Origin of the sequence: Enterococcus florum (assembly GCF_004309355.1) — a bacterium.
Lineage (GTDB): Bacteria > Bacillota > Bacilli > Lactobacillales > Enterococcaceae > Enterococcus_A > Enterococcus_A florum.
Window position 1 is genome coordinate 1 of record NZ_BJCC01000017.1, and the last position, 57,379, is coordinate 57,379.

Below are 57,379 nucleotides of genomic sequence, written 5' to 3' on the forward strand. Positions count from 1 at the left end.
TTTTTAGGCGAATCTCTTTCTTGGTCTATTGAAGACTAAGAGAAAAGTAGCTAGTCTATAAAAAACAACCATTGGCATCATTCTTTAATTAGAATGATTTTTTTATTGCTTAAATTAAAGCCAAAGTTGCTAGATATTTCCTAACTAAAACAATTTAATAATAACAAATAATTCACATTTTTGTGTTTTATTTTTCGAAATATAAAATAAAAAGATAATGACCTAAAATAAGTTAAGTGTATAGCTAAAATGATGATATGTATTGTATTTTTGTGAAAATCAACTTCTCACCTTTCTATTGACTAGCAGCACTTGGTCAAAGGCCTAGCAGGTACTTTGGGGAAACACAATTTCCCAGCCAAATTAATTATGAGATTGTTGCAGAAATGAAACGAGAAAATTGGAAGGATGAGATGATACAAAAAACAACACCGAACGAGGGTAATCTGTTCGGCATTGCTTATTCCCTATTTATTCTTGATTTCTTCTACCACAGCCATCACTGCTAAGCTGTGCTGCATCTGCTGTTCAGCAAACGCCAAATCATTTTCTGCGATTGCTTGTTCGAAGCGAACGAATTCTTCAAACATTCGGTGCTCGTGTGCATTGTGGTCGATCACCGTTTTGGTGCCGTCCCTCAGCTGAACAACGCCTTCGATCAGGGTATTGGCTGGACTGTTGATGATTATCTCGCCTTTTTCACCTTGGATGTGAATGAAGCTGGCGGAATCGGTATCTTTGGAGCCGATACAAACAGCTTTAGCCTGATCGTAATCGAGGATCGCAACACCCGATGTATCGATCTCTCGTTGTTCGTTTGCATAATAGGTCACGGACTGCGGGGAGCCGAAGAGACCGATCACGAAATGCAGATTGTAAATATTGATGTCCATTAGTGCTCCGCCGCCGGCTGCCGGGTCAAAGGCTGGCAGGATCGTGCCTTTTTGGAAGGCATCATAACGGGAGGAATACTGAGAATAGTTGCTGGAGATCATATGGATCGTCCCGATATCGGCCAGGTGTTCTTTGACTTTCTGGTAGTTGCCGACGTATTGATTGGTGATGGCTTCAAACAGCAGCAGCTTTTTGTCTTTGGCCAATTGATGCAGCTCTTCCAATTCCTTCAAATGCAGTGTGAAGGGCTTCTCGCAAATGACGTGCTTGCCAGCTTCAAGAGCTTCTTTCGTGTATTGATAGTGCAAATGATTTGGCAAAGCGACGTAGATCGTATCGACCTCGGCGTGTTGCAGCAGCTCTGAGTAGTCCGTATACACTTCATCAATGTTGTATTCTGCCTGCAGCTCCTTGGTTTTTTCCAAACTGCGTTGTGAGGAAAGAATCGCTTTTAATTCGATTTTCGAAAGCTCCGGCATAATCGGCAGTAACGTTTTAACGATCAATCCCGTTCCAATAATCCCTAATTTCATGGTGGTTCCTCCTATTTTTGATTTTCCAGCATTTCTGCGATACCTGCTTCTAAAATTTCCAGCTGTAAGATGGTTTCTTCATCTTTGACGATTTTTTCTTTGCCATTGATAATCGCTTCGTACACACCTTCATAGATGCGGCTGTAATCTCCGACCTCGGAAACGACCTTCTCTTCGTGATACACCCCGTGCTCGTCTTGGTAAGTCAGTACCCCATAATGCTCGGGCAGGTCGATGCCAAAGTCGGCATGGTCGGGCATATAGAACAGTTTCAAATGTTCTTCTTGCCGGTCCTTGGTTTGTTTGACGAAGACACCTTTTTTTCCATAGACCGCAAAGCTTGGGCGTTCCTTCAAGCGGAAATAGCTAGACTTGACTGAGACCTTCAGCTTGCCGTAATAAAAATCCAAATCGAAGTAGTCGTTCATACGATCTTCTCCCAGCAGCTGACGGACATCGTAATGGATGTGATCAGGTTCGCCAAAGTAACTCAGGACTTGGTCAATGGTGTGACAGCCGTGTCCGTACAGGTAGCTGTCTTCTTTGACGAAATGCGCCGAAGCTTCGGGCACCTCTGGCCGGAAATAATCGTAGTGCATCTCCACCTCGATCAAATCCCCCAGCTTGCCGCTTTCGATCACCTTTTGAACGGTTAGAAAATCCGAATCGAACCGGCGATTTTGATACGCCTGCAGGAATAGGTTTTTTTGCTTTGCTAAGGCAAACAGCTCTTTGGCCTCTTCCGCAGTGACAGTGAAGGGCTTTTCGAGCAGCACATGTTTGTTGGCATTTAAAACTTGTTTGGCATTTTCATAATGGGCTTTCAGCGGTGTCGTAATCACCACCAGTTGAATTTCCTCATCAGTCAGGATATCATCTAACTGAGTCGTGTAATGGACGTCGTCAAGGGGCGTCCAGGCTTGCCGGCCAGAGGGAGAATAGATGGTTTTGACTTTGATTTTGTCTCCTAATTTGGTCGAAAAAGGCAGGTGATATCGATTGGTGCTTTTTCCATTGCCTAAATATGCGATGGTCAACATGAATGAATCAGCTCGCTTTCTGGTTTTGTTACTTTGAATTATACCTGTTTTTCGCAGGTGGCAGGTACAAAACGACGGATTTCGCAAGTCATGTGCAGGTTTCGGACTTGTTTAGCCTGCTGGGTGAACATCATGTGCAAATATCATTTTTTCAGAAAGGAACGATCATGCTTATTATTGAACGTTTAAAACAGCAGGAGACCTTCAGCATAGCTGAAAAACGGATCGCTGAATACATTTTGGCTCATTTGCCGGAGATCCCGACGATTTTTATTCAAGAGTTGGCAGAAAAGACCTTTTCTTCTCATTCCACAATCGTGCGCTTGTCGCAGAAGCTGGGGTATTCCGGGTTTCGCGAGTTCAAGGATGCGCTCGCCGAGGTGGTGTATGCTAACATCCATTCCGTGGAGGAGGTCAATGCGAATTTCCCGTTTCATTCATTGGACACGCCTGCCGATGTCGCGAAAAAAATGGCGGACCTGACGATCCATACTGTGCAAAGAGCGGCTATGCAAGTAGACAGCGATCAGCTAAAGCTCGTAGTAGATGTCTTGATGGCTGCCAAACGGATTTTCTTATTCTCACGAGGAGATACTCAGCTGAGAGCCCGCAGCTTCCAAAACAAATTGATCAAGATCAACAAATTTGCGATTCAGGCAGAGGAATATGTCGATACGGAATGGAATGCGGTCAGCATCGAGCAGCAGGATTGCGCCTTTTTCCTTTCTTACAGCGGGATTGTCCAGCCTTACACCAAGATCATGCGCTATTTGATGGAGAAGAACATCCCCGTGATCCTTTTGACGGGCAATCCGGATTCTCCGATGGTGCCTTATGCAACTCATGTGCTGCTAACAATTCAGGAGGAATTTGATTTTGCCAAGATTGCGACCTTTTCTTCGCAAACGGCTTTTGAATACATTTTAAATACCATTTATTCGGTGATGTATACGCGGGACTATGAGCATAACCTGCGGAATTTGAAAGGAAATCAGGATCTGATGACTCATGGGTTGTTGGCAGATGAAGAGTAAAATAGGCTAGGACATCTTTAAAAAACGAATAATCGGTGTGACTGAAGCAGCTCTTTCCTACGATTAGCCAAGCAAAACGCGAGGGACTGTTCCCCTCTTTTATTCCTTAGGAGTTGCTCGTCTATCTAGTCCATACCAATAACCCTCTCTTCTTTTTCATCTAAAAAATCTGCTGTTCTCCGAAGAAAACAACAGATTTTATCTTTAGCGTGTTAAACTGGCACCATTGGATTCAATAACTTCCTTATACCAGTGGAAACTTTTCTTTTTATAGCGATCCAAAGAGCCTGAACCATCTTGGTTGCGGTCGACATAGATCATCCCGTACCGTTTTTTGATTTCTGCTGTAGTAAAGCTAATTAAATCAATACACCCCCATGAGGTGTAGCCCATGATTTCCACCCCATCTTCAATCGCTTCTTCTACTTGGACTAGGTGGTCATTCATGTAATTGATCCGATAGTCATCATTGACGGTTTTCGTTCCATCTGGCAAAGTGATGAGCTCATCTACCGCACCTAAACCATTTTCGACGATGAAAACCGGTTTTTGGTAGCGATCGTATAGGCAGTTCAAGTAATAACGCAGTCCTTCTGGATCAATTTGCCATCCCCAGTCACTGGCCTTCAAATAAGGATTAGGAATCCCCCCGATAATATTGCCTTCACCAGCTTCTTTGGTTGGATCAGCAGATTCGCAGACACTCATGTAATAACTAAAGGAAATAAAATCAACCGTATGCTTTAGATCGGCTAAATCCTGCTGGGTAATAGTCAGGTCAATATTGTTTTCCTTAAATAATCGTTTGCTGTAGCTAGGATAATAGCCGCGAACCTGTACATCCGAGAAGAAAAAGTTTTCCCGCTCAGTCGCTAGAGCTTTCAGCACGTCCTTAGGTTCGGGGGTTAGTGGATAAACCGGCACCCCTAGAATCATGCAGCCAATTTTAGCCTGTGAATCAATCTCATGACAGGCTCTAACCGCCCGTGCACTGGCCACCAGCTCGTGATGGATCGCTTGGTAAATGTCCTGTTTGGTTAATTGTTCTTTAGGCGTATTAATTCCACCGCTTAAAAAAGGAACATGACTAATTGAATTAATTTCATTAAAGGTCAGCCAATAGTTCACTTTGCCTTTATAGCGTTTGAATACCGTTTGCACATAACGTTCAAAGAAATCAATTACCTGGCGACTGCGCCAACCGTCGTAAGTACGGGTTAAATGCAACGGCATTTCGTAATGGGACAAGGTAACTAATGGTTCGATGCCATACTTCAAGCATTCATCAAAAACATCATCGTAAAAGGCCAACCCCGCTTCATTTGGCTCCTGCTCGTCACCGTTAGGAAAAATCCGAGCCCAGGCAATTGATAAGCGGAAAACCTTGAAGCCCATTTCGGCAAATAAGCGAATATCTTCTTTGTAGCGATGATAAAAATCAATCCCGACTAATTTCAAATTGTCTTCAGTGGGTTCACTTGTAGGCGCCTCACGCCAGCCTTTGCGGGTTAAGTCCTGCCCCGTTAATCCTTTGCCGTCTTCATTATAGGCTCCTTCACATTGATTGGCGGCAGTAGCACCGCCCCATAAAAAGTCCTTAGGAAATTTACTCATGTTCTGCTCCTTCAATTTAAACTTTACACAACGTACAATACAGCTTCATCGTAATTTGCTGTTTTCATTTCGTCTTTAGCTACTACATCAATAAAATGATCCGAGTTGGTCACAACAATGGGGGTTACCGTATCATAACCAGCGGCTTTAACCGCTGCAAAATCAACCTTCAACAGCGGCTGACCGACAGTGATTCGTTCATCAGCCGAAACCAGTGTTTCAAAATATTCCCCAGCAAGCTCAACAGTGTCAATTCCTACGTGGATCAATAGCTCCAAGCCGGCATCGCTGGTCAAACCAATCGCATGTTTAGTTGGAAAAATAGCCGTAACGGTTCCATTAAAAGGTGCACGAATGGTGTTGTCAGCTGGAATAATCGCAATACCTTCTCCCATCATTTTTTTCGAAAAAGCTGAATCATTCACTTGTTCCAAGGGAATTACTTCACCTTTGACTGGAGCGAAAACTTTTTTAGGGTCACTGCTGCCAGTTGGTACTTCTAAAATTGCTTCATCGACTGGGTTTTCTTCTTCAATGCCGAAAATCCAAGTTAATACGAATGTTAGAATAATTGAAGCTGCTGCCACAACGCAGGCATTGATAATATTGCTAGAATTTTCACCAATGAATTGTGGTAAGGACACGACAGACGGTACCGCAAAAGCATAAGATTCCAAACCAGTAAAGCCCATGTAGACTCCACAAATCGCGCCGGAAATCATTGCTGCGTATAATGGACGTTTGTATTTCAGAGTGACCCCGTATAAAGCTGGTTCAGTCACCCCAGCCAGCAAAGCCGAAATTCCCGATGCTAAAGCAACCTGCTTTAAATTTTTATCTTTGGCTTTTAATGAAACAGCTAAAGCAGCTGCACCTTGACCCAAATTCGCCGCCAGCATAGCTGGTAAAATTAAAATATCTGGTGTTGCTGGTGAAGCAATCAAGAAAATCGGCGCAAATGCCCAGTGCATTCCAGTCATAACAATCAATGGCATAAAGGCAGCCATTAAGCCTAGAGCTAACCAGCCAGCTTTTCCTTGAACCCAAATAATTGCCGCTGACAAGCCTTGTCCAGCAAAAGTTCCCAAAGGTCCAACCACTACTAAAGCAATGACACCTGAAACCAAGATTACCAATAAGGGTTGCGTGAAGCTTTTCATCACTGCCGGAATTACTTTATTGAAGGCACCTTCAATATACTTCATCAACCACACCATGATCAAAATCGGAATAACTGATGAGCCATAGGAAGCTAAAGTGATTGGCAAGCCAAATACACTCAGCGGGTTGCCTTCTGAAACCAGCGCTGTAAAATTCGGATGCAGCATTATACCAGCAATAGTCACTGCAAGCATCGGTGTAACCTTAAATTTTTGTGCTGCCGTATAAGCCAGCATAATCGGCATGAAGTAAAATGGCGCATCGCCAAAGAATGACAATACCGCAAAAGTTTGAGAATCCGCACTTAATACGCCGATTAATGGCAAAACAATCAACAATACCTTGATCATTCCACCGCCCAGCATTGCTGGAATTAACGGGGACATGCAGCTGGAAATCACATCCACAAAACGTTCAAATAAACTACCTTTATCCTCCGTGTCCCCTTCAGCAGCTGAGCCAAAATGACCCAATTTGTTTAGCTCTCGATAATAATTGGCCACATCATTTCCCATGATGATTTGGTATTGTCCACCTTTTTTCATTACACCCATAACACCAGGTATATTTTTTACCTGCTCATCATTTACCCGACTTTCGTCCTTTAAAATTAAACGTAAACGAGTCATACAATGAGTGGCTGAACGGATATTGTCTTGTCCGCCCACCTGATCAAAAATTTGTTTTGCTGTTGATGGATAGTCCATTTTTGTCACTCCTATTTTTTTAGTATCGGAAGATCCGCTCCTGAAAGTAAAAAATGACCCAAAACTGCCGTTAGTAAACGTTCAGCTTTAGGTCATGCTCCAGATTTGGATAACAATCCTATTTGTTTATAAATTTTTCGTGATCCGACGAATGTGCGCTGTCAGATACAATAGTTCCGTTGAGCTTAGTTCATACTCGAATTGCTGAAGAACATAATCACGTATTTTTAACGCACAATCATATTCCGTCACATATTTCCGCTTCAAGGTCTCCAATAGTTCAGCATCTTCATCATCGTAATGCTCTCCTGTCAACAAACGTTGCGCAAAAAACTTCACGTGTGTAATAAAGCGATAGTAGTCCAACGAATCTTCATCAAATTCTGTATGATAGTGCAGCTTGATAATTTCTTCGATCGCCTTCGTAATTTCAGCAATTTCATAAGCAACATCGTCCTTGCGATCCAATTCCGCATTGACAAAATGAGTAGCTATAAACGCCGCTTCGTCAATTTCAAAAGCAACCCCTAAATCCTTGCGAATAATTTCCAGTGCTTTTTCCCCTACCGCATATTCATCGGCATAGAAGCGGGCAATGTCCCAGCGAAGCGGATTTTTCAAAATGATTCCTTCTTGATACCGCTCGATTGCTGAATGAATGTGATCGGTCAAATTGACATAAATAATTTCATTCAAATTTTTACCTAGTTTGATTTTCCCGAAATTGATAATCTTCTCCGAAACCATAATATGCGCCATTGGTACATTGATCAGCAGTTCAGTGAACTTGTTTTGTGTGTCTTTATCTCGCAGCAGAAATGTCTTTTCTACCTGCTCCATATCGACAGTACTGCCCTTTTTCTTTCCAAAAGCGATGCCCCTCCCCATTAGCAGCACATCAATCCCCTTGCTGTTGGCAGAAATTATTGTATTATTGTTTAACACCCGTTTTATGATCATAAAATTCCCTCGCTAGCCACAAAAAAAGCCCATTTACATACACTACACTTGTGTGGTAAATAGGTCCTGCTCACATTGTGATAACATCCAACATTTTCAGTTTTCATTTTTTCGCTGCTGCCTGCTTACCCGAAGTAATAACACCAACAACTTAATGAAAAGGTTATCACGTCAAACTCAGATTGTCAACAAGGTTTTTTAAGAAAGATCTCATAATCGTTGAACCCTTAAAAAGCGTACCAGCAATCTTGCCAGTACGCCTGTCTGCTTAATTTTCCTTTGCTGCATAAACATCGTTTTCCTTCGTCTCCTTAAACCAAATGACTGGAATACCGCCTTTTTCTCCTATCAACTTCACATACCCCGGCAGCATTCAAAGACGTTCGTTTTTTCGATCGTATAAAGGCATAATCCCAATCACAGGTTTCATTTACGTACCTCCAGCCTTTACCCACCTAAGTGAATCTGTTTGGTACTGACTGCTTCAACAAAATGCTGATCGTGCTCGATCACTAGCATCGATGGGCGAACGCGCTGGATCAGCTGGACGATCTGCTGCTGGTTGAACACATCCAAATAATTCAACGGCTCGTCCCAGATATATAAATCTGCAGGCTGCGACAATGACTTGGCCAGTTCGATCTTTTTCCGCTGTCCCATGCTCATCTGCTCGATCCGATTCTCAAAAACGTTGCGCTCCATCCCCAGCTTGTGCAGGTTGCCGAGAAATATCGAGTAATCCAAGCCCTCCCGCAGCGCAAACTCCTGCAGCGTGCCATGGTTGTCTTCGTATTTTTGACGGACATAGCTGATGACGATGCCTTTGGGCAGAAAAATATTGCCGGACCATTCGCCTGGAAAGCTTCCTATCAAGGCTTGGACCAGCGCACTTTTCCCGCTGCCGTTTTTGCCGGTGATTGCCAGGCATTCTCCGCGATTCAGCTCAAAGCGGATTTTTTCAAACAACACCTGCCCATCGAAAGCCAAGCGTAGATCTTCTACTTGAATCAGCCGCTGGTGATGGCTGGGCTCCCAGCACATGGATAGTCCGTCGATGGTCTCAATGTTCTTCAGCAGCTTTTCCTTTTCTCCGATCTGGCCTTCCACCCGCTGCAGGATCGCCTTGGAGCGCTTCATCATCCGTGCGGCATCAGCCCCGATCGCACCGGGACTGACCCGGCGGTATTCGGTGTCGATAAACCCCGTGGATTTGTTCAATTTGTCCGTTTCACGAGAAGCAGACCAGGCCGCTTTTTCTCGTGCAGTCTGCTGCAGTCGGCTTATTTCCTTTTTAAGCTTAATGTTTTGTGCCTGTTCAAAGGCATCTTGCCTTGCTTTTTGTTCCTCATAGGTGGAAAAATTGCCTTGGTACAGCACCAGCTGGCTTTTTTCGATCGCTAAAATGTGATCAACTGTTTCATCCAAAAACCGCCGATCGTGGCTGACCAAGATGTATCCTTGCTTCTTTCTCCGCAAATAACGGGCGACCTGTTGCCGGCCCACCACATCCAGGTGGTTGGTCGGCTCATCGATCAGCGGAAACCGGCCTTCTTCAGTAAATAAATTTGCCAGCAGCACCTTGGTCTGTTCCCCGCCCGACAAAGTCTCGAAAGGACGCCAGAGGACCTCGGGATCACATTCCAGCAAATTCAATTCCCGCTCCATCTGCCATAGTTCCGAGTCGCTGTGCTCTTGCAGCGCATAATAAGTTAATTGTGTCGGATCGTGAATGGCTAAAGGAAAATAGACGAATTCCAGCGTGTGATGAATACTGCCCTGATAAGGCAACTGATGCTGCAGCAGCTTCAAGAGCGTCGTTTTCCCCCGGCCATTTCGCCCGACTAAGCCCAGCTTCCATTGTTCGTCGATGATCAGCTGCGCATCGTCGAACAGCAACGTGCCTAATTGATCATAGCCAAACGTTAAATGATTAATATTGATTATTGTCATCGTGGATAACACCTCACAGTGACCTCTTCCCAGAAGTCAAAAAACCTCCAGTTATTCTCAAACAACTGGAGGTCGAGCGCTTTTCCGATTCACGAGACGTAGAAAATTGCCGCGTCAAAAAAACACTGCAGCCACGTCGCAAAGGATGCCTTCGTTCATTCCACCAATCGTTCGAAAATCTGCACACTGCTCCCTTGGTCATCTCCATGGTACAGTCTGAATGCAGCTTCTACTTAGTTGGTGAACTTACGCATTGGGACCCCTCGCTTTCTGTACTTCTACTATATCAAGAAAACGAAATCGAGTCAAAATAGGAAAGATCTGCTTTTCAGCCAATTAAAAACGAGAGTAAGCACGATGCCTACTCTCGTTCAAGTTATTTCTTAAAAATGATGCCCTACATTTCCGCCGACATGTACTTTATTCTTTTTCTTGCCCAGATACTTGATCGCCGTACGAATCGCGAGCGAGGCAAACAACCCAACTGCTGCCAGAATCACGAAGATTCGCAGGACAGTGCTGTATGAATGGAACAGCTCAGTGACCTTGCCTAAGAAGATCGGACCAAACATTCCTGCCGCTGCCCAAGCAGTCAAAATGTACCCGTGGATCGCGCCAACTTCTTTTGTGCCGAATACATCGCCAATGTATGCAGGCACGATTGAGAAGCCTGCCCCGTAGCAGGTCATAATCAAGCAAATCATTCCAGCAAAAATCAATGGCGTTTTAACAACAGATAATCCAATCAAGACAACGATGTCGATCACAAACAATAAAGTAAACACATTTTTTCGACCGATCACATCAGAGATCAATGCCCAAACCAATCGTCCCAGACCGTTGAAGACACCCATCACCCCCACCATCGCAGCGGCAGCCGTCGCAGACATGCCGGTGATTTCTTGAGCCATTGGTGAAGCCTCGGAAACCAAGGAGATCCCGCAGGTAATGTTCAGAAACAGCATGAACCATAGAAGCCAGAACGTCTTTGTCTTGATCGCTTCATTGGCAGTCATTTGAATACCCACTGGTTTCGTCGTCTCCTCCTCCACTGCTGGTGTTTCAAAACCATCAGGTGCCCAGCCAACAGGTGGTTTTGCCAAATATTGCGAAGCTGCGAACATGACAACAAAATAAGCGATCCCTAAAATATGAAACGTCATCTGCACACCGAAGCGGAGCATCAGCTGCTGCGCGATCGGTCCTGTAACCATCGAGGCAAAGCCGAAGCCCATGATCGCTAAGCCGGTCGCCAAGCCTTTTCGATCCGGAAACCAGCGAATCATCGTGGAAACAGGCGTGACATAGCCTGAACCTAAACCGATTCCGCCGATAATACCGTAAGTCAGATACAGCAGCGGCAGCGACTGCAATGAAATCGCAAATCCTGTTGAAAAGATGCCTAAACCAAACAGCACAGCGGCCATCATGCCTGTTTTTCGCGGACCGAATTTTTCAACAAACTTTCCCATAAATGCTGCTGAGATCCCTAAACAGAAGATCGCCAAGCTAAATGCAAAAGAGATCGACGACTTTTCCCAGCCAGTCAGCTCTTTGATCGGCTCCTTGAATACGCTCCACGCGTACGCTGAACCAATGGATAGATGGACCACCACACCTGATAAGGCGATCAGCCATCTATTTTTTACCTTTTGCATCTTTTTTCCCTCCTGATTTTCATTCGTTTTCATTTTTTAATGACGTTCGTTATTCTTTTTTCTTAAAAATTTTCATAGAAAAAGACCTTTCACGAGTCAATACTCTTGAGTATACGCTTACAGACAGAAAAGTTCAACCTAGATTTTGTTACAAAGTATAAATGATTTGAGTAACCCACAAGAAAGGCGAAGGATCCGATTTTGCTACAGATCCTTCGCCTTTTAGTTTTCTGTTTGTCGCTTGATTGCAGCGGCCCAAAACATCAATTGCAGCTGCCAGGCTGCCTTCGGATCATCGATCTCCACCATGGTCAGATCACGAATCTTATTCAACCGATAAATTAAAGTATTGCGGTGAATATGCAGCGTATTGGATGTTTTATTGATATCATTTCGCTGGAACAAATAGGCTTCTAAGGTTTTGGCCAGCTCGGCCTCATGCTGCTGGTCGTAGTGAAGAAGGGCTTGAAGCGGGGCTGTCATCAGATTCTCCGAGCTGATCCTTCCGATCGGCTGCAGCATCAGCGTTTCAGAATACGAATCCGCAAAGTCAAGACACCGGCCGCTTTGGTCTAACGAACGAGCAGCCTCGTGCGCCAACTCCGCCCGCTGGATATAAAGATCGCGTTTGCTCAAGGAGGAGAACAATCCGCTGCTGCCGCAATACAGACCGTATTGTGCCACTAGCTCCAAAAAGGTTTTTTCGAGAGCCTGCTGCTTCAATTGATGGAGCAGCAAGTACAATTTTTGATCTTTGACTAGATATAGGATGTCGGACCGCCCTTTGACGATTCGACTTTTCACATGCGATAGGATCGTTTGATCCCGATTTTTCTCTGACAGCACGCACAGACAATAGTTGGCTTTGACCTGAACCGTAGACAGATACTCTTCCAACGAAGCAGAGGTAGGGTAATTGACTGTATCAAAAAGTTTTTGCGCCAGTAATTCCTTGACTGGATTGATGGCATGCTTAAGTCGGAAATTCTTTGAACGCATCAAGATCGCGCAAAAGCGACACAGCAGATTGTTTAGTCTTAATGAAAATTCCAGGATCGCTTTATCCAGAAAAAGCACACTGGCAAATCCTTCCAAATTCTGATCGATATAGATCGGCCCGCAGGTCTGGGGATAGTCCTCACAAACACCCCAATCGATGTGCAGTGCTTCCTTTGAACCTGTGATTGCCGTCATCAAGCCGTCATTGATGTAGTATTCCATGATTGTATGGTCTGTCGGTTCGCCGCTGTAAATAATTTGACGCCAATAAGGATCCACAACCTCTTCGTCTCCTGCATAAGCAATGAATCGGTATCCCGGGTCCGCTACGATGATCGGCAACTCAAATGTCTGATAGGTCCTTGCGGCTAATTCCTCGATGGTGCAGCCCTGTGCGATCTGATCGATCATTTGATTGGTATAGTCAATTAGATTGCTTTCTGTATATCGGTCCATGCTTTCTCCTCCATTGTGCTGTATAGCTTGATTTTAGCACCTCTCGGCAGTTTTGACGATACGCGGCAACAAAATCATTCTTTTTGCCAAAGGAATACAGCTGCATACATGTTATCCTTTTCACAAGAATAGAATGAAGGAGGAATTAGACATGGAACACTTTGAATTGAACAAATTTGAGATCGAGCATTTGTTTACTTACTCGATCGACGTCGATGCCAACATGTTTATCCAAAAGCTGCCGACAGGAAGCACTCGCGTGACTGGAACCATCACCGGTGGAAAGGTTTGGGGCCCGAAATTGCAGGGAGAAATCCTGCCCGTGGGAGCCGACTGGTCCACGGTTCACCCGAATGGGATCGTGGATGTGGATTGCCGTACGATGATTCGCACCGACGACGGCGCCGATATCAATATGTTTTACAAAGGACGGATCGACCTCGGCTCTGAAGAAGCGGCTGCCGATTATGCCAACGGAAAATTTCCGCCTGTGATGGGCACCCAGCCCATGCCGGTATTAGACACTGACGATCCAAGATACGAATGGTGCAACCGTGTCGCTTGCTTTGGCATTGGCCGTGTAGATTTCACCAATGATCCGATTGTGATTCAATACGATGTTTACCGCTATTATGCCACCCCCTTTGCCAAAGATGAGAAAGAGTGATGAAGATGAATTACGATGCCTTGTTTACCCCCTTTAAAATTGGAAATATGGAAGTCAAAAATCGAATCGTCATGTCGCCGATGGGCACGAACTCTGCTTTTGCCAGCGGCAGAAAGGACGAGCAGGAGATTGATTATTTTGTCGAGCGTGCAAAAGGCGGCGCTGGCATGATCATTTTAGGCTGCCAGCCTTTAAATGAAGAAATCGCGCAGGGTTCAATGGAAGGGACTCTTGATTCCTTTACCGTACTGCCGGCCTTGACCTCTATGTGCGATTCGATCCATCGCTACGGTACGAAGGTCGTCTGTCAAATCACCTGCGGTACTGGCCGAAATGCCTTTCCCGATACCTTGGGGCGGCCGCCGATGTCTGCCTCCCCGATCCCATCGGCCTTTGATCCGAACGTTCCTTGCCGTGAGATGACCAAGGAAGATATCCAGGCAGTGATGGACGGCTTCACGTTTGCGGCTGGCTTGGCCAAGGATGCTGGGTTTGATGCGATCGAGATCCATGCCCATGCCGGCTACTTAGTGGATCAGTTCATGTCGCCAGTTTGGAACAAGCGAACCGATGAATACGGTGGTTCGCCAGAAAATTTTGCCCGCTTCCCTCGAGAGATTATTCAGGCCATCCGAAAAGCGGTCGGAAATGAACTGCCGATCCTGTTCCGAATCTCTCTGGATCACCGCTTTGAAGGCGGACGGACACTGGAGGACTCGATTCCATTGATTCAGCTGCTGGAGGAAGAAGGTGTAGATGCACTGGATATCGATGCCGGTTGCTACGAAACCCTGGATTATATTTTCCCACCTTCTTATTTAGGTGAATCTTGTATGTCTTATGTAACCGAAGCCGCTCGTAAAGCCGTCAATATTCCCCTATTGAATGCCGGGACGCATAATCCAGAGACTGCTGTGGAATTGATCGAATCCGGCAATGTCGATTTTGCGATGATCGGCCGTGGATTAATCGCTGATCCTCACCTGCCGAACAAATTATTGGCTGGACAAAGAGAAGATGTTCGCCCATGTATCCGCTGCAACGAAGGCTGTATCGGACGAATCTGGAACAATCACACAAAGCTCAGCTGTTCGGTCAATACCCAAGCCATGGAAGAACGCCGCTTCAAGCTGGAGGCGACTGAAAATCAAAAACAAATCGTCGTAGTCGGCGGGGGGGCTGCCGGTATGGAAGCTGCCCGAGTCGCTGCGCTGCGCGGACACAACGTCGTTTTATTTGAAGCAAAAAATCGACTGGGTGGAATTATGCGCGATGTCGCAACAGCACAATTTAAAAATAATATCCAATTACTAAGCGACTGGTACGAAACCCAGCTGAGAAAACTAGGAGTGCAAGTGCGGTTAAATACTTTCCTCTCTCCGGACGATCCAATCTTAGAAAGCTGTGATCAGATCTTTGTCGGCTGCGGCGCCGAACCGATCGTGCCGAATATTTCTGGGATCGACCTGCCGAATGTCGTCACCATGGTCGCTGCACACCGGGATGAGTCGTTGATCAAAGGTGACAACATCGTCGTCTGCGGCGGCGGTTCCACCGGCTGTGACGGAGCACTCGAAATGGCGGCTGAAATGAATAAAACTGTCACGATCGTAGAAATGAAAGCAGCCTGTGCTGAGGATGCTATGTTCATCAACCGAATCTCATTGATGAACGCCTTAGACGCTAACCATGTGACCCAACTGACCAGCACCAAGGTGGCTGCGATTGAAGCAGATGGCGTTTTGGTCGAAAAGGCAGACGGAACGATCGAAAAACTACCTGCAGACACTGTAATTAATGCTTTCGGCATGAAGCCCGTTCTGTCCACCGTTAACGGGATCAAAGAAAAATACCACACCAAAACCCGTATCGTTGGCGACAGCAGTAAAATCGGCAAGATCGGTGACGCGATTCGCGACGGTTTCTATGCTGGCAGCGCTGTCTGATTTTCATCTTTTCTATAGAAAAGTCCTGCTCTTTGACCCGGAGCAGGACTTTTTCTGCATCGAAAAATCAACATCGAAATATTCATTTTCTTTTCGTGAAATAAATCTTGTGAATTTTCTCATCTCTTGTTTTAATATAAAGTGAGAACAATATCCTAGGGAATGTCTGCTGAGAAAGGAGAATTTGATGCAACGAATTAGATTAAGAGAAGTCATGGCCGGCAGTGATCTTAGTTTGGAGGAATTGTCAAAAGCGACAGGAGTAGATTTCGATATCCTTGCTCAGTTTTATTATGGTGGAAAGTACGATGCTACGGTTGTTCCAGTGGAAAGTTTGACCATTATTGCAGATACACTGAACGTCAATTTGGCAGAATTGATGGATTTTTCTTCTTAGTCCGTTTTTTTTTTCGAAATGAATGACAGTTAGACAACCCGCAGCAGTGCGGGTCTTTTTGAATTCCACCTTACCCCCACTCCCTCGCCAGCCATATGCTATACTTATTCCCAAAGAGAGGATGAGCAGGATGGATCTGGATATTATTATGAAGGGCAAAAAGCTTTCCGAAAATGAGCAGGAAATTTTGAACTACCTGATCAATCACGTGGAAGAACTGGACGGCGTTTCTCTACGGGCATTGGCTCAGCGCTTGTTTACTTCCCCGGCTGCGATCGTGCGGCTGGCTCAGAAGCTGGAATTTTCGGGATATCTGGAATTATTTTATTATCTGAAAAATCAGTTTCGTCCCAGCAATCAACGGGTCTCGGCCATTATCGACTTTACGATCGATACCCAGAAGATTCAGCCCTCCATTACTGAAATGAAAGAAATCTATGCGCAAAACAAAGACAAGTTCATCACGATTTATGCGACTGGTTTTTCCAGCATCCTTGCCGATTACCTGCATAAAAAGCTTTTGGTTAACGGCATTAAGACCTTGTTCGTCAATGCCACGGATTCTTCCGGCATCATCAACAACAATGCGGACAACATCAGTATGCTGATCTGTATTTCGAAGTCTGGAGAAACCCAAAAGGTGATCGAAAAAATGACGTTTTGCCAAGAACAGAATATCCCAAATATCCTGTTCACCGGCAATCTGAATTCGCGGGCCGAAGAATTGGCGGCGATCAGCTTCGAGGTCGAGGACGAACGGCCGCTGGATAGTCAAAATATCAAATACAACAGTTTTTTTGGGAAGCTGCTGCTGCTTTTGGAGTATTGTGTACAAGAATTTGTGACGAAAGTATAAAGGGAGAACGACTATGAAAAAGACATGGGTAGTGTTGATGTTTGTATTGGTGATACTGACGGGGTGCACGACGAATCAAGCAGAAAAAGGGACAGCTTCGGAGGCAAAAAATCAGGCAGATCGTTCACATGCGGAAATTTCATTTTCAGCGGTGGGCGACAATTTGATGCATGAGTTTATTTACCAGCATCGCCAGCGTGAAGACGGCAGCTATGACTTCGATCCGATGTATGAGCCGACACGCTATTTGACTAAAAATGCAGACATTTCCTACATTAATCTAGAAACGATCTGTGCGGGAGAAGAATTAGGGCTGTCTGGATATCCGACCTTTAATGGCCCTACGCAGGTGTTGGATTCCTTGCATCAGGCGGGCTTCAATTGGTTGGCAGCTGCCAGCAACCATACCTTTGACCGGGGGGAAGAAGGGGTGGTCAAGCAGTTGGACTACCTAAAAAAATACCCCGATATAACTGCCACAGGATCCCGACGTTCAGAAAAGGACCCGCGCTTTCAGGTCGTCGAGATCGATGGAGTAAAGATCGGGCTTGCCTCTTATACCTACGGACTGAACGGCTTTGAACTGCCAGAGGGGAAAGAATACTTGGTGAATCTGATCGACGATGCGGCTATTAAAAAAGATCTGCGGCAAATGAATAAAAAAAGCGATCTGCAAATCGTTAGTATGCATTGGGGCGAAGAGTATCAATTTGTTCCTAACGATGAACAAGTCCGTCTGGCACAGCTGCTGAGCGATGAAGGGGCAGATGTGATCGTAGGCGGGCATCCGCATGTGATCCAACCGATGGATTATCTAGAGGGCAAAAAAGGCAATCAAACGCTCGTGATCTATTCTTTGGGAAATTTCCTGTCTTCTCAAGCAGAAAATGACCGTATGCTGGGAGGAATGGCCCGCTGGAAGATCGATTACGATAAAAAGAAAAGGGATTTCCGCTTCAAAGAGGTGCAATTTTTGCCGACAATCACCTACATTGGCGACAATTATCAAACCTATGAAGCTTATGCATTGAAGGACTATACCAATGATTTAGCCAATCAGCACATGATTCATGTGAATCAAGGACAGGATTTGTCCAGAGAATACTTCATCCAGCGAGTCAAAGAGATCATGAATGAGAAAATCGAATTGGTTTATTAACAAACAGCGCCGTCTGTCTTAAGTGACAGGCGGCGTTGTTTTGCTGTCACCAGCAGATTTTTTCACAAGCATCAATTTTGTCGTTACCCAAAAATCTTGTTACGGTAAACGTACAAATAAAATAAAGGTGGTTTTTTTATGAAACGTTTTGAAGGTAAAGTGGTCCTGATCACTGGCGGCTCCAGCGGGATCGGAGCGGCCTGTACCAAATTGTTTTATAACGAAGGGGCAAAGGTAGTCGTAGCGGATATGAGCGAGGATGGCGCGGACATTTTGCAGGAGATGGCAATCAGCGAGGAAGACGGACTGTTTTTGCAAACGGACGTAACCAAAGCGGAAGAAGTCAAAAAGATGACCGCAGATGCCGTGAAAACATTTGGCAAGATCGATATCTTGGTTGCCAATGCTGGCATGTCGAACAATGATCCAATCACTGAACTGGACCCAGCAGATTGGCAAGCCGTTGTCGATGTCAATTTGACCGGTGTCTTCCTATCTGACAAAGCTGCAATCGAGCAAATGCTGGAACAAGAAGACCGTGGAACGATCGTCAACTGCGGATCGATCCATAGTGTTGCGGGGCGTGAGAGTATCCCTGCCTATGCTGCCTCAAAGGGCGGCGTGAAAATGCTGAGCCAAACCTTGGCTGCTACTTACAGCAAAGAAGGCATTCGAGTCAATACCGTCGCTCCCGGCTATATCGAAACACCGCTATTAGGCGAAATGGATGACGAAGCGACTCAGGCTTTAGTAGACCTGCATCCAATCGGTCGTCTGGGTCGTCCAGAGGAAGTAGCCGAAGCCGTTGCATTCTTGGCAAGCGATCAAGCCAGCTTCGTTAACGGAGCCACTCTATTAGTCGATGGCGGATACACCGCAGTATAATCCAAGAGAAAAAACGTCGCGATCACAATAGTGGTGGCGTCGTTTTTTGCTGCTCTCATTCAAAATAAGTTGGAAAAATCGTTTGATAATTGGCATTGGCGGTCTCATTCGGCGAGAACACAGTCCCTGACTTGCCGCTTTTTTCCGGTTGCTCCAGCAAATAATACAACCCAAAAATTGGTTCGTTTTCTTCCGCATACAAACAAGGAAGACCAAGAATATCTGCCGTCAGCTGAGTCAATGCTTCGGTCCGGAAAAAGCCGCCGCTGACAGACAATCCTTCTTTCGTTCCCACCATCTCCACCAAAATCTTAACGTTCATCAACATTCCTTCGATCACGCTTCGGATCATATCTGTCCGCGTGTGGGCCAAGGTCAGATGTTTGAACTCTGCTTGCTTGTTGGCTGACCAAAAAGGCGCGCGTTCTCCGTTCAAATACGGAAAGAATCGTAGACCCTTGGCACCAATCGGTGATGCCGCTAAAAAGGCAGGGATCCTTGAATAAAATGTTTCCGGCGTATCAAGCGTCTCCGCCGCCCAAGCCAGCACACAGCCGCCATTGTTCGAGGGTGCCCCTACGACATAATGATCCTGGTCCAAGTAGTAGCAAAAATTTTGCTTGTCCGGATCAACATGTGGCTGCTGCGTGATGTTCCGCACGGCTGTACTGGTGCCGATCGTCAGACTGGCGGTATTGCCTGTCCGATAAAAACTAGCGTAGGCAGTCAAACAGCCATCACTGGCGCCGGCGATCACTTCCGTATCTGAAGGCAGCCCTAGTGCCAATGCTGTACTGCTGTCGATGGTGAAGCGTTCCTTAGTATCGACTACTTCTCCAAGCTGATTGCGGCGCACCTCTAAGTAATCCAGAATCTCCTGATCCCAGTCCAGCTGTTTTAAGTTGAACAATCCAGTCGCCGAGGCTGTCGAATAATCGATTCGGGCTTTTCCCGTGAAATAGTCCATCATCCATTCCTTGATACCCCACCAACGGACGTTCGCAGGGTATTTCTTTTGCTGCCCGAAAAAAAGAATTTTCGCAAAGGGCGACATGCTGTGGATGGGTGTCCCGGTTTTTTGATAAAACTGTTTGGCTAAGGCAGTGCCTTTAAATCCTTCAATCAATGGTCCGGCCTGTTCATCCGACCAAAGATAGATCGCGTCTTTGACCTCTCCTACTACCGGCAGCAAACTGTGCATCGCTGAGCTGAAGCCGATCGTTCCAATCTGATTCCGCAGTGGACGCGGAACACTTAGAATCACCTGCTTCACATGCTCCAGCAATTCATCCGGTTTCTGGTATTTTTTGGGACCTTCCACATAGCTGCGGATTTCCTCTGAGGCTTGATACAATAAATGATTTTCTACGATCACACCAAGCTTGATTGCCGTTGTTCCAATATCGATGCCTAAAAATGCTTGCTCCATCCTGCTCTCCTTCTATCCTGCAGAAAAAGGCAGCACTAAGCCTGCCTTTTTCTGATTATTGCAATATCGGCCAAAAATCGCCATTCTCAGCAATCAAATCATCCAGCAGCTCCTTGGCAACCTGCGCACTCGGCACGGTCTTTGATAAAGTCAGGGCTTGCCACATTTTTTGATAACTATTTTCTACATAGGCCTCTACAACTAATTTTTCGACAGTCACCTGCTGAAACATCAAGGCCTGTTGAAAGGCAGGGATCTGCCCCTGCGCCAAAGGTTCTGGGCCATCGGTTCCCACGATACAAGGGACTTCCACCATGGCATCGTCAGGAAAATTTGCGATGGCTCCGTTGTTTTCGACGATCATGACCATTCGTTCATGAGTATTGTAGGCGATCGCTCGTGCTAAGTCCACAATAAACGTCGCATGGGCATCAATGTCAAAAGCGATCCCTTCAGCCGAACCGTTCTCGATAATTTTCTTGGCATGGTCGAATACATGCTTTTCTCGACCTTCCATGACTTCGTTGGCCCGAGTGTATTCAGGATGATCTTGCATGTGTCCTGTTACATAGTCCGGGTACAAATAATATTTCAAGTACGTGTTCGGCAAATAGTCTGGCGTCACTGCCAAGAGGTCCTTGGCCTTCTTATGAGTCTCCTGCCAGCTGGGATCGGTATGCTGCGTGTCGACCTCAATCTGCGTCAGGTAGCCATTTTCCGATACGTACTGGCGAATCTGATCAATGTATTCATGGCCATCCCGGTCCTTGACACTGGTCCACCAGCCGAAATGATTCAGGCCAAAATAGCGGACCTCTAGTTCCTCAGGGGTCTTACCAATGATCTGTGACATCCGGCGCAGTGTTCCTACTGGCATATCGCAAATATTCAACACTTTGGAATCCGGTCGCAGCACACGGCAGGCCTCGGCAACGATTGCCGCTGGATTGGAGTAATTCAGCATCCAACAATCTGGCGAATACTGCTCCATATAATCGATGATCTCCAGCATGCCAGTGATACTGCGCATGCCATAAGCGATCCCGCCAGGTCCGCAGGTCTCTTGACCAAAAACGCCATGCCTTAATGGTACCTTTTCATCCTTTTCTCGCATAGCATACTTGCCGACACGGATATGGGCCATACAAAAATCGACATCGCTAAAGGCTTCCTTGGGATCAGTCGTGTAGCTGAACTCAATTTCTGGTGCCTGCTCTTTTAACAAAATCTCAAGCGCCTCTCCCAGAATTCCCTGGCGCTCCCCGTCATTGTCATATAATTTCAAGGTGCGCAACGGAAACCGTTCCAGATTGTCCAACATCATCATAACGATTCCTGGGGTAAAGGTGCTGCCTCCTCCGGCAATAACTACTGAAAATTTCTTCATCTTATTCGTCTCCTTCTGCTTCTCTTCCTAAATAGCTTTCTAATTCTCCTCTGACTTGAGGTACCGTCAGCCCATAGACCACATGGACGTTTTCTCCGTTTTTAATGACTCCTTTGGCACTGGTCTCTTCTTTTAACAGGTTCTCGTTGACCAATTCAGGGTTTAGAAGTTTCAATCGCAGCCGCGTATAGCAGTTGTCGATGGTCTTGATATTCTCTGCACCACCCAAGCCCTGCACGATTAAAGCGGAGATTCCGCCGCTGGCGCTTGGCATCGCGGGGTCTGGTACAGTTCCAGTTTTCTTCTCCTTGTACTCCTTCTTCGAGTACAGCTTGGTCTCTTGGCCGCTGTCTTCTCGCCCCACTGTCTTCAAGTTCAGCTTCGTGATCAGCAGGCGGAAGGTGAAATAGTAAATGAAGAAGAAGGCGACACCCACCGCTAAATAGATCGGCCAACGGGTCTTTTCCACGCCCAACGGCAAATTGTACAACAGAAAATCAATGAAGCCGTTCGGTCCGATCGCTCGCGAGCCGAAGATGTTCAACGCCACCATGCTCAAGCCGCTCAAGGCAGAATGGATCACGAACAAAACAGGAGCGACAAACATAAAGGAAAATTCGATCGGTTCGGTTACACCTGCTACAAAAGAGGTGACGACTGCTGGAATTAAAATCGCTTTAACCTTGTTTTTGTTCTCAGGCTTAGCGGTTTGGTACATCGCCAGACAGGCACCGATCAGCCCAAACATTTTTGAGATCCCGCGGGCATCCCAAATGACACTGCCTGACAAGACCCGAACTGCCGGATCCGCGATCTCAGCGAAGTAAATGTTTCGCGCTCCTTCAAAGACCTGTCCGCCCACCTCAGCAACCCCACCTAATGAAGTATACAAGAACGGTGTATAGATTAAATGATGAAGCCCTGTCGGAATCAGCAGGCGTTCCAGTGAACCATACAGAAAGATTCCAAAGTTGCCCGTATCACTGATCACTCCCCCTAAGCCATCGATTCCTTGTTGAATGACCGGCCATACGAAGGAAAGAAGAATGGCCGAAAACACTAAGATCGGAATCAGCACGATAAACACAAACCGTGCCCCGCCATAGACCTGAAATGCATTGTTAAAGGTCGTATCGATAAACCGATTGTGGACCAGTGCCACGACGATTCCCAGAATAATTCCCAAAAATACACCCATATCCAAAACCTGGATTCCTAAGACCAGCGCCTGTCCTGATCCCTGCAGCGCATCCGGTTCTACCAGCATGCCACGCAATTCAAGAAACTTGTTCATGGCATATAGAAATACCAAATAGCCTAATAATGACGTAAAGGCCGCCTCTGCCTTCTTTTTATTCGCCAGACCTAGAGCGATCCCAACACAAAAGATAATCCCCAGATTTGTCAAGATTGGCAGTAGGGAGGCTGATAAAATACTCCCGAAGCCCATCGTGATCGGATTATCCAAAAAGGGCACTTGTTCAATCAAGCGGGGATTGGTAAAGACATTTCCAATAGCGATCAATAGACCCGCGATCGGCAAAATCAAGACCGGAATAAACATCGCTTTTGAGAATCTCTGCATCGTATCCATTACTTTCGCTTTCATATTTTGCAGCTCCTTTGTTTTCTTTGATGGGCTTTATTATAGGGGAGAGCTAAAGGAATAGATACAGAAAACGCTTACGATTGAACCCGTTTCAAAATTTGAAACATATTTCAGCAAACAAATACAAAAACGACTTCAGAAGAAAGCTCTTGAAGTCGTTTTTGCTTTTTTTAATTTGAACGATACTCCGGTACTGAAACGGCGATTTTCGACCACTTTCCCGCCACTTCTTCTGCTGTTTTGCAATAGTGGCCTCTAATGTCGATTGGGTAGTCTACTCCCGCAGCTTCTTGCCAGCGAATCGCGTGGAAATGGTGATTACTGGCTCTGAGAATCCACGCTGATGCTTGGCATTCTGACGAAGCTAAGTACATAACACCAGGAACGATACTCTCAGGTTTAAGGTCAAGCGGTTCCCTATTGACGCCCCACATTCGTGTCCGGGCAACTGGCGAAACAGCGTTTACTTCGATTCCAGTACCTTGGCTTTCTTTCGCCAGCACATTCATCAGACCGATTTGACTAATCTTTGTTGCAGCATATGCGATCAAACCCGGTTGAGCATATTCTGGATAGATTGCACGACAAGAAGTGGTGAAGACGATCCGACCATACTCTTGTTGGGTCATCTGGGGCCAGACCGCTTGAGCTAACCATATAGGCGCCTCCGTTTGAACAGCCATTGCTCGGTGGAGAAATTCTGGCGTAAGCTCAGTAATGGTCTGATAGCTGACCCAACCGGCATTATGAATCAGAATATCTAAGCGACCGAAGATGTCAATCGCTTCTTGAATCAATGCTTGACATCCTTCTCGTGTATTGATCGTTGTGGTTGAAGCATGTACTGAACCGTTTGGTGTTTTTCTTATTTTTTCCACAGCTTTTTGTACCACAATCGGATCATTGCCAAGACCATCCAAGTCTACTCCGCTATCTTGAATCAGTACATGGACTCCTCTGCGGGCAAGTTCTTCTGCATAAGCAAAACCGAGGCCCCTCCCACCGCCAGTAATAAGTGCTGTTTGATTTTCGAAGTTCATATTTTCACCTTCTCTCACTAATCTTCATTGCAACAGTCTTTGTTCCATTTCCAACAATAAGAAGATTCATACATTGTTTCATATCAACAACCTCTTTAACTATTGTTCGATCCTCACTATCATTGTAAACTGGAAGTAACCATAACAAAAATAGAAAAAAATGATCACAGTTATCTCGAAACAAGATTACAAAATTGGAGGGCATCAGATGGAACTTCGTCAAATCCGCTATTTTGTTATATTGGCTGAGGAACTACATTTTGGTCGTGCTGCAGCTCGAATTCCTATCGCACAATCTGCACTTAGTCAACAAATCAAGAAATTAGAAGATGAGTTGAATAGCAGTTTATTTTACCGTGATAAACACCAAGTCGTTTTGACAGAAGTCGGAAAAGTCTTTTGGCAACACGCTCTTCGAATATTGCAAACGATTAAAGAAACAGAAACCGCGGTTTCGCAACTTATCGATGGGGAATACGGTACATTGAATATTGCTTTTGTAGAAGCTGCTTTATGGGATATCATACCGCGATTAATTTCTTCCTATAAACAGAAACACCCTAATGTAGAAATTATTCCTCATCAAATGAACACGCATATGCAAATCGAAGCACTGTCGCAAGACTGGATTCAACTTGGAATCGTTGGGGCGAAATTGACAGCACCCGATATTCATTATTATCCAATTCGTGAAGAACGTTGTTTGCTCGCTCTTTCTCCTAACCATCCTTTATCTGAAAAAAAATCTGTGGATATAAAAGATTTAGCCAAGGAACGTTTCGTTGCAATTCGACGGGAAGCGGGAACCTTTTATTTCGATCAATTCATTCAAACTTGTATGGAGAATGGTTTTAGCCCGAATATCGTCCTAACTGCTGACCGGATGCAGTCCCTCATGGCCTTCGTTGCAAGTAATATGGGCGTTGCATTGATCCATGAATCCTCTAGAAATATCCGATCTGATCTTCGCTACCTCGAAGTAGATGGAATAATTTCTAGTCCCTATCAACTTTTTTTCGCTTGGAAAAATCAGAAAAATACGAATACTTTGGCTTATTTTTTGAAGGAAGCTTTTTTGATATTTCCTAAAAAGACATGACTGTTTAGCTACTCATAATGGTAAATTCTCAACAATAGGGAGTAAAAAAGACTAGACCTTTCTCGATCTAGCCCTTTGATAATTTCTTATCCAAAGTATTTTTCAACTATCGCTGCGATCTCCCACTGGCAAAAATGGATGGTTGAGTGTTTCAGCTGACTAGCAAACCATTGATACATGCCTTGTTTTTCCTGACTGTCCGCCTGCTGCAAGGCCGACATCCAGATCGATTGACAGAGGTCCGCTAGTTGGTACAATTCTCCCTCTTCATCATTCATTTCTATCTGATCGACTTCCCTTACTAAATAGTTCACTGCCTGAAAAGCCGTTTGATAGTCCCCCATTTTAGTCAGAGGAAAAAGCGTATTCGTCAGAACCTCATTCATTTTTTGAACAAACGGGGTCACCTGATCGTATTCAAGATAGCTCTCATAGCCAGTAAATCGGCGAATCGCGCGGTCGATCTCTCGTTGATAGTAGCGGAGATTCCTTTCAGCGGATCGTGAAGAAAGGGCTGCTTTTCCCGCTTCGTATTCAAACAGAACCGCAGCCATGTGCTTGCAGTGATTTCCTTCTTCCGCATACGGACATTCGCAATAAAATGCTGGCGGGTCGTCCTCCAGCCCTTCGATTTCCACCATGTAGGTTTCATTTCCGTCGACCAGTGCATGGATCGTATCCCCAATCAAACGACTGTCTATGACTCGTTTTTCATCATAATAGTCAAATCCTCGTTCCAAAATGTACGGCCGGAAAAGCGATTGCCATTCAATCATTCTGTGTTTCCTCCACCGCGATGTTGTACTTTTCCAACAGTCTTTTGGCCATCGCTTCCCCTTCATCGGTCAAAGTGACTGACTTTGTGCGTGACGGTCTTTTCTGGGCGAACAGCAGGTCCTCCTCGGTCAGTTTGTTTAGTACAGAAAAATCATATCCTTTCCATGCATTCAACAAGGTATATTCTCCCTCTTCCAGACTAGGATACGTTTCTTCCCATGAAGAGAGATACAGCAGCATTAAAGTCAATTCTTCTATCGAGGTCATGATTAGCACTCCAATCTAGGTTCGTGTTTTTGTCTTAAGCATAGCATATTTGTAAAGTGTGTTTGATCCATTTTTTTGGTGGAGGAACACAAAAACTCTCGCTGTAATCACAACGAGAGTCAATCCTTCTAGGAAACAAATACTTAATTTTCTTCCGCAGCCATCTTAGAAGTAACTTTCTCATCGATGCGCAGAAATGGCAGGTAGATGAAGACTGTCGCCGCGATGATGGCAATTTGCAGCACGGCTGCTCGCCAATCCCCACCAGTCGCCAGAAAGCCCGAGATCACCGGTGGTGTCGTCCAAGGGATTTGGACCACCACATGATTGATCAAACCGATCGAAGTAGCAAAATAGGCCACTGTCAATGAAAAGATCGGTGCCAACACAAACGGGATGATCAAGCTCAGGTTGAAGACGATCGGCAAGCCAAAAATGATCGGCTCGCTGATATTGAAAAATGCCGGTGTCACAGACAGCTTAGCAAAATCTTTGTAATCCTTGCGTCGGCTGAAAATGAAGATCGCCAGCAGCAACGCGATCGTATTTCCCGAACCGCCCATTACGGCAAAGGTATCTTTAAAGGCCATATTGATAATGTGAGGAATCGGTGTGCCATCAGCATAAGCACTCATGTTTTCCTGCATGTTTTGAATCAAAAACGGATCTAACAGCGACCCGGAGATCACCGCCTGATGAATCCCAAAGCCAAAGAACAAATTGGCAACCGAGGTGATCAGCAGGAAGCCCGGCAATCCAGTGGTGACTTTGCTCAATGGACCGATGATAATGTTGGTGATCAGGCCGTTAACATCTATGTTGAACAATTGGTTAATCGCAAAGGAGATGATCGCAAAGCTGGTCACCGTGATCATGATCGGGATTAATACGTTAAATGATTTCAATACAGCTGGTGGAATGTTTCCCGATAATTTGATCTGCAATTTTTCGTTATTGGACAATTTAATGAAAAGCTCTGTAGCCAGCAACCCGACAAAAATTCCGACAAACATGCCTGAAGCTCCGGTATGGCTGACTGGAATCACGCCAGTGACTTCGATGGCCTTGCTGGCATTTTCAGGAGTAAACATCGTCCGCATCGGAGTCAGCACCACAAAGGTTGAGATCGCAACTAAGACTGCCGCAATCGAATTGGTATAATTTCGGCTGGCACACATATGATAAGACACGGCTGCCACGACTAAAAGTGTCGTGATGCTCAAAGTCCCATTGGCGATGGATACTCCGATCTGCTGGATCGTGGTCAAGGTCTCTGGATTGATAAGCTTTCCCATAAATCCGGTTGGTTCCAAGATGACATAGTTGATCAGTGTGACAAACCCCGCCAGCATCATAAAAGGCATAAACGTGGCAAAAGCATCCCGCAATGTCCGCAGATGAATCTGATTCCCCAGCTTGGTCGCCAGCAGACCGATCTTTTCAAAGACCAGCTCTTTTTTGTTCGTTTTCATATCTTCTCTCCCTCTTTGTATTCGAGCTGCTTCCACCAAACCAACATATGATGAAAGCGATTGCTCTATTTACATCCACTATAATACATTACCTTTAAATAAAAGTAAATATCTTTACTTAAAATTATATATCTTTTTGAATACTACAAACAGAGCAAAAGAAAAAGGCATCGAAATGCCCTTATTTTTCAACGAACACGGCTTCAAAAACAAAATCCTGGTACAAATGACGCGTCAAGGAATACTCGAACGGCGTCCCGGAGGCCAAAGAAACCACCTTATCCACCTCAATCAGAAATTCGCCTGTGGGGATATTCAACACCTTCGCATCAAACTCTCCCGCCATATCCCCTTTAATCCAGATATGAGAGGATTGAATCTTCAGCCCCAGCTCGTTCGTGATATAGCCATAGACAGACTTTTTCAAATGCTTGGGCTCCAGTCCCGGGATGACCGCCAGCGGCATAAAGGTCTGTTCGATCGAGTATGGCTGATGGTCGACATACCGGCTGCGAATGATGTTGTACACATAATCCTTTTGATCGATCTCCAACATTTCAGCTACCTTGGCGGAAGGCAGTTCAATCGAAAACGTATGGATCTCCGAATCAACATGCTCTTCTCCCACCACATTCAGCAAGCCATCGCTTGGCCCAAAGACCTTCGAATTGTCGATCGGGGTTCGCAAAACCTCCGTGCCAAATCCACTGCGGCTGCGAACGACCCCCTCTGACACCAGCAGATCGACCCCCTTTTTAACGGTCAGCTTGCTGGTCCCAAATTCCTGTGCCAACGTTTCTCCTGTGGGAAGCTTTTCTCCAATCGCATAATCACCATTGGCGATTCGTTCCTTCAACGTCACATAGACTTCCATGTATTTTGGCATTTTTTTCATACGCTGCTCCTTAAAATTATACGTTCGACTATACTTTATCACATATTCAAAGGAAAAATCCAGAGAATAATTATACTACAATAATAAAAATATATATTTTTCATATAAAGTATTTACTTTTGTAAAATTCACCTGTACACTATTCCTGAAATGAAGTAGGAGGATACGATCATGATAAAACAACAACTAACTTTTCCGAAGGATTTTTGGTGGGGCTCTGCTTGGTCCGCTGAGCAAGCAGAAGGCTTCGGCGAAACCGGCAAAGCAGAGACTGTTTGGGAGCGCTGGTACAAGGAACAACCCTACCGCTTTTATCAAGGAGTCAGTTCAGCGATCACTACCGACCATATCCATCGTTACAAAGAAGATGTGCAATTAATGAAACAAACCGGGCATAACTCCTTCCGTGTGTCGATCTCATGGGCACGGATGTTTCCAAATGATGGCATCGGTGAAGCCAACCCGAAAGCCATCGCTTTTTATCGCGACTTGTTTCAGGAGATGAACGCCAACGGTATCAAAATCTTTGCCAACCTCTATCATTTTGACATGCCTGCTGCTTTGCAGGACATCGGCGGCTGGGAATCCCGCGTCGTAGTAGATGCGTATGTTCATTTTGCGGACACTTGCTTTAGAGAATTTGGTGATTTGGTGTTTCATTGGTTTACCTTCAATGAACCGTTGGGTCCCATTCTCGGCTCTTATTTAGAAGATTTCCATTATCCAAACCTGATCGACTTCAAACGTGGGGCACAGGCAGCCTTTTTCACTGTTTTGGCCCATGCTAAAGCGATCGCAGCTTTCAAACAATACGGTTACGCCAGCAAGATCGGCACGATCCTGAATCTAAGTCCGACGTTCCCTCGCAGCCAACATCCAGCAGACGTTGAGGCAGCGGAGATCGCAGACCTGTTTTATACTCGCAGCTTCCTTGATCCAATGGTCAAAGGGACCTTTCCGGAGAAACTAGTCGCCTTGTTGAAGGAATACGATCAAATGCCTGAGGATTACACGCTAGAGGATCTGTCAGAGATCAAAAACAATACTTGCCAGATTCTAGGACTAAACTACTATGAACCACGTCGGGTCAAAGCTCGGTTGACTGCGATCAATCCAAGCGGACCTTTTCTGCCAGACTGGTTCTTCGAGCACCATACCATGCCAGGCCGTCGCATGAACGAGTATCGAGGGTGGGAAATTTATGAAAAAGGCATTCATGACCTCTGCATGGATATCAAAGAGAATTACGGCAACATCGAAGCCTTTATCTCTGAAAATGGGATGGGAGTTGCGGATGAGGAACGTTTCATGGATGAGGCTGGACAGGTGAATGATACTTACCGCATCGAATATATTCAGGATCACCTAGCCTATCTTTGGAAGGCGATCAAGGATGGCTGCAACATCAAAGGCTATCATCTATGGACCTTTATCGACTGCTGGTCATGGATCAATGCGTACAAAAACCGCTACGGTCTGGTGGCCTTGGATCTGGAGACTCAAGAACGCCGGATCAAAAAGAGCGGCGAGTTTTATAAGCAGCTGAGCGATAACAACGGTTTTTCCTACGATATTTCACGCTTGGTTTAAAGAAGAACATTTAGCAAATCAATGATTCTAGTATGATGAGCCTGAAAACAAGAAGAGCGCAATTGGACGTATGAATTCAATTGCGCTCTTTTTGACTATTCACCTGTTTTGATTTATCTCCGTGATATAATATACAAAACATTGCCTATGTCAAAGGTCGCAAGTCTATCAGATCAAGGAGGAATCCTCGTGTTAGTGACTCACAGTTACATCAACGGATAATACAAGCTGGCGATAAAGCTGTATGAAGCAGCCTTCGATGCTACGATAAAAACGTTGATCGAGTCTATATGCTTAAAAATCTTGCCACTCATCGTCTTCTTTAGGTTGGTCTTTGCCTTGGTCATAAGGGTTACCCGGAAAGTCCTTCTCCCAAAAATCACGGCGGAAATCTTTATGAGGTCCTCTTGGAAAATCGTGCGCACCGGGACCTCCATGACCTCGACCAGGACCATGTCCTGGTCCAAAGAAAGGATGATGGCCCATTTCTTTGCGCATTTTGTCCTTGAGTTGCCGACGTTCCTCTCGAGATAGAGTGTGCCAGTTTTCAAAACCCTCAAATTGCTGGCGGAAATCCTGCATCTGACGCAGACGATCCATCGGGTCCACAAAACGATCCGCTTGCTTTTGAAACTCTTCTTCCCAGCCATCCGCGATTTTCCCTAACAGGTCAAGAAACTCCTTGCGTTCCTCTTCGGTCAAACCCGCGAAAAAGGCTTCACTTAACTCATCGGCTTCGCCATTCAAACTGGCCACCTTTTCACGTCCTTGGTCTGTCAAAAAAACCCGTTTGATGCGGCGATCATTTTCTTCTTCTTTTCGTAGAATATCTCCATTGTTTTCCATCTTCTTCAACAATTCCGCTAAAGAGCTAGGGCGTATATCTAAAATCTCCGCCAACTGGCTTTGGATCAACCCGTCTTCCTTCTCCAAAATCGCCAGTACCCGCAGCTGTCCGGTCAAGCGTTGCTGCTTTTTACTCATAAAGGCACCACTGGCTGCACTGACAAAACGCAATCGTTTCATTAAATCATCGGTAAATGTACTCATGATTATCCCTCTTTTTTCATTTTTATTTCGGTACCGAACTTTATTACCCTTGTATTATAGTTCGGTACCGAATCGTTTGTCAACTCTTTTTGACGATTTTCTGTTTTTCTTGTTTTTTTGAGGTCGAAAGCGGATCAAATAAGGATTCCCTGCTATAATAGAGGAGTTGTGCTACATTGGATGCAGGAGATGTTAAAATGAAGGATTTAAAAAATAGCTTTGTCCATCTGTTCCGCTTTTTAAAGGATACGATGGCTTATTTCCGAGATGTGCTGCTGTTGCACGGCTTCATGCTGTTTGTACTGTTGCCGCTTTTGACCAGTTTGATCAAATTTATTTTGCGGCAGGGACACATTTCTTATTTGTCTTATGACACGATCGGGATTATCTTGCGGGACCATCCTGGGGTATTGCTTTCGTTGCTTGCAGTCTTGTTGGCGATCATGATAGGGGTCTTTTTCGAATTCACCTTTTTGCTGATCAGCGTCTTTTTTATTAAAAAGAACGAGCCGATCTCTTTGAGTCAGCTCCTGACCGGAACTCTGATTCAACTGAAAAAGCTTCGCGTCTCCACTATTTTGTTCTTTCTGGTTTATTTTTTGCTGGTGTTGCCGTTTGGCGGATTGAATTTTAATTCGGATCTCTTGGCAAAGGTCAAAATCCCTGCGTTTCTTTTGGATTATCTCTTTGCCAACCGAGTACCGATCATTGCTGCAGCTGCGGGGATCTATCTGATTCTATTCTATTTTTCGATTCGTTTGATCTTTGCACTGCCGGAAATGATTTTGCGAGATCGCCGCTTTGCCCAAGCGGTCAAAGAAAGCTGGCGGACGACCAAAGGCTGGAATTTTCTCCGGCTTTTCGGGCAGTTTGTGCTGATCGGCGGATCGGTGTCCTTATTGTCCTCATTAGGATACGGCGTTGTCATTTTTTTACAGAGCCTGATCGAAACACACCTTGCCACCTACGCCTTGCCAAGTGCTGTGATTGCGATGACGGTCATGCAATTTATTTTTTTAGCGACGATCGTTTTGTCAACGGTGGGGATTTTCTATATCACCGTTAGTTTTATGGACGACTTAGGACTGTTGGTTATCCTGCCGACCTGGTTTAAACAGTCGGCGGATGAACCGAAGCCCGTCTGGTCATTAGGAAAGGTCGCACTATTTCTCGTCATCACACTGCTGTTTGGGATTGGTGTTGGTTCCTACAACACCAATTATTTAAGCAATTACTCGCTTAAAAAGCCGCTGACCATTTCCCATCGCGGAGTCTCTGAAGGCAATGGTGTCCAAAACAGCCTAGCCGCCTTAGCCAAAACCAGTCAACTGCAGCCAGCCTTCGTGGAGATGGATGTACAGGAGACCAAGGACAAGCAGTTTGTTGTGATGCATGACTTTCATCTTAAAGAATTAACGGGTATCGATAAGCGTCCGAACCAGCTGACTTTAAAGGAATTAGAGCAATTGAACGTCAGAGAGAGTGACCAGACCGAACCGGTAGTGTCCTTCGATGACTATTTAACAAAAGCAGAACAATTGGATCAACCCTTACTGATCGAAATTAAAGCGACTCCACAGGACAGTCCAGATATGGTCGATCGCTTCATTCAGAAGTATAAGGACACGATTTTGCGCCATGACTATATCTTGCACACCTTGGATTTTGATGTGGCTGCTCAGCTGAAGGAAAAGGTTCCCGCCTTCTTCGTCGGTTATGTGATGCCCTTCAATATCGTCGGACCGCCTGTTTCCAATGTAGATTTTTTTACAATGGAACATACCACGCTGAATCGAAACTTTATCGATGCTGCACATGATGACGGCAAAGAAGTGTTTGCATGGACGGTGAACGACGAGGACACGATGACGCGGATGATGTTTTATGGTGTGGACGGGATCGTGACAGACAATCTATCGTTATTGAATCACACGATCCAGCAAGACTTGACAGATCCCACATACTCAGACAAATTGTTCTATTTTATTACTGGAATTGGATAAATCAAAAAGGCTGTGACATTCACTGTCATAGCCTTTTTGGTCTATTCACTTTTTAGGATTTGATTGATTTCCTGACTATACAGATCTGCTTTCCCGCCGAAGACAGCTTGGATCCCGCCGCCAATCTCTAGAACAGCCACCGCACCCAGCGCTTGGATGCGTTTCTTATCCACGATCGTATTGTCTACCACGGCTACTCTCAGGCGAGTTGCGCAAGCCTCCACGCTCAGAATATTTTCTTTTCCGCCCAATGCCTCAATGATGATCAAGGATTCTTCGTGCAAAGAACTGCCACCCGCTGTCGGCACCGCGTTTTCTGTCTCATCCATTTCCTCCATTCCAGGAATTGCCACGCTGAATTTTTTGATAAAGAAGCTGAAAACGATGTAGTATATCCCTGCCCAAATCAAGCCGATCGGAATCACATACAGCCAGTGTGTTCTGGCCTCTCCCTGAAATACCCCGAACAGCAGGAAGTCGATCAAACCGCCAGAGAACGAATTCCCGATACGTACCTGCAGCAAATCGGCGACAAAGAAAGAGCACCCGTCTAGAAAGGCATGGATTACATACAACCACGGCGCACTGAATAAAAACATGTATTCGATCGGTTCAGTGATCCCTGTTAAAAACGAAGTCAATGCACCACTGACATACAAGCCGCTGCTTTGATTGCGGTTGGCTTTGGGAATGGCACGATACATCGCCAAACATGCTGCTGGCAATCCAAACATCATCGTTGCGAAACGTCCGGCAAAGAAGCGCGTCCCGTAAGTAAACAAGCCCGTGTGGTTCGCATCGGCCAGTTGGGCAAAGAAAATGTTTTGCGCACCAACGATTTGTTCGCCAGCGACCATTTCAGTACCACCTAGGGAAGTATACCAAAACATCGGATAGATCGTGTGATGCAGTCCTACCGCACCGGTTAAACGCAGCAAGAACCCGTAAAGGAAGGTTCCGAAGCTGCCCATTTGCGCAACGGCCTCCCCGACACTTACCAACACTTGTTGGATCGGCGGCCAAATCAGAAAGAAAATCACTCCGATGAAGATCGCAGCTAAAGAAGAAACGATCGGAATAAACCGCGATCCGCCAAAAAAGCCTAAAAATCTTGGCAATTCGATTTTACGATAACGATTGTGTAAAAAGGCGACCGTTCCGCCGATCACAATCGAGCCAACAACTCCCGTATCGATGGTATTATCTGGCGAAAATAATTGCAGCAGCCCACTGATCGTTGCGGTATAAACAAGAAAAGAAACCCCACCGGCCAACCCAGCCGTTCCTTTGTCTCCATTGGCCAAGCCAACAGCCAATCCAATTGCAAAAATAAGTGCTAAATTACTGAATACAGCATTTCCGGCTGTGCTCATGATCGTCAAGATCGTTTGCAGCCATGCTTGATCCAGCCAAGGATACGCCTGGATCGCACTGGCATTCGATAATGCTCCACCGATCCCCAACAACAAACCGGCTGCCGGAAGAATCGCGATCGGCAACATGAATGCACGCCCTAACTGTGAAAACTTTTTAAACATAATTTCCCTCCTATTGTTTTGATCAACGGCAGCAGTATCCTCCGCCGTTTATTCTGAAACCGCAGCAATAAAGCGAGCGGCGATCTCCTGTGGTCGTGTAATAGCACTTCCAACAACGATCCCTGCGACACCAAGCTTTTTAATAGCTTTTACATGGTCAGGGGTATGAACCTTTCCTTCTGCGATCACCTGGATACCAGTAGTCACTAGGCGTTCGATTAACTGAAAATCTGGTTCATCTCTAGGTGCGCTTTCTTCGGTATAGCCCGCAAGTGTCGTCCCCACGAAATCCACTCCGGCTTCCCAAGCAGCGACCCCTTCTTCGTAAGTCGCAATATCTGCCATCAGCAGAACCTTCGGGTGTTTTTCTCGAATAGCTTGAATATTTTCTGCAACCGTCCGGCCATCATGTCGCTCACGATTAGTGCAATCTAAAGCGATGACAGCCACTCCTGCATGGGCCAGTTCATCGACTTCCTTCATGGTAGCTGTGATGAAGGGCTTTTGCGGTGGGTATTCTTTTTTGATGATCCCGATGATTGGCAGCTCTGTCACCGCTTGAATCTCTCGAATATCCCGAATCGAATTCGCACGTATCCCGACAGCTCCAGCCCGTTCTGCTGCCTTAGCCATCAAGGGCATTACACCGCCTGTTTCAGTATAGAGCGCTTCGCCCGGAAGAGCCTGACATGAAACAATGATACCGTCTTTGAATTGTTTCAATAACTCATTTTTCTCCATAAAATTCTCCCTAAATAATATTTTGGAGAACCATTCTCCAAAAAGAATATAGCATACTCCTCCAAAAATGTAAATATGGAGGAGATGATTTGACAAAATTTCCAATTCACTAGAAAATAGAGGAGAATGCAAAAGAATGGATGTGCAAAGATGGGCTATTTAGAAACGATTCGCGCCAACTATGAAAACCTGACCAAATCGGAAAAAAAGGTTGCCGACTACATTGTTTCCACTGGGGACAAGCTGCATCAGCAAACCTTATCGGATATCAAAAAAGCCACCATGGTAGGGGATGCTACCATCGTGCGCTTCTGTCAAAAAATGGGCTACAGCGGCTTTTCTGACCTGAAAATCGCCATTGCTAAGGAAGAACTTAACAATCCGGAATCGACCGAGTCATCCTTTGTCAAACGTGTAGAAAAAAAATTAGCCAATGCCATCAAGGATACCAGCTCCTTGGCAGACGAAAAAAAAATGAAAGAGGCAGCCAGCTTCATCAATCAAGCCAAAAATATCTATATTTATGGTGTCGGCTCCAGTGGTATCACAGCATTGGATATGGAATCACGTTTTTTGCGCGGGGGGCTGCGGGTCAAAGCGATCACCGATCCGCATTATCAAATGATGAATGCCTCCTTATTCACACAAGAAGATTTGGTGATCGGCATTACCTTGACCGGAAAAACCAAAGATATTTATGATGCACTGTCCGTTGCAAAGAAAAATGGTGCCAAAATCATCTCGATCTGTAATTATGTTCTGTCACCAGTCGCTCAAATCAGTGACGTCGTCTTACAGACAGCGATCGAGGAATATTTATTGAACGGCGGCTCTCTGACCGGGAAAATCTCTCAAATTTTCGCCATTGACCTGTTAATCACTTACTATGAAAAAACCTACGGCATCAATGAGGACCAAATGCGCGAAAAAATCGCTCGAGAGATCGTGCATAAACAGCTGTAAGAAACGGTTTGGTCTATTTTACACAACAAAAAACCAGCGCTGGATCAGGCTTCACTTGATAATCCAGCGCTGGGTTTTTTAGTCTTCCCATCTATCCGAAACTTGTCTTTGAGGTTCCTCTAATGGTGGGATTGCTTGATCATAGATTTTCTTATATCGGCGGTAATCTTCTTCCAAACAACGCAGAGATTCCTGCTGGTATTTGGTCGGACCGTTTTTTCGCAATTCTCGGATGTAAAATGCAAGGCTGCTCCAGCTGTCCAATTGCTTCAGGCGTCATGCATGTCTACCCCTTGGATCCATTTGTAATTGACGATCACTTTGCCATTGTAAGCAGTAATTTCTGTTTCTGATAAAGTCGAATCCTGAGAAATATCGACCAAGCAGCTGTGGGTGTACTTCTTCATGACTGTTCCTTTAAGCTGCCTGGAAGCTTCGGCAAACGCAAAAGTGATTTGATCACCGACTAAAAACTGGGTATTGTAACTATTTTCTTTCACTTCCATCAAGAAAGCAGGAGCGGTTTGGTTATAAGCCATCTGTATACCCCTCTTCCAATTCCTTTAAGCTGGAAGAATTCTGAACAAGCTGCTTTCTTAACTGTTGGTAGCGTCTGCACCGTTCACAGTCTTCGACCTCTCCGATCGGATGAGTTTGAGCCTGATGGGCCGATACGATCTCCGAGATGGCTCGAGCAATTATCCGATGCTTCACGCGCAGCTGTTGACGATGAACAACGATCCTGCTATTTTTGGTTTGATTCATGCGAACGCCTCCTAGTCTGATGCTTCTCTTTAGTTTAACTGACTAGAAGGAGTAGTCTTGAGATTTCTTAATAAATTCTTAACAAACGCGCAATCACACTGTCCTGCTCAAAAGGACTTACTCCGCTTGTTTTATTACTTGATCGACGGTTTGAACAAAGCGTGAGATGAACGTATCCGAATCGATATCCAAACAGACCTGCGCATTTTTTTCCGTTTCTAGTAAACCAGGCAACGTACCGATCATACGTCCCGCTGAAACGCCTGCTGTCTCTACTGTCAAATTGATTGGAAGGAGGTGCGTCGCCAGAGCTGGATCAAGCGCGATCGCTGCTGCCAGCGGATCATGCATGGCACCGCCGATATCCTGGTTTTCATATTCATTGGTGTAGTAATACTCTGCCATTTGAGCCATCACTTTTCCTGCAAAGGTTTCTGACTGTTTCCACGCTCGTATCGGGGCTCCTGAAATCAGTGTTTTCAAGGTCACGTCCAAACCGACGATCGTCACCGGAATACCACTTTCTAAAACATAGTTTGCGGCTAACGGATCGTTGTAGATATTGGCCTCTGCAAATTTCGTACTGTTTCCAGGAACCGTCAGTGCACCGCCCATGATGACGATACGACCGATCGTTTCAATGGCTGCTTTTTCCAGTTGGATCGCTTCTGCTAAATTCGTCATTGGTCCGGTAGCCACTAAAATCAAATCTTGTCCATATTGCTTGGCTGCCTCGATCAAGAATTGACTACCTGTTTGCAACTCCTTTTTTCGTTTTGAACGTGGAAGAGCCACATTGCCTAACCCATTTTGACCGTGAACGCGCAAGACCAAGTCAGATAATCGATACTTTGTGGCTCCCCACGGATGCGCAGCACCTTCGAAGACAGGGATCGTTTCATTTCCGAAGAGATCTAATAGGTCCAACGTGTTTTCTGTTGCTCTTTCAACCAGCACATTGCCGAAGGTCGTGGTGACCCCGATCAACTCAGCCTCTTGGCCTAACACATAAGCCAAAGCTAACGCATCATCGATGCCTGTATCTAAGTCCAAAATGATTTTTTTCATACGCGCCTCCTGTTTATTCGCTACCTCCAGTGTATCCGAAAAAAAGCAGAACATCCAAGAGTTTCTCCCGATGTTCTGCCAATTGTCTATGTGCTTTTTTCAACCGGAACATACATTTCCGTCAAGCATTCGTCTGGTTTCTGCCGTTCCTCGTTCAAGTAATGATAGTAGATCCCGCCTGCAGCGCGGTAATTGTTTGTTGGCACCCATTTAAGCAGCGCTTCTAAAGTGGAGTCTTGCTTTTCATACGCGCCGCAGTCAATAGTCCGCACCACTGTTTGCGCTGGCAAAACCTTACTCTCCACCAGCTCAGAACCGGGTACTTCTACTGGTACCTGCAAGCTGATCTCAACATCCAATGCCTTCAGATCGACATTATGGAAACAAACGATCGGTCCGCTACTGGGAAAGATTTCTTGTCTTTCAATCAACGTATTTATTGCTGTCAATGCTTCTCCCATCAATGGCCCATACTCCGTGAAAAAGTCAATCGTTTTCCGCACAGAGACTACGTGTCTGGCCGGCAGCTGACAAAGCGTTATTTTGGCGATTTTCATTGATACAATCCTCCATGTTTATCTGATGTTTTGGCTTTCGGCGCAAAGAAATCAGCTTGACTGCATCCTCCAGCATAGAAACTGAGTGAATCGACAGCATCAGCCATTTCGCACCTTGCCCTGTTTTGGTTTGACGGAACAGTTCCTGTGTTTCGAGTGTCAATACCGGCAAGATTTCTTCCGCCTGCGGCATCTCTTTGCGCCCTACAACGATCAATGCAGTAAAGCGGCCTGTTTCAGGATACAGCGTGCACAAGGATTTTCCTGCTTTGCTGTACTTGACATTCCATCCCGGCCGCATGGAGCAGCCGCTATAAGCAAATTGAGGCTGCGTCTCGTAGGCCGCCTGCAAATACTGGTGAAAGGTCTTCCAGAGAGGGTTCTGAATAAATTCTGTCATTTCCAAAAATGTCGGTTGTTGTTCTTTTGCAAAACGTTGGCACCACTTCATATCGATCTTTCCTTTCTGCTGCTTTCGTTCTAGTGTAGCCTTTTTTAATCCTTCCGGCTTGTCTCTCTATGCTCTTTTTTGTCAAAAAAAGAAGCTGACTCCAAAAAGCCAGCTCCTGCATAGCGTTGTTTCAATTACTCATGTTCATCCAATTTGGTTCCAAGATATTTCCATCTGGATCCTGTACCTCCAGACCAAACATCTGATCTTCTGGGATCCCCATATCAATATGGTAGTAATTCCCGCCATTTTGTTTGGCTGCTTCTGCAAACCTGCGCACCTCTTCTGCACTGTCCATGCTAAAAGCAATCAACGCCTGACTCGTGGTATGCGGATCCGCAATCGTCTTGTCTTGAATAAATTGTTGGTAAAAGTCATGTGTCAACAGCATCACCCAAAAATGATCGTCCCAAACGACAGCACTTGCTTCAGGGGTCGAAAACGCTTTGTTCATTTTAAATCCGAGTGCTTCATAAAACGCGATCGAACGGTCTAGATCGGCCACTGGAAAATTCACAAAAACCATAGTAGTCATGTTTTTCACCCTTTCTGTCCGTTCATCATCCATCAAAGTCGGCCAACAGTCAACTGATTCGTTTCATGGTTGTGTATTCCTCTAAAGAAAAGATCGATCCATCTTTTGCAACAAAATCAGCTTTTTTTGCAACAAAACAAATAGTAGTATGAAAAAGAGCAGAAAACCAAGTATGCTGGTTTCAGGAGGGAGCACACAATGATTTTTAATTACATTTGGCAGCAGGAAAAGGCGGTAAACGAAATAGATGTCATCAGCCATCCGTTCAACCGCGAGAAACTAAAACAACTAGAACAAACACTGCAGCATTCCACAACGATTTCAGTGATCGATCCAAAAAACAACCGGACAAAATTGCTGGCGGTCCCCTTGATCGAAACGATCACTGCCATGGGTCATCAAAGTAAGATCTGTACGACTGCAGGAGAACGTTTTTTCCTGTCGAAGAAGCTAAAGGAATTGGGTGATCTGGAGCAGCAGCAATTGTTCCGCATCAACAATTCAACGATTTTAAATTTGACCCATGCGGCATCCTTTGCTGCGGGTCAGCATGCACGTCTGGAAGTGCAGACGAAAACGGGAAACACCTACATCGTCAGCCGTCACTACGCAAAACAAATCAAGGAGAGATTTCGATGATCAGAGAATTAAAAAATAATTTTATGCAGGCTGCACTTGGCAGCACACTATGGATCACCGCATTAACCAGCTTATTTTATCGGCAGCAGATGATTCCTTTGAGCTTTGTTTGGAAGCTTTTTTCCATCGGTGGGTTGTTAGGCTTCATTTTTGGGGTCAGCTACCCTTACCTTTGGAACTATTCAACCTTCCAAGCACGTACCAATATTTTGATCAGTTCCGTTCTTAATACCTTGGGGGGATTTCTAGCACTTTATTTATTTTCCAGCTACCTTTTTTCGATCGTTCGCCCTTACTTTTTTCCGATCCTCGGACTGACCTTGATCGGACATACCCTCGGATTTTATTTTTACTCCCGCTATCAGCAGCAACGGTTGGCAAAGGAGCTGAATCAAATCAAAAAATAGTCTTGAAAAGCCACTCAAGGATACCCTTCCAGATGCTCTGGCCATGAACTTGATGACCGAAGAAGCAAAAGAGTTGTTTCGCGCAGAAAACGGCGAACAACTCTCTAAGAAAAAAATACGGAAAGAACGATCGACCCGCTGCTACGATTTTTCCTTTGCAGTTGGGACACTGACCCTTTGGCAGGTTCTGTTGAAAAAGAAAAACTATGCAAGGCGATTCTGTCTATTACCACCATCGGGACATTTGGAAAAACAACAGCTCGTGGGCTGGAAGCGACGATGCTTGGGGCGGCGCCGGATTTGATTGCCGGACCCATGATACAAAAAATCAGCAGAGCAGGAGAACAATCTCCTTATTCTGCTGCTTTTTATACCATCCACAACGCGACTAGTATTGCGACAAACCCGCCGATAAACCAGCCGCCTAACACATCTGTAAAGTAATGAACCCCCAAATAGACACGACTGAATCCAATTAGAAAGCCCAGCAACAGTGCCGCTGACAGAAACCAAATCGAAATCCCCAACACCAAATACCCGTTTAAAAACAAACTGCCATAGAGCGTCACAGCCGTTGCGGCATGTCCGCTGGGAAAGCTGTGGTCGGTTTCTTCCACCAGCCGATCCCCTTTTGGCCGTTCCCGTTTGTACAAGCGCTTTATCAAAAACACAAGTCCTGAAGTCGCCATAACACTGATTCCAACATTTAATGCCACTGTATTGCGGGTAAGCGGCACGACAATCAATAGCCCGCAGACTGCCAGTGTTGGCAGAGCTTTTCCTGCCCTTGTAAAAAATAAAAACACCTTCGTCAGCCAGACTTTACGCTGCAGAATCACCTTTCTCGAGAACGCCACATCCCAAGTCTGGATCCGCTTCCCTTTGACCAATACCATTACCAACAAAAAGCCTGCGAAAAAAACGACAGCACCTGTAAACATTCGTCTTCCCCCTTTTTGCCACCCCTTGGACAGTCTTCCCTACACCTTTATCGTAACACAGGTCATCCAAATTTTTCCCATTAGCTCATATAATCTTTACGCCGTAAAAAAATCATTGCAATCAGGGTAGCTATAACTGCCAGAAACACCACACCTATGGAGCCAAGTACAGAATCCTTGCCGATCAAGCCACCTGTGTTGATGCCCCAAAGACTAAAGATCAAGGTAGGAATCGAAATGATCAACGCAGCTGAATCAAGGTATTTCATCAGGTGATTCAGCGTGTTGTCCATCAGGGCTGAGACCATGCCGCTGGTCGAATCGACCAATCCACGGTAAAGATGGACCATTTTTTCGACGCGCCGACAGCTGACCGTCACATCATTCAACCGTTCCTTGGAGACCTGCTCGATAACCGATTCATTTTCCAGAATAATATCCGTCGTGTGCTTCTGGTCATCCAAGGTGTGTTCCAGATAAACTAAATTTTTTTCGATGTCTCTTAGCAGCAGCAGGGTATCCTTCTCTGTGCTGTTTTTCGCCGCCTCATTGACCTGATCGATCATTTGCTTTTGTTTCTTCAACGCATGCAAGAAATACGTATACGACTCTAAAATGTAAGCAACCAAAAATTGCGGGATATCGCCTTCAGAGACTTTGAACAATCGTTTGATCTCGGTCATGCTGTCTTGTTCCTGCGTAACAATCAGCAGCTGGTTTTCCGAGAAAATCAGTGAGACGGGAAACAAGGCTTCTTCAACAGTAGCCGATACATCCTTTTCTTCCCGATAGTTGACCATCACCAAGCTGAGACACTCTCCAAGCACTTCCGATTCCAATCGTTCGACCCGTGACACCTCTTCTGTAAAATGATGTAGCGTGAACACATCTCTTGGCAAATCATATTGTTTTTCATAGTCATCGATTTCTTTTGGAGAAGGCAAAAGAATACTGGTCACGCGCCACTTTTTTTCACTGACCTCCAACCTTTCCTCCGAACGCATTCTGCTCACCTCTTGTACTAGTTTCTTTCATAGCTAGTATATCGCATTCCTTTGGCAAGATTGGTTTTGACGACTCGTTAAAAAGAAGGCCTCTTTTGACCAGAGACCTTCTTTTTAGTTTAGTAAAGTACTCGTTGACTTTCTCGATGGAGCTGCTTCACCTTTTCAAAAACGTCTTCCGCCTTCATGATGCAGCTGACGACAGAGACTCCCGCGGCTCCGCTGTCTTCCAGCTGCGAAATGTTCTCTGTATTGATCCCTCCGATAGCTACCACCGGAATTGACACCTGCGCCGTAATGGTTTTTAAGGTTGTCACCGGCGTCAATGCGGAATCCTTGGTTTTGGTTGGAAAGATCGCGCCGACACCTAAATAATCCGCTCCAGCCTGTTGTGCTTCAAGGCTCCGGGTCACAGTCTTGGAAGAAACCCCCAGCCATCTGTCAGGGCCAATCAGTCGGCGAGCCACCTCGACGGGAAGCTCATCATCCCCAATATGCACCCCTGCCGCATCAACCGCCAAGCAAATATCGATTCGATCATTAATAATCAACGGAATGCCGTAACGGTCGGTCACTGCTTTGACTTTGACCGCCAACTCATAAAAGCGATGAGTCGTTGCCGTTTTTTCTCTCAGCTGAACGAGCGTCACTCCCGCTTGACATGCCGTCTCCAGGATCGCCAAAAATTTCTCATCACTAAAATCATACCGCTCCGTCACCAAATACAATGTCAATGCTTCCTTGTTCATTGCCAGCTCCCCTTTACATCATTGTACCAATCGGTAGCCATCAAGAGCGACAGCTGATTCAACACAGCTTGTCGAAAATTGGCCAATCCTGCCGGCACCAATTCCTTAGCCTTCTCACCGCAGCAATTAAAATAGCTTACTCCCCCAACAACTGCTTCCCATTCAGGCAGTCCGACACCTAACAATGCCGCCACGATAGCTCCAACAATATCTCCTGTTCCAGTAAAGCAATCCAATTCTTCAACCCCGTTTTTCAACAACACTGCTTGCTCCTTTTGAACAACGACATCGATAGCTCCTGTTGCTAAAAAGGTGGTTTCCGGATATTCTTCGGTTAATTTTTTCAAAGCCTCAACCAATTCGTGGATCGCTTCTTCCGATTGATCCAGCGAACTGCCGTCGACTCCGCGCCCATGACTTTCGATTTGACAGAGTGCACGCATCTCTGAACTATTTCCCTTGACCACATTCGGGTGATACGCCAGCAATTTTTCAGCCATTTCTTGACGCAAAGGACTGGCAGCTAACCCAACAAGGTCAACGACCGTCGGCTTTTTCTTCACTCGAGCATAGCGTCCGGCCTCCAAAATATTGTTCTCGCGTTGAGGCGAGATGTGTCCTAAATTGAGCAGCAAGCTGTCCGTTTGTTGGAAAAATGCTGGAAATTCTCGCGCATCATCCGCCATTACTGGCTTAGCGCCTATATACAGCAGCGCATTGGCCATTGATTCGCAGGTGATTTCATTCGTAATGCATTGGACTAAGGGAGACTTTTGCAGCGGAAAAATAGGCTGGACTCTTTTCGCAAGTTCATTCATTGATCTTCACTCCTCCAAATAATTGCTGGCAACGGCGGAAAACCGTGGTCTGTTTCAATACGGTCAATACAAAATAAGCTGCTGCTGACCCGATCAAGGTCGCTCCGATGAATCTTGGCGTATAAATCAGCCAGTACATCCCCTGCTGGCTGCCGGTGAACCACACCATCACTGGATAAGACAGCAAAGAACCAATGATCCCCGTCCCAATGATCTCTCCGATCATCGATCCATAGATCTTACCTGTCCAACGGTAAAACACACCAGCAAAAAAAGCACCAAAGACTGCTCCTGTCAAAGCCAACGGCGGTATTCCTAACAGCAGCATGCGGATCACCCCGCAAAAGAACGCCATGACTAGCGCGTGGAATGGACCCAACAGCACACCGGCGATCACATTCATTACACTGGACATCGGAGCCATCCCCTCAATTCGAAACAACGGTGACAATACCACATCCAGTGCGATCATCATAGCCAGCATCATCATTTTTTGCAATCGATCTTTTTGCATCCTTCTTCCTCCCGTTCTAGTCGTGAGGCGACCTCCTGCAGCTGCACAGATTTTATAAACACGAAAAAACTCCCTTCCGGTTCCCATTGAACGGCAAAGGAGTCTTTCAGAAAAAAAGTCCGGCCAAAAAATGGTCGGACGAATGGATCAGTCAAGGACATTTCCCTTCGCCAGTTCTAACTGTTTCAGGTTCAATGGGTATCATCTCAGCTATTCAAGCACCCCAAATGTTTCTATGAAATTGATTAGAGTATAACATACCTTTTTTTATTTTAACAGACAAAGCGGCAGATTTCTTCGGATTCCTGTGCTATTCTTAATTGAAAATAGAAAGGAGTCCTGAAATGTCTTCACCTGATTTTACGACGATTCACCATGTTGCCCTCATCGCGTCTGATTATCCGCGCACCAAACACTTTTACGTTGATATTTTGCGTTTGCCGATCCTTCGCGAAAATTACCGTGCAGAACGTCAAGATTATAAATTAGATCTTCGTTTAGCCAATGGCGCAGAATTGGAGATTTTCGGCGTCAAAAATCCACCCCAGCGCCCTAGCTTTCCAGAGGCCAGCGGGTTGCGCCACCTGGCATTTAAAACCAATGATATTGAGGCTGCCGTGGCTTATTTAGAAAAACACGGTGTCAGCTGCGAACCCATTCGCACCGATGACTTCACTGGCGAAAAAATGACTTTTTTCTTTGATCCAGATGGATTGCCGTTGGAATTGCATGAATAAAGGACTGCTCGGCTGTGTCACTGAGCAGTCCTTTAGCGTTGCCCCTTGCTCTGTTCGATCGGGTATTTGAGCGCATTTTTCTTCAGCTTCTCGTCAATGATCTCATCAATGTCAAAGCCCAAGTTATCCGCCATCATATAAGAATAAATCAGGACATCTGCCAATTCCTCTTTCAATCGTTCCGGCTGTTCTTTGGCCTCTTCAGATGTCTTCCACTGAAACAGCTCCAACAATTCTGCTGCTTCTAAAGTGATCGACAAAGCCAGATCCTTTTCTTGATGAAATTGTCGCCAGTCTCGATCATCACGAAACTGATTGATTTTTTCCATACTGTTCATGCTACCCCCTCTTTTCTGTTCCCATCTTATCATAGAATCCGCCAAAAAAGGACAATGACATACGCTGCCATTGTCCTTCAAAAACACATCGTTTTTTCAACTTTGTCTTTACTAACAAGCACTAATATGACTGAAACAAACCCTTTTGCTATAATTCGTTCACCAAATTTTGAATTTGGATGATGGAATCAGGCGTGACATACGGGTCCATCATAATCACTGGAAAATCATCCGGCAAGCCTTCCACCGAACCAGTCGTCAGAAGCGCATCGTAATTCAGCATTTCTGTGTACATGCCGTCATTGCCATCGACCACACTTTCAAAGAAGAAAATTTCGTAGTTTCCATAAACGATCCCTTTGATGTGCTTTGCAATAAATTCTTCTTCTGTTGGCGTCAAATCCGACAGCAGCAAGAGACGCAAGTTTCTTTTCCGTTTAGCCAACAGCTCTAAGCTGTCTACGTCACCGGTCAGCAGTAAATAAATATAGTTCATGATAAAGTCTTCGCTCTGATAGATCTGATGCTGATGCACGAATTCTCTAACGATTTTATCGATTTGCTCTACTGCATGCTTGTGCATGATCGAGACCACCGCGATAAATCTTTGACGGCTTCTGCGAATGATCGCGAAAAATTCGCCATCTGGTTCATACATGTAGCAATCGTTCATGAGAACCGTATTTAAATCAATCAATTGCTGTGTCCCCATTGCTTCACCGATCAGCCCGTTATAGCGTTCGACCAATTCCATGTGTTGATTGAACAGCTTGCGGTATCTTGGGTTGTCTTGCAAGGCGTTGTTTCGATGTTCGTTACTAAAGATGACACAATCTGAAAACTGCAGCCATAAACAATCACGCATGATGTCATCTGTCAGATGCAAACGGAACAATTCCGATGCCGTACTGCTGAGTCCATTGCAGACTTCTTTAGAAGGCAACTCCAAAGCATTGGTTCGAAGCTCCTCTTTTGGGTATTCATGTCCATTTTTGATCCGCCATAAACTAACATAAATATTGTAGATCAGGCGTTTTTGGAAAATGTACTTTTTGTACAATTTATTGATATTGATAAATTCCACAATAAATTTCTCGATCGTTTCAAACTGGTAATCCTTCAGCATCGGCAGGACATTTTCAAAGGCATTTTGCTTTTCGATGTAGTAGCGGTAGAAGAAATGGCGGATCACACTTTCTTTTCCTTCCAAACGAAGTGGTCGATAATGCAGGCGAATTCCCGCCTTCGCCAACGCACTTTCCGCTTTTTTCAAATAGCGTTGTGTGTTGGAGACACTTAGAAACAGTCGTTCTGCCAATGAAGTGATATTGTCGCATTCTTCATATAATAATTGTTCTATGATTTGGAATTCTGGTGAGTTGATCAAGGTTTCGGCGTATAGTTTTCCGATACTTACACGGCCTATGATGGTCAGTCTGTATAGGCCTTTGTATTTTTCGATGAAAAAGCTGTCTTGCTGCTCATTGACTAATTTCACATCGTTTAGCAATATCGGCAGAGAACAATCCAATTCATTAAGCAGTTGGTCACTTGGCAAGCCTTCTTTTTTATAATACAGTAGTTCAATCAGAGATAATCGACGTCTGTTGCTGGTTCCTAGAATTTCACGAAAGTCCATGCCTATCTCCCCCTTAAATCAGCTACCCTTACAACTTGAGAGTAGCAAAAAATCGTGACTTTGTAAATGAATTCTCAAACTTATTCTCTAAGAATACAGGTGTAAAAAAATGAGATGCATGCCACCTTATCATCATTTTTTGCTAAAAAATCAAAAAGTGTTATGTGTTATCCGTCTTTCACCCAAATTATTTTACCCTTAACCACATAAATGATAAACACTTTCTATGTTATTGTATTTTTCAGTTCTTCGATTTTTTTATTTTATTCATGAGAATTTACCGCTGAATTCATAAGAAAAACGACCATGCCCTCGACATGATCGTTTTCGATGATCCAATTTTCGTTAAATGGCATGATCTTGGGTGCGTCGGTAGTTAATAACTGCTCCTAGCATCAATGCGGATCCAACGATAATAAATGCAAGGATCCCCATTCCCCCGGTTGAAGGCAGGAAACCGCCTTGCGATACGTTTGGAATGTTTAAGGCAGTCTCATCGTCGTAAGACCCTGACTGGATCACAAAGTCCACGTCTTCTTCTAATAGCTGGAATCCATTCGGTGCTTTGACCTCGCGCAGTGCATATGAGCCCGCTGCCAGTCCGCTAACAACTACTTTTCCATCATTTGCAGAAACGATTTTGGCTGCGTTTTTCATCATGTCCTCGCGAGTCGTGTATTCTGTCCAGCCAACATTTTTTACTGCATCCAGTGTCATGTAATAGGTTTTGCTGTCTGCTTGTTTGATGACAACAAATTCTGCTCCACCCAGACCCTGTGTCTCTTTTCCATCCTCGTGTTTATGGAATTTATGACCGCCGACACCGATTGATGGCGGCTGCTCGGTTGGATCGATCGTCCATTCCTCGGATTGATCATCCTGCGTCAATTGAACCGCAAAATCATTGTCGATCTCAACATCGACAGGTGTATGCTCGGTCATCGATACGCCATAGTAAATTTCTACTTTCTTCCCTTTGTACTGGCTTAAAAACTCAGCGGTTTGTTTTGACTTGTTGAATTCTTCTGCATTGTCAGTGGCATTTTCCGCGTTTAACTTAGCCGTCAACGTGAATCCGGCATTTCCAGCATAGGGACTATCTGTGTTTTTGTACTCTTCCACGAAATTGGCTAAAAAGGCCGACTTTTGCGCATCTGTTAAGTCAGTCCCGCCAATCGCGATTTTGAAAATTCCTTCGAACTTCACACCGGTTTTGTTCAACTCATCTTTAAGGATCAGACGGGCATAGCGTGTCTGATTTTTCCCATCCTTCTCAATAATTTCTCCGATTTGATTGGGCATCGTAAAGGTCGCACGGTAGTTGATCAGTTTGCCGACTTCATAACCATAGTAATCGTCCGGTGCGTCAGGCAAAGCATCTCCATCTTCATCCAGCAATTCTTTTCCAACTTCTCCGGCAATTTTATTTTTCGGATATAAATGAACTTCATTCAATTCATTTTCCCCGCTCATCATTGGCAGTACCAAAATGGTTGGATTGGCATGCGCCGTCGCTCCAGTCGGCATTTCTTCTTCAAAGTAATACACTTTGTAAGTCCCGTCAGCCGCTCTTTTTACTAAACTTTTAAAAACAGCATCGCCAGCATCGTCGGTGATTGCATCTCCAGCCTTCGCAGCTCTCATATCAGAAAAAACATAATCCTTCATCAGCTGTTGAATTTTCTCTTTGTACTCCGCTTTAGTTTCTGAACCGTCTAATTGTTCGTCCAATTCCTTATAAAAATCAGCCGTAATGTCCCAAGCCGTAAATTTTACGCCCGGCAACCCTTCATACTGGTCCATGCCTGGCATCAATTCACCGGTATTTTGGATCGGTTTTGTTGGAAACTCATCCATCTTTTTCTTGTGCAAGGTTACTTTTACTGTTTCTTCTGCTGCAGAAGCTGCTGCTCCAGAATGGAATACTCCTGCCAGTAAAGGAATCAAGCATATCATTGCAGTGACCCATCGAACAACTTTTGTTTTCTTTTTCATTTATTTTTCCTCCTTGTTTGTTGTTTGAGACCTAGCGCCCCTACTAAAATCAGCAGCCCACCGAATACAGCACCATTTTCGAGAACCTCATTGGTTTGAGGAAGCCGCTTGCTTGTATTTGTTTGTACGTCTTTATTCCCTGTTGCTTTCGTTGCCGGAAGTTCTTTTGGCTTCTCAGTTGAAATTTTTGTTGTGTGCTTGCCGTGGATCTCGATCGCCCAATTCTCTGTTTTTCCGTTAACATCGTATTGTGGCAGAAAAAGAACGATCGGCACGAGCTGATGTTGACCTGTTTCCCCTTCAGCGATCAGCAAGTACCCCGCATCTTGTTCTTGCAGAAATCGTGGCAGAGTCAAACATGCCTTCCCCTCAGCATCGACGCTGATTGGCAATTCATTGACTTTTCTTAATTGCTCTTTGGCAATAAATGCTGCCATTTTTTCTTTCGTTGCTTGCTGATCCAGTAAAAATTCCTTTGCCGCCTTTTCTGACAGATTGTTGGTGTGTCGCCAAGACGTCAAATCATAAACTGTAAACGTAAGATTTTCGATCCCCTCAACCGTTTCTTCCCCTTCTAGCTTTGTATGTATCGACACTTGAACGTCAGCAGCCGGATCAAGTTCTGATGCGGCTGCTGGCATCATCGGTGACTGGATACTTGCAATCATGAGGAGGAGGCAGCCAAAAAAAAGCCTTCTTACTTTTTTCATCGTATTCCCTTCCTTTTGTTCAAAACAATCAATCCAAAACCTAGGCCACTTCCAGCTCCTAGAAACAACAAAGCTTTCGCTAAGATATCTTTCCTACCGATACCACCAGTATTGGGCAAAGGCCGCTTCACCATGTCGTTTCTGATTGTGATCGCTAGTTGGTTATTCTCCTCAGTTTCATCATACGCAACAACAGACGGATGATTCTCCAACCCTCTCACATAGTATTTGCCATCCAACACGTAAAGTTCGAATTTCAAAGCATCCTTCATACCGATGTAGCCGACAGGCGTTTTGGTTTCAGTCAGTCGATAGGTTCCCAATGATAGATTTTCAAACGTAAAGGTTGGCCCGTCCAGCTGCGCTTTTTCATAGTTGTCTGGACCATTTAGTTGAAAATTCGCTCCCTGAAGAGGTTGCTTTCGGTCATCCACCTTATGAACAACCAACGTAAGAGTCCTCTTCTGATTTTTAACAATATGCGGATTCGTAATTCCTTCAACTGCCGCTTCTACGCTTCTTCCGTCACTGGATTCAGTGACGATAATTTCGAAGTCAGGCATTTTTTGGTAGCCGGCAGGAACCTGCGTTTCTTCCACCTTGTAGCTTCCGATCGGCAAGTCTGGCAGATAAACGTCTCCCTTGTGATCCGGTTTAACCGTTGCAGCAGCAACGATTCCGTTCTCCATCCGTGTCACGGTAAACTGTGGTTTGTCATCCCCGATAAAAGGAGTATTGCTGTCTCCTCTAAGCTTGGTGAACAGGTAGTCTGTCGTCAGCAAGCTGTTGGTTATTTGAATCCCTTCACTTCCCATTGTCTTTGAGGTGAAGGTCGGATGATTGTAGCTGGGACTGCCGTAGCCGTAGACCCTGTCGCGGCCCTCCACCTTTTCAATCACGCGGTAGGTATGGTCGCTGCCAGCCGGGATGTCGTCAAATGTAGCTTGCCACTGATTCTCAGCGTGTAACTGCACCTGAGTAATATCTCTCCATTCACTGCCTGTTTTTTTCTGCAAAATGGCGTCAATTACTGGTGCTCGAAGTCCAAAATAATCCTCTGTCCCATTGAACTTGTCTACCCATGTTTTTTTAACCAGAATTGTAAAAGTTTCCGTTTCTGCTTTTACAGAAGGAATGCCAAAATCTAGTTGATCCTTTGAGCGCTCCGGTGTCGGCTGTAAAATCGTCCGCTTATTCGCTTGATACCAATGGCCGGAAATAAATCCAGGATCGTCCGTTTTTAATCGTATTCGGTACGACATTTCGATCTCTTGGTTGGCAGTTAAATTGAGATTTTCAACCTTGATTGTCCGCCGATCAGAAGAAAGCTGCACCGTAGGCATCGGGTCGATCGCGACTTGCTGATCGGTGTGGACTTGCCGGATCTGCGGTGTTCCAACCAGTTCAACCATATCACCTAATGGATCCGTGATCTCTCCTTTGTCAACGGTACGGATGATGGTCTGGTACCACTCCTTAAAATAGTCCACCAGCTCATTTTGGTTTTCTACATTGTGGAACAAATAGTCTTCCGCTGTATCCTGATGAGGCGTGCTTGTTGCATTGGCCTTCTTGGTAGAAAGCTTGTACAAGCCGCGAATCAATTCTGAGTTTGGATGGACCTCACTTAGATGACGAGTAATATTCAAGGAAATCGTATGGATCTCGATCCCTGAATCTTTTAAATCCATGGCCGTAGAATTTGCTGGAGTGATATGGCTGTTTATTCGCCCTGCATAAGCAGGAACAATTTTCGTAACATAGGTTTTTCCGCCGAGAAATTCCCCTTTTTTGTAATTCCCTTTTGAACCTGAATCATTCTTGATCAGCCGCCAGTTGTCATAATAGATGTTCTCATCTTCTTGATAACTCGTTGGCTTCCAGCTTAAATTTGGCGATCCGTCAGTCAAGATAAACAACATTTTTTTTCGTCCGGATCCTCCAGCCGCGTCAAACATATCTTTTGCTTCCTGCAATCCCCGTTGAGTAAACGTAGCTCCCATTGCTGTCGCTGTCTTGTATTCTTTTACCAAAGCATCCCACTGCCTCGGATCATTCGAAAGTTCGAAGGTGTTTTTTCCGCCTAGATGCGCAGAGCCCCAGGCATTGTTCGTGTAATCAGAAAAAATATGTCCACCAATACGAATGTTTTCTGCCGAAGGAACATGTACCTTCTTTAATTCGGCAATAAGTTTATCCAATGCTCGCTCGGCATTTCGCTTTCGTGTGGTCTCTGGATTCTCATTGTTAGGGTCCATTGAATCCGAATTGTCCAGCAAAAACAGAATATCCAGCCCCGGTCGATAGGTCGTATTCCCCCGAACGTTCACTTTGACAGTAAACTCATGTTCTGTGTCTGTTTCTGAAAGATATTTTCTTAACGAAAGATTGGGCGAGCTCGGATCATCTCCATAATGAATATAGGAGTTTGTGTGATCGTCTTGTGATACATCCCAGCTTTCCAGGCCGTCCCAACTACTCTGATTGGCTATGCCGCCTTGATGGTTAAGGACGTTGACCTGATCAGACGGCTGCCAAGCATACGCAGGATATGTCCCGGCATCTGATTTATATACGGGTACCTTATTGTTATACATTGATTCATAGGTCTTACTAGAAGAAAGCACCTCAGATTGGGGTGGAATTCCTTCACCTTCTGCCATACAGCCTATTCCTCGATTGGCTGCCCCTACTTTCATTGGCCACAAACTTAGAAAAATCGGAATAAGGAATACGAGGGTGATTCCTATTCGCAGTCTTCTCATTCCATAAAATACCTCCCATTTATTTCTCATCTACTACAACTATTTATTTTACCTAAATTAACGAAAAATATCTTATTTTTATTTTTCGAATAGCTAGTTATTTTAATATTAAATCAAGTTTTTAAACAAATAAACAAATCGTTTTGCGTTGTTATTAATCATTTTCGTTTATTTTTATTAAGCATTCTAAATATTCAATTTACACATATTTTTTTCTTAAAAAATAATGTTCACCAGTTTTTATAATAAAAAAATCGCAAAAAGATAACTTCAAGCAGTAACATTAATATAACTAAAGTTTTTTTATTATTTTATCCACTCTGCTTGCTGAATCCGCAAAAAAAGGCTGTCTGATAGTCACCAGTCAGCCTTCTCTTATTTACTTCTCTTTTTGTTCATTTCAATTCGTTAACTGATCAAACAGGGAAAAGCCATCAAAGGTTTCCCCATCGTAATACTTCATCAGCTGCTTGGGTGTCAGCTGCAAGGATGTTTGTTTTTCCTCTTCCGGTTGAAGCGCGACATACGATTGGTAGTTTTCCATTAAGCGGCGATACAGCTCTTTTTTAGTCGCTGCCTCTTCTGCGATAAAGGGTAGTTCGCGAAGAAAAGCGCTGTAGATCGGTCGATTTTCTACTATTTCGACCGGCAGCTCTATGACTGTAATGTTCATCTCTTGAAACAATTCCTTGTACATTCAAACAGCTCCCTTTTTGTTCAGCAGGCGATATTGCCGCGGGGTCATCCCAGTAGACTTCTTAAATTTCTTATAGAAAAACGCCTTGTCTCGATATCCTAAGTATTCGACGATTTCATGAATCGGTAATTCTGTGTGTACTAAGTAATCCTGCGCCAAAACAATTCTTTTTTCCATGAGGATTTCCGTAAAGGTCCTTCCGGTTTTTTCCTTTAACCGTGCAGAAAGGTAATTGGGATGAAAATGAAAATAAGCGGCGGCTTTCTCCAAAGTGATCGTTTGGATATGTAGGTCTAAATAAGCTAGTACCTCTTCGATCAGCTGATTTTTAGCAACATAGTCATCTTTTTGAATCAGCGCATGCTCGTGAAGCTGAGCGATCTCGACGATCAAAAGAACAAAAGCGGCCTTTGTTACTTTATTATTGAAATAGCACATTTTAACTATTTGCTTCAGCAGCAATAACGAATAAACATGAATATCAGATGTCGCGGGACAGCAATAGATCCGATAACGGCTGATCTGATGAAATTCCTCGCGAACGGCTTCCACAAAAAAACGATACAGCTCCCGCTCTTCAGAAAATTGTGTCAACAGCGAGTCGGAAAAGTACCCTGCCTTGAAATAAAAAGTCACGATCGCCGTTTCTCTATCACTGACTTCGTAGCGCACCGATGTTGGCGGGTTCACTAAAAACAAATGGCCAGCCTCATACTTTCTGGCGGTTCCATCTACTTCTACTATTGCCTCACCGTCTAAAAGATAAATGATTCTAGTATAACCGGTGGGGATCTCAATGGCTCCTTTGGCCTGCAACGTCACAAAGGCAGCAATCTCCCGTTTGACGTTGGTTTGAAATGCCTGCACTTCTTTTTGCATCGCCTGGTCATCCTGAAGGTAGCAATCTAAAGACGCGAGAAATTGATAAAAAGCTTCATAATGGGCTTCCTTGAAATAGACCATTCCAGCATCTCCTTACAAATGAACACGTTTTTCTTTATCTACACTATTTTTATTCCTAGAATAAGACCGTATAATAGCTTTATCATTATAACACCAATCATTGATTGAAACACTTTTTTGTATAATTTAGGAGGGAACCTATGAAAATTGGATTTATCGGAGCTGGTAATATGGCTTCAGCGATTGCCGAAGGTGTTGTTAAAAACGGCTTTAGCCAGGCGAATGATCTTTATCTTTACGACATCGCTACAGAAAAAGTACAAACATTTGCCGACCAACTCGGTGCGCATGCAGTTATTGATCCCCTGGAACTGATCCAAACCGTTGATCTTTTGATCTTGGCAGTCAAACCAAATGTGATCAAAGGTGTCTTAGAAGAGGCAAAATCAGCGATTTTAGCAAACCAGCCATTAGTGGTCTCGATCGCTGCTGGTACCAGCACAGAAGCTCTCTATGACGTATTCAAGACCGATCAGCCCATTCGTATCGTTCGAGTGATGCCAAACGTGAACGCGCTAGTTGGACAAGGCGCGGCTGCCGTCTGCGGCAATTCATTTGCGACCAAAGACGACGTAGAGACAGTCATCGCTCTATTCAATGCAATCGGAAAAGCTTGGCCTTTAGACGAACAATACTTCTCGATCTTTACCGCAATCGCCGGCAGTTCTCCTGCGTATGCGTTTCTATTTATCGATTCGATGGCTCGGGCTGCAGTGAAAAACGGGCTGCCTAAGGATATCGCTTTGGAGATGGCCACACAAGCGGTGTTAGGCAGTGCGGAAATGTTGAAAGACAGCAACGAAAATCCTTGGACCCTGATCGATCGGGTCAGCTCTCCTGGAGGAACGACCGTTGCCGGGTTAGTTGAGCTGGAAAACAATGCGTTTATCGCCACCGTGATCAAAGGCATCGATGCAACGATCCAAAGAGACCAAGAATTGAATCAAAAATAATCAAAACTGAGGTCGCAACTGGTCCATCGCCATTTCTTGTTTTACGCCTCAAACAAGAAGAACCCCGATTTTTTCAGGGTTCTTCTTGTTCTTCTTTTTACATATGAATCGGCAACCCTAGTCCTACTTCAGTTGCATCCATCACCATCTCAGAAAGCGTCGGATGTCCATGGATCGTTAACGCGATATCTTCAATCGTTAAAAACGATTCGATGGCCAACGTGATCTCCGCGATCAAATCACTGGCATTAACGCCTACGATCTGAGCCCCTAGCAGCAATTCTGTTTCTTCTTCGAAAACCAATCGTACAAAGCCTTCCGTCGCATTTAGCGACAATGCTCGGCCATTGGCCTGCATTGGAAAATTCGCTGTTTTGGCCTTGATTCCTTTTTCCTTAGCCTCAGCAAGGGTATACCCGACTGTCGCTACCTCTGGATCCGTAAAGCAGATCGACGGGATCGCACGATAATCTTTGGCAACGTTTTTCCCAGCGATCACTTCCGCCGCGATCTTTGCTTCATAGCTGGCTTTATGGGCCAATGCCAATCCCGGAACGATGTCACCGATAGCGAAAATCGATTTTGTGGTCGTTCGATATTGTTCATCCACTGTGACCAAGCCACGGTCACCAACGTTGACACCTGCTCTTTCTAACCCAAGATCATCTGTATTTGGCCGTCTTCCAACAGTGACCATGACATAATCTGCCTCGATCTTTTGTGTTTTGCCTTTCGTCTCAAATTCCACGAGGACACCGTTAGCAGTTTCTTCCGCTTTTTTTGCTTTGGCATCCGTAAAAATCTGCAAGCCTCTTTGTTGGAATTTTTTAGTTACCAGCTGCTGAATGTCTTTTTCAAAATTCGGCAAAATACTTGGTGTTCCCTCAATAATCGTTACTTCGGAGCCCAAATTGGCATAAGCGCCGCCTAATTCGGAGCCTACGATACCGCCGCCGATGATGATCAGCTTTTTCGGAACTTTTTTTAAGTTCAGACCGCCAGTCGAGTCCAAGATTCGACCACCGAATGCAAAACCGGGAATTTCGATCGGACGACTGCCTGTTGCGATGATCGCATGCTTAAATTCCAGTTTTTCGGGTCCCTTTTTTGTTTGGATCGCCAATGAATTTTTCCCTGTAAAGCTGGCCCGACCTTCGATCACTTCAGCACCATTCTTCTTCAGCAGCATCGCCACTCCCGAAGTCAGTGTTTTTACGACTTTTTCATTTTTCCACTTTTGAGTCTGCTCAAAATCAAGCTCGACTTCTTTGGTTTTTAAGCCTAAAAACGCAGAATCCTTTGCTTCTTGGTAACGATGTCCTGCGGTGATCAATGCTTTTGAAGGAATACAGCCCACG

The 57,379-nt window shown here is 45.0% G+C and carries 55 protein-coding genes and 1 riboswitch (1 of these 56 cut by a window edge); of the genes, 16 read left to right on the plus strand and 39 right to left on the minus strand.

Going from position 1 to position 57,379, the window contains the following annotated elements:
• Window positions 1-467: 467 nt before the first annotated feature.
• Together NRIC_RS11030 and NRIC_RS11035 are read right to left on the minus strand one after the other, a co-directional pair.
• On the minus strand, window positions 468-1,427 hold the full coding sequence (locus tag NRIC_RS11030; RefSeq protein WP_146622765.1) for a Gfo/Idh/MocA family protein: 960 nt from the start codon (window positions 1,425-1,427) through the stop codon (window positions 468-470).
• Between the two features lie 11 nt (window positions 1,428-1,438).
• Window positions 1,439-2,467, minus strand: a complete 1,029-nt coding sequence (locus tag NRIC_RS11035; protein ID WP_146622766.1) for a Gfo/Idh/MocA family oxidoreductase — start codon at window positions 2,465-2,467, stop codon at window positions 1,439-1,441.
• A 167-nt stretch (window positions 2,468-2,634) separates the two neighbouring features.
• On the opposite strand from NRIC_RS11035, the gene NRIC_RS11040 reads away from it, so the two are divergent.
• Window positions 2,635-3,501 (plus strand): MurR/RpiR family transcriptional regulator, encoded by an 867-nt coding sequence (locus NRIC_RS11040; protein WP_146622767.1) that lies wholly within the window; start codon window positions 2,635-2,637, stop codon window positions 3,499-3,501.
• Between the two features lie 204 nt (window positions 3,502-3,705).
• Here the strand turns inward: NRIC_RS11040 and NRIC_RS11045 are convergent, their stop codons facing one another.
• From NRIC_RS11045 to NRIC_RS11070, 6 genes are all read right to left on the minus strand, one after another.
• Window positions 3,706-5,115, minus strand: coding sequence for a glycoside hydrolase family 1 protein (locus tag NRIC_RS11045; protein ID WP_146622768.1), 1,410 nt, complete (start codon window positions 5,113-5,115; stop codon window positions 3,706-3,708).
• Window positions 5,116-5,138: 23 nt separating this feature from the next.
• Window positions 5,139-6,983 carry a beta-glucoside-specific PTS transporter subunit IIABC gene (locus tag NRIC_RS11050; protein WP_146622769.1) on the minus strand — a complete coding sequence of 615 codons (1,845 nt, stop codon included), beginning with the start codon at window positions 6,981-6,983 and terminating at the stop codon, window positions 5,139-5,141.
• Between the two features lie 126 nt (window positions 6,984-7,109).
• Entirely contained in the window at window positions 7,110-7,943 is an 834-nt protein-coding gene (gene licT / locus NRIC_RS11055; protein ID WP_146622770.1) for a BglG family transcription antiterminator LicT, read from the minus strand.
• Between the two features lie 447 nt (window positions 7,944-8,390).
• Window positions 8,391-9,893 (minus strand): ribosomal protection-like ABC-F family protein, encoded by a 1,503-nt coding sequence (gene abc-f / locus NRIC_RS11060; protein WP_146622771.1) that lies wholly within the window; start codon window positions 9,891-9,893, stop codon window positions 8,391-8,393.
• 383 nt (window positions 9,894-10,276) lie between these two features.
• On the minus strand, window positions 10,277-11,551 hold the full coding sequence (locus tag NRIC_RS11065) for an L-lactate MFS transporter (RefSeq protein WP_146622772.1): 1,275 nt from the start codon (window positions 11,549-11,551) through the stop codon (window positions 10,277-10,279).
• Window positions 11,552-11,773: 222 nt separating this feature from the next.
• The gene (locus tag NRIC_RS11070) at window positions 11,774-13,006 is read right to left on the minus strand and encodes a PucR family transcriptional regulator (protein WP_146622773.1); all 1,233 of its coding nucleotides are present in this window, start codon (window positions 13,004-13,006) and stop codon (window positions 11,774-11,776) included.
• A 151-nt stretch (window positions 13,007-13,157) separates the two neighbouring features.
• Here NRIC_RS11070 and NRIC_RS11075 point away from each other — a divergent pair, with 151 nt between their 5' ends.
• From NRIC_RS11075 to NRIC_RS11100, 6 genes are all read left to right on the plus strand, one after another.
• Window positions 13,158-13,673: a DUF3237 domain-containing protein gene (locus NRIC_RS11075; RefSeq protein ID WP_146622774.1), complete on the plus strand. Its 516-nt coding sequence runs from the start codon at window positions 13,158-13,160 to the stop codon at window positions 13,671-13,673.
• A complete protein-coding gene (locus tag NRIC_RS11080; protein WP_227873788.1) occupies window positions 13,673-15,619 on the plus strand; it encodes an oxidoreductase in 1,947 nt (648 codons plus the stop codon). The genes NRIC_RS11075 and NRIC_RS11080 overlap by 1 nt, the downstream gene beginning before the upstream one ends.
• Window positions 15,620-15,806: 187 nt before the next feature.
• Entirely contained in the window at window positions 15,807-16,016 is a 210-nt protein-coding gene (locus NRIC_RS11085) for a helix-turn-helix domain-containing protein (RefSeq protein WP_146622775.1), read from the plus strand.
• Window positions 16,017-16,146: 130 nt separating this feature from the next.
• Entirely contained in the window at window positions 16,147-16,872 is a 726-nt protein-coding gene (locus tag NRIC_RS11090) for a MurR/RpiR family transcriptional regulator (RefSeq protein WP_146622776.1), read from the plus strand.
• Between the two features lie 13 nt (window positions 16,873-16,885).
• On the plus strand, window positions 16,886-18,031 hold the full coding sequence (locus NRIC_RS11095) for a CapA family protein (protein WP_146622777.1): 1,146 nt from the start codon (window positions 16,886-16,888) through the stop codon (window positions 18,029-18,031).
• 138 nt (window positions 18,032-18,169) lie between these two features.
• Complete coding sequence (locus NRIC_RS11100; RefSeq protein WP_146622778.1) at window positions 18,170-18,916, plus strand: SDR family NAD(P)-dependent oxidoreductase; 747 nt, start codon at window positions 18,170-18,172, stop codon at window positions 18,914-18,916.
• A 55-nt stretch (window positions 18,917-18,971) separates the two neighbouring features.
• Here the strand turns inward: NRIC_RS11100 and NRIC_RS11105 are convergent, their stop codons facing one another.
• The 4 genes from NRIC_RS11105 to NRIC_RS11120 form a co-directional block, all read right to left on the minus strand.
• Entirely contained in the window at window positions 18,972-20,345 is a 1,374-nt protein-coding gene (locus NRIC_RS11105) for a gluconokinase (protein ID WP_146622779.1), read from the minus strand.
• Between the two features lie 55 nt (window positions 20,346-20,400).
• Window positions 20,401-21,732 carry a 6-phospho-alpha-glucosidase gene (locus NRIC_RS11110; protein WP_146622780.1) on the minus strand — a complete coding sequence of 444 codons (1,332 nt, stop codon included), beginning with the start codon at window positions 21,730-21,732 and terminating at the stop codon, window positions 20,401-20,403.
• A gap of 1 nt (window position 21,733) precedes the next feature.
• Window positions 21,734-23,341 carry a PTS transporter subunit EIIC gene (locus tag NRIC_RS11115; protein WP_146622781.1) on the minus strand — a complete coding sequence of 536 codons (1,608 nt, stop codon included), beginning with the start codon at window positions 23,339-23,341 and terminating at the stop codon, window positions 21,734-21,736.
• 170 nt (window positions 23,342-23,511) lie between these two features.
• Window positions 23,512-24,381, minus strand: a complete 870-nt coding sequence (locus tag NRIC_RS11120) for an SDR family NAD(P)-dependent oxidoreductase (RefSeq protein ID WP_146622782.1) — start codon at window positions 24,379-24,381, stop codon at window positions 23,512-23,514.
• Between the two features lie 208 nt (window positions 24,382-24,589).
• Here NRIC_RS11120 and NRIC_RS11125 point away from each other — a divergent pair, with 208 nt between their 5' ends.
• Entirely contained in the window at window positions 24,590-25,480 is an 891-nt protein-coding gene (locus tag NRIC_RS11125; RefSeq protein ID WP_146622842.1) for a LysR family transcriptional regulator, read from the plus strand.
• 86 nt (window positions 25,481-25,566) lie between these two features.
• Here NRIC_RS11125 and NRIC_RS11130 read toward each other — a convergent pair whose 3' ends face one another.
• From NRIC_RS11130 to NRIC_RS11145, 4 genes are all read right to left on the minus strand, one after another.
• On the minus strand, window positions 25,567-26,256 hold the full coding sequence (locus tag NRIC_RS11130) for an SWIM zinc finger family protein (RefSeq protein ID WP_146622783.1): 690 nt from the start codon (window positions 26,254-26,256) through the stop codon (window positions 25,567-25,569).
• Complete coding sequence (locus tag NRIC_RS11135; protein ID WP_146622784.1) at window positions 26,249-26,524, minus strand: DUF6429 family protein; 276 nt, start codon at window positions 26,522-26,524, stop codon at window positions 26,249-26,251. The genes NRIC_RS11130 and NRIC_RS11135 overlap by 8 nt, the downstream gene beginning before the upstream one ends.
• A 143-nt stretch (window positions 26,525-26,667) precedes the next feature.
• Complete coding sequence (locus NRIC_RS11140) at window positions 26,668-27,996, minus strand: PTS sugar transporter subunit IIC (protein WP_146622785.1); 1,329 nt, start codon at window positions 27,994-27,996, stop codon at window positions 26,668-26,670.
• 181 nt (window positions 27,997-28,177) lie between these two features.
• The gene (locus NRIC_RS11145; RefSeq protein WP_146622786.1) at window positions 28,178-28,891 is read right to left on the minus strand and encodes a GntR family transcriptional regulator; all 714 of its coding nucleotides are present in this window, start codon (window positions 28,889-28,891) and stop codon (window positions 28,178-28,180) included.
• 171 nt (window positions 28,892-29,062) lie between these two features.
• Here NRIC_RS11145 and NRIC_RS11150 point away from each other — a divergent pair, with 171 nt between their 5' ends.
• Window positions 29,063-30,481 (plus strand): glycoside hydrolase family 1 protein, encoded by a 1,419-nt coding sequence (locus NRIC_RS11150; protein WP_146622787.1) that lies wholly within the window; start codon window positions 29,063-29,065, stop codon window positions 30,479-30,481.
• A gap of 294 nt (window positions 30,482-30,775) precedes the next feature.
• Here NRIC_RS11150 and NRIC_RS11155 read toward each other — a convergent pair whose 3' ends face one another.
• Window positions 30,776-31,531 (minus strand): MarR family winged helix-turn-helix transcriptional regulator, encoded by a 756-nt coding sequence (locus NRIC_RS11155; RefSeq protein WP_146622788.1) that lies wholly within the window; start codon window positions 31,529-31,531, stop codon window positions 30,776-30,778.
• Between the two features lie 197 nt (window positions 31,532-31,728).
• Here NRIC_RS11155 and NRIC_RS11160 point away from each other — a divergent pair, with 197 nt between their 5' ends.
• Entirely contained in the window at window positions 31,729-33,534 is a 1,806-nt protein-coding gene (locus tag NRIC_RS11160; protein WP_146622789.1) for a glycerophosphoryl diester phosphodiesterase membrane domain-containing protein, read from the plus strand.
• A gap of 41 nt (window positions 33,535-33,575) precedes the next feature.
• On the opposite strand, the gene NRIC_RS11165 is transcribed toward NRIC_RS11160, so the two are convergent.
• A complete protein-coding gene (locus NRIC_RS11165; RefSeq protein ID WP_146622790.1) occupies window positions 33,576-35,072 on the minus strand; it encodes a PTS transporter subunit EIIC in 1,497 nt (498 codons plus the stop codon).
• 48 nt (window positions 35,073-35,120) lie between these two features.
• On the minus strand, window positions 35,121-35,813 hold the full coding sequence (locus tag NRIC_RS11170) for an N-acetylmannosamine-6-phosphate 2-epimerase (protein WP_146622791.1): 693 nt from the start codon (window positions 35,811-35,813) through the stop codon (window positions 35,121-35,123).
• Window positions 35,814-35,963: 150 nt separating this feature from the next.
• On the opposite strand from NRIC_RS11170, the gene NRIC_RS11175 reads away from it, so the two are divergent.
• The gene (locus NRIC_RS11175) at window positions 35,964-36,776 is read left to right on the plus strand and encodes a MurR/RpiR family transcriptional regulator (protein ID WP_146622843.1); all 813 of its coding nucleotides are present in this window, start codon (window positions 35,964-35,966) and stop codon (window positions 36,774-36,776) included.
• A 151-nt stretch (window positions 36,777-36,927) separates the two neighbouring features.
• Here the strand turns inward: NRIC_RS11175 and NRIC_RS19700 are convergent, their stop codons facing one another.
• The 7 genes from NRIC_RS19700 to NRIC_RS11205 form a co-directional block, all read right to left on the minus strand.
• Window positions 36,928-37,056 carry a hypothetical protein gene (locus NRIC_RS19700; protein ID WP_265416110.1) on the minus strand — a complete coding sequence of 43 codons (129 nt, stop codon included), beginning with the start codon at window positions 37,054-37,056 and terminating at the stop codon, window positions 36,928-36,930.
• Window positions 37,046-37,315 (minus strand): DUF2187 domain-containing protein, encoded by a 270-nt coding sequence (locus tag NRIC_RS11180; protein ID WP_146622792.1) that lies wholly within the window; start codon window positions 37,313-37,315, stop codon window positions 37,046-37,048. Before NRIC_RS11180 ends, NRIC_RS19700 begins: the two co-directional genes overlap by 11 nt.
• Window positions 37,305-37,541 (minus strand): hypothetical protein, encoded by a 237-nt coding sequence (locus NRIC_RS11185; protein WP_146622793.1) that lies wholly within the window; start codon window positions 37,539-37,541, stop codon window positions 37,305-37,307. Before NRIC_RS11185 ends, NRIC_RS11180 begins: the two co-directional genes overlap by 11 nt.
• A 117-nt stretch (window positions 37,542-37,658) precedes the next feature.
• Entirely contained in the window at window positions 37,659-38,609 is a 951-nt protein-coding gene (locus tag NRIC_RS11190; protein WP_146622794.1) for a nucleoside hydrolase, read from the minus strand.
• Between the two features lie 86 nt (window positions 38,610-38,695).
• Entirely contained in the window at window positions 38,696-39,166 is a 471-nt protein-coding gene (locus NRIC_RS11195; protein WP_146622795.1) for a GyrI-like domain-containing protein, read from the minus strand.
• Entirely contained in the window at window positions 39,096-39,617 is a 522-nt protein-coding gene (locus NRIC_RS11200; RefSeq protein WP_146622796.1) for a DUF3788 domain-containing protein, read from the minus strand. Before NRIC_RS11200 ends, NRIC_RS11195 begins: the two co-directional genes overlap by 71 nt.
• Window positions 39,618-39,747: 130 nt before the next feature.
• Window positions 39,748-40,152, minus strand: coding sequence for a VOC family protein (locus tag NRIC_RS11205; RefSeq protein WP_146622797.1), 405 nt, complete (start codon window positions 40,150-40,152; stop codon window positions 39,748-39,750).
• 198 nt (window positions 40,153-40,350) lie between these two features.
• Between NRIC_RS11205 and NRIC_RS11210 the strand changes: the two genes are divergently transcribed.
• The 3 genes from NRIC_RS11210 to NRIC_RS11220 are packed head-to-tail and all read left to right on the plus strand — an operon-like array spanning window position 40,351 to window position 41,502.
• Complete coding sequence (locus tag NRIC_RS11210) at window positions 40,351-40,791, plus strand: LytTR family DNA-binding domain-containing protein (protein WP_146622798.1); 441 nt, start codon at window positions 40,351-40,353, stop codon at window positions 40,789-40,791.
• The gene (locus NRIC_RS11215) at window positions 40,788-41,198 is read left to right on the plus strand and encodes a hypothetical protein (RefSeq protein WP_146622799.1); all 411 of its coding nucleotides are present in this window, start codon (window positions 40,788-40,790) and stop codon (window positions 41,196-41,198) included. Before NRIC_RS11210 ends, NRIC_RS11215 begins: the two co-directional genes overlap by 4 nt.
• 43 nt (window positions 41,199-41,241) lie before the next feature.
• Window positions 41,242-41,502, plus strand: a complete 261-nt coding sequence (locus tag NRIC_RS11220; RefSeq protein WP_146622800.1) for a hypothetical protein — start codon at window positions 41,242-41,244, stop codon at window positions 41,500-41,502.
• 64 nt (window positions 41,503-41,566) lie between these two features.
• On the opposite strand, the gene NRIC_RS11225 is transcribed toward NRIC_RS11220, so the two are convergent.
• The 5 genes from NRIC_RS11225 to thiW all read right to left on the minus strand — a co-directional run bounded on the left by NRIC_RS11225 (window position 41,567) and on the right by thiW (window position 45,224).
• On the minus strand, window positions 41,567-42,139 hold the full coding sequence (locus tag NRIC_RS11225) for a phosphatase PAP2 family protein (protein WP_146622801.1): 573 nt from the start codon (window positions 42,137-42,139) through the stop codon (window positions 41,567-41,569).
• An 80-nt stretch (window positions 42,140-42,219) separates the two neighbouring features.
• The gene (locus NRIC_RS11230; RefSeq protein ID WP_146622802.1) at window positions 42,220-43,143 is read right to left on the minus strand and encodes a magnesium transporter CorA family protein; all 924 of its coding nucleotides are present in this window, start codon (window positions 43,141-43,143) and stop codon (window positions 42,220-42,222) included.
• Between the two features lie 119 nt (window positions 43,144-43,262).
• A complete protein-coding gene (gene thiE / locus NRIC_RS11235; RefSeq protein ID WP_146622803.1) occupies window positions 43,263-43,892 on the minus strand; it encodes a thiamine phosphate synthase in 630 nt (209 codons plus the stop codon).
• Window positions 43,889-44,710, minus strand: coding sequence for a hydroxyethylthiazole kinase (thiM, locus tag NRIC_RS11240; RefSeq protein ID WP_146622804.1), 822 nt, complete (start codon window positions 44,708-44,710; stop codon window positions 43,889-43,891). The genes thiE and thiM overlap by 4 nt, the downstream gene beginning before the upstream one ends.
• Window positions 44,703-45,224: an energy coupling factor transporter S component ThiW gene (gene thiW, locus NRIC_RS11245; RefSeq protein ID WP_146622805.1), complete on the minus strand. Its 522-nt coding sequence runs from the start codon at window positions 45,222-45,224 to the stop codon at window positions 44,703-44,705. The genes thiM and thiW overlap by 8 nt, the downstream gene beginning before the upstream one ends.
• Window positions 45,225-45,369: 145 nt before the next feature.
• Window positions 45,370-45,460, minus strand: a riboswitch (TPP riboswitch).
• Between the two features lie 108 nt (window positions 45,461-45,568).
• Between thiW and gloA2 the strand changes: the two genes are divergently transcribed.
• The gene (gene gloA2 / locus NRIC_RS11250) at window positions 45,569-45,961 is read left to right on the plus strand and encodes an SMU1112c/YaeR family gloxylase I-like metalloprotein (RefSeq protein WP_146622806.1); all 393 of its coding nucleotides are present in this window, start codon (window positions 45,569-45,571) and stop codon (window positions 45,959-45,961) included.
• A gap of 32 nt (window positions 45,962-45,993) precedes the next feature.
• Here the strand turns inward: gloA2 and NRIC_RS11255 are convergent, their stop codons facing one another.
• The 7 genes from NRIC_RS11255 to NRIC_RS11285 all read right to left on the minus strand — a co-directional run bounded on the left by NRIC_RS11255 (window position 45,994) and on the right by NRIC_RS11285 (window position 55,068).
• Window positions 45,994-46,299 carry a nucleotide pyrophosphohydrolase gene (locus NRIC_RS11255; protein ID WP_146622807.1) on the minus strand — a complete coding sequence of 102 codons (306 nt, stop codon included), beginning with the start codon at window positions 46,297-46,299 and terminating at the stop codon, window positions 45,994-45,996.
• A 148-nt stretch (window positions 46,300-46,447) separates the two neighbouring features.
• A complete protein-coding gene (locus NRIC_RS11260; RefSeq protein WP_146622808.1) occupies window positions 46,448-47,938 on the minus strand; it encodes an AcpB/EbpR/MafR family transcriptional regulator in 1,491 nt (496 codons plus the stop codon).
• A gap of 345 nt (window positions 47,939-48,283) precedes the next feature.
• Entirely contained in the window at window positions 48,284-49,933 is a 1,650-nt protein-coding gene (locus tag NRIC_RS11265; RefSeq protein ID WP_146622809.1) for a SpaH/EbpB family LPXTG-anchored major pilin, read from the minus strand.
• Complete coding sequence (locus NRIC_RS11270; RefSeq protein ID WP_146622810.1) at window positions 49,930-50,643, minus strand: pilin N-terminal domain-containing protein; 714 nt, start codon at window positions 50,641-50,643, stop codon at window positions 49,930-49,932. Before NRIC_RS11270 ends, NRIC_RS11265 begins: the two co-directional genes overlap by 4 nt.
• On the minus strand, window positions 50,640-53,408 hold the full coding sequence (locus tag NRIC_RS11275; RefSeq protein WP_175580065.1) for a SpaA isopeptide-forming pilin-related protein: 2,769 nt from the start codon (window positions 53,406-53,408) through the stop codon (window positions 50,640-50,642). Before NRIC_RS11275 ends, NRIC_RS11270 begins: the two co-directional genes overlap by 4 nt.
• A gap of 400 nt (window positions 53,409-53,808) precedes the next feature.
• Complete coding sequence (locus NRIC_RS11280) at window positions 53,809-54,105, minus strand: hypothetical protein (RefSeq protein WP_146622812.1); 297 nt, start codon at window positions 54,103-54,105, stop codon at window positions 53,809-53,811.
• On the minus strand, window positions 54,106-55,068 hold the full coding sequence (locus tag NRIC_RS11285) for a helix-turn-helix transcriptional regulator (RefSeq protein ID WP_146622813.1): 963 nt from the start codon (window positions 55,066-55,068) through the stop codon (window positions 54,106-54,108).
• A gap of 140 nt (window positions 55,069-55,208) precedes the next feature.
• On the opposite strand from NRIC_RS11285, the gene proC reads away from it, so the two are divergent.
• Entirely contained in the window at window positions 55,209-56,021 is an 813-nt protein-coding gene (gene proC / locus NRIC_RS11290; RefSeq protein WP_146622814.1) for a pyrroline-5-carboxylate reductase, read from the plus strand.
• A gap of 97 nt (window positions 56,022-56,118) precedes the next feature.
• On the opposite strand, the gene lpdA is transcribed toward proC, so the two are convergent.
• Window positions 56,119-57,379: the 3' portion of a dihydrolipoyl dehydrogenase gene (gene lpdA, locus NRIC_RS11295; protein WP_146622815.1), read on the minus strand. It continues 131 nt past the right edge of the window; only the last 1,261 of its 1,392 coding nucleotides appear in the window; the start codon falls outside the window, past its right edge; its stop codon occupies window positions 56,119-56,121.

Bases quoted from the DNA above. Each gene is read 5' to 3' on its own strand.
- NRIC_RS11030 (WP_146622765.1), bottom strand. From the start codon at position 1,427: ATGAAATTAGGGATTATTGGAACGGGATTGATCGTTAAAACGTTACTG.
- NRIC_RS11035 (WP_146622766.1), bottom strand. From the start codon at position 2,467: ATGTTGACCATCGCATATTTAGGCAATGGAAAAAGCACCAATCGATAT.
- NRIC_RS11040 (WP_146622767.1), top strand. From the start codon at position 2,635: ATGCTTATTATTGAACGTTTAAAACAGCAGGAGACCTTCAGCATAGCT.
- NRIC_RS11045 (WP_146622768.1), bottom strand. From the start codon at position 5,115: ATGAGTAAATTTCCTAAGGACTTTTTATGGGGCGGTGCTACTGCCGCC.
- NRIC_RS11050 (WP_146622769.1), bottom strand. From the start codon at position 6,983: ATGGACTATCCATCAACAGCAAAACAAATTTTTGATCAGGTGGGCGGA.
- licT (WP_146622770.1), bottom strand. From the start codon at position 7,943: ATGATCATAAAACGGGTGTTAAACAATAATACAATAATTTCTGCCAAC.
- abc-f (WP_146622771.1), bottom strand. From the start codon at position 9,893: ATGACAATAATCAATATTAATCATTTAACGTTTGGCTATGATCAATTA.
- NRIC_RS11065 (WP_146622772.1), bottom strand. From the start codon at position 11,551: ATGCAAAAGGTAAAAAATAGATGGCTGATCGCCTTATCAGGTGTGGTG.
- NRIC_RS11070 (WP_146622773.1), bottom strand. From the start codon at position 13,006: ATGGACCGATATACAGAAAGCAATCTAATTGACTATACCAATCAAATG.
- NRIC_RS11075 (WP_146622774.1), top strand. From the start codon at position 13,158: ATGGAACACTTTGAATTGAACAAATTTGAGATCGAGCATTTGTTTACT.
- NRIC_RS11080 (WP_227873788.1), top strand. From the start codon at position 13,673: ATGAAGATGAATTACGATGCCTTGTTTACCCCCTTTAAAATTGGAAAT.
- NRIC_RS11085 (WP_146622775.1), top strand. From the start codon at position 15,807: ATGCAACGAATTAGATTAAGAGAAGTCATGGCCGGCAGTGATCTTAGT.
- NRIC_RS11090 (WP_146622776.1), top strand. From the start codon at position 16,147: ATGGATCTGGATATTATTATGAAGGGCAAAAAGCTTTCCGAAAATGAG.
- NRIC_RS11095 (WP_146622777.1), top strand. From the start codon at position 16,886: ATGAAAAAGACATGGGTAGTGTTGATGTTTGTATTGGTGATACTGACG.
- NRIC_RS11100 (WP_146622778.1), top strand. From the start codon at position 18,170: ATGAAACGTTTTGAAGGTAAAGTGGTCCTGATCACTGGCGGCTCCAGC.
- NRIC_RS11105 (WP_146622779.1), bottom strand. From the start codon at position 20,345: ATGGAGCAAGCATTTTTAGGCATCGATATTGGAACAACGGCAATCAAG.
- NRIC_RS11110 (WP_146622780.1), bottom strand. From the start codon at position 21,732: ATGAAGAAATTTTCAGTAGTTATTGCCGGAGGAGGCAGCACCTTTACC.
- NRIC_RS11115 (WP_146622781.1), bottom strand. From the start codon at position 23,341: ATGAAAGCGAAAGTAATGGATACGATGCAGAGATTCTCAAAAGCGATG.
- NRIC_RS11120 (WP_146622782.1), bottom strand. From the start codon at position 24,381: ATGAACTTCGAAAATCAAACAGCACTTATTACTGGCGGTGGGAGGGGC.
- NRIC_RS11125 (WP_146622842.1), top strand. From the start codon at position 24,590: ATGGAACTTCGTCAAATCCGCTATTTTGTTATATTGGCTGAGGAACTA.
- NRIC_RS11130 (WP_146622783.1), bottom strand. From the start codon at position 26,256: ATGATTGAATGGCAATCGCTTTTCCGGCCGTACATTTTGGAACGAGGA.
- NRIC_RS11135 (WP_146622784.1), bottom strand. From the start codon at position 26,524: ATGACCTCGATAGAAGAATTGACTTTAATGCTGCTGTATCTCTCTTCA.
- NRIC_RS11140 (WP_146622785.1), bottom strand. From the start codon at position 27,996: ATGAAAACGAACAAAAAAGAGCTGGTCTTTGAAAAGATCGGTCTGCTG.
- NRIC_RS11145 (WP_146622786.1), bottom strand. From the start codon at position 28,891: ATGAAAAAAATGCCAAAATACATGGAAGTCTATGTGACGTTGAAGGAA.
- NRIC_RS11150 (WP_146622787.1), top strand. From the start codon at position 29,063: ATGATAAAACAACAACTAACTTTTCCGAAGGATTTTTGGTGGGGCTCT.
- NRIC_RS11155 (WP_146622788.1), bottom strand. From the start codon at position 31,531: ATGAGTACATTTACCGATGATTTAATGAAACGATTGCGTTTTGTCAGT.
- NRIC_RS11160 (WP_146622789.1), top strand. From the start codon at position 31,729: ATGAAGGATTTAAAAAATAGCTTTGTCCATCTGTTCCGCTTTTTAAAG.
- NRIC_RS11165 (WP_146622790.1), bottom strand. From the start codon at position 35,072: ATGTTTAAAAAGTTTTCACAGTTAGGGCGTGCATTCATGTTGCCGATC.
- NRIC_RS11170 (WP_146622791.1), bottom strand. From the start codon at position 35,813: ATGGAGAAAAATGAGTTATTGAAACAATTCAAAGACGGTATCATTGTT.
- NRIC_RS11175 (WP_146622843.1), top strand. From the start codon at position 35,964: ATGGGCTATTTAGAAACGATTCGCGCCAACTATGAAAACCTGACCAAA.
- NRIC_RS19700 (WP_265416110.1), bottom strand. From the start codon at position 37,056: ATGACGCCTGAAGCAATTGGACAGCTGGAGCAGCCTTGCATTTTACAT.
- NRIC_RS11180 (WP_146622792.1), bottom strand. From the start codon at position 37,315: ATGGCTTATAACCAAACCGCTCCTGCTTTCTTGATGGAAGTGAAAGAA.
- NRIC_RS11185 (WP_146622793.1), bottom strand. From the start codon at position 37,541: ATGAATCAAACCAAAAATAGCAGGATCGTTGTTCATCGTCAACAGCTG.
- NRIC_RS11190 (WP_146622794.1), bottom strand. From the start codon at position 38,609: ATGAAAAAAATCATTTTGGACTTAGATACAGGCATCGATGATGCGTTA.
- NRIC_RS11195 (WP_146622795.1), bottom strand. From the start codon at position 39,166: ATGAAAATCGCCAAAATAACGCTTTGTCAGCTGCCGGCCAGACACGTA.
- NRIC_RS11200 (WP_146622796.1), bottom strand. From the start codon at position 39,617: ATGAAGTGGTGCCAACGTTTTGCAAAAGAACAACAACCGACATTTTTG.
- NRIC_RS11205 (WP_146622797.1), bottom strand. From the start codon at position 40,152: ATGACTACTATGGTTTTTGTGAATTTTCCAGTGGCCGATCTAGACCGT.
- NRIC_RS11210 (WP_146622798.1), top strand. From the start codon at position 40,351: ATGATTTTTAATTACATTTGGCAGCAGGAAAAGGCGGTAAACGAAATA.
- NRIC_RS11215 (WP_146622799.1), top strand. From the start codon at position 40,788: ATGATCAGAGAATTAAAAAATAATTTTATGCAGGCTGCACTTGGCAGC.
- NRIC_RS11220 (WP_146622800.1), top strand. From the start codon at position 41,242: ATGAACTTGATGACCGAAGAAGCAAAAGAGTTGTTTCGCGCAGAAAAC.
- NRIC_RS11225 (WP_146622801.1), bottom strand. From the start codon at position 42,139: ATGTTTACAGGTGCTGTCGTTTTTTTCGCAGGCTTTTTGTTGGTAATG.
- NRIC_RS11230 (WP_146622802.1), bottom strand. From the start codon at position 43,143: ATGCGTTCGGAGGAAAGGTTGGAGGTCAGTGAAAAAAAGTGGCGCGTG.
- thiE (WP_146622803.1), bottom strand. From the start codon at position 43,892: ATGAACAAGGAAGCATTGACATTGTATTTGGTGACGGAGCGGTATGAT.
- thiM (WP_146622804.1), bottom strand. From the start codon at position 44,710: ATGAATGAACTTGCGAAAAGAGTCCAGCCTATTTTTCCGCTGCAAAAG.
- thiW (WP_146622805.1), bottom strand. From the start codon at position 45,224: ATGCAAAAAGATCGATTGCAAAAAATGATGATGCTGGCTATGATGATC.
- gloA2 (WP_146622806.1), top strand. From the start codon at position 45,569: ATGTCTTCACCTGATTTTACGACGATTCACCATGTTGCCCTCATCGCG.
- NRIC_RS11255 (WP_146622807.1), bottom strand. From the start codon at position 46,299: ATGAACAGTATGGAAAAAATCAATCAGTTTCGTGATGATCGAGACTGG.
- NRIC_RS11260 (WP_146622808.1), bottom strand. From the start codon at position 47,938: ATGGACTTTCGTGAAATTCTAGGAACCAGCAACAGACGTCGATTATCT.
- NRIC_RS11265 (WP_146622809.1), bottom strand. From the start codon at position 49,933: ATGAAAAAGAAAACAAAAGTTGTTCGATGGGTCACTGCAATGATATGC.
- NRIC_RS11270 (WP_146622810.1), bottom strand. From the start codon at position 50,643: ATGAAAAAAGTAAGAAGGCTTTTTTTTGGCTGCCTCCTCCTCATGATT.
- NRIC_RS11275 (WP_175580065.1), bottom strand. From the start codon at position 53,408: ATGAGAAGACTGCGAATAGGAATCACCCTCGTATTCCTTATTCCGATT.
- NRIC_RS11280 (WP_146622812.1), bottom strand. From the start codon at position 54,105: ATGTACAAGGAATTGTTTCAAGAGATGAACATTACAGTCATAGAGCTG.
- NRIC_RS11285 (WP_146622813.1), bottom strand. From the start codon at position 55,068: ATGGTCTATTTCAAGGAAGCCCATTATGAAGCTTTTTATCAATTTCTC.
- proC (WP_146622814.1), top strand. From the start codon at position 55,209: ATGAAAATTGGATTTATCGGAGCTGGTAATATGGCTTCAGCGATTGCC.